This is a genomic window from Nocardia pseudovaccinii (assembly GCF_050942345.1).
Lineage (GTDB): Bacteria > Actinomycetota > Actinomycetes > Mycobacteriales > Mycobacteriaceae > Nocardia > Nocardia pseudovaccinii.
Genome location: NZ_CP192074.1, coordinates 3,382,721 through 3,439,026, shown reverse-complemented (window position 1 = coordinate 3,439,026; position 56,306 = coordinate 3,382,721). Strand labels below are relative to the sequence as shown.

Genomic DNA, 56,306 nt, shown 5'->3' with positions numbered 1-56,306 from the left:
ACTTCGACCGCATCTGGCAGCGAGTGAAATTCGATGACGATATCCATGTCGTCGTGCTGCGCGGTGCGGGCGACCGGGCGTTCTGCACCGGCATGGACGTCAAACAGGGTTTCGACCGGCAGTCCAATATCTGGTCGCAGACCGATCCCGGCGAGAAGTTGTCGCCGAAGCTCAACCAGGTGTGGAAACCGCTGGTCTGCGCGGTGCACGGAATGGCGGCCGGTGGCGCGTTCTACTGGCTGAACGAGGCCGACATCATCATCTGCGCGCAGGACGCGACCTTCTTCGACCCGCATGTCAGCTATGGGCTGACCGCCGCGCTGGAACCGATCGGGCTCGCGCGCCGCATTCCGCTGGGTGAGACATTGCGCATCGCGCTGCTCGGCCTGGACGAGCGTCTGTCCCCCGAGCGCGCCATGCAGATCGGCCTGGTCAGCGAGATTCTGCCGCGCGATCAGCTCTGGGATCGCGCCGACGAGATCGCCCGCATCATCGCCGCCAAGCCACCGGCCGCGATCCAGGGCACGGTCCGGGCGATCTGGGAGTCGCTCGACGCCACCCGCTCCCAGGCACTGCGGACCGGCCTGTCCTACACCCATATCGGCAACCCCATCGGCAAGGCCGAAGTCGACCGTGCCGCGGTGCCCCGCAGCAAATGGACGCTGCGCTGACGCGCATCCACCACCGATCAGACTGTCCAAGAGGAGAATTCGATGAAGTTCGGTATGCCGTGGCCCGGCCGCGACGTCGGGAGGGAGGCCGAGCAGGCCGGTGTGGAAGCCTTCTGCACCGGTGACTTCGTCGACCACGACGCCTACCTCACCGTCGCCGAGATCGTGGCAAATACCGAACGCGCACTGGTCGGTCCGGCCATCGCCTACGCCTTCGCCCGCACCCCGTACGCACACGCCACCGCCATGCGGCAGCTGCACGCGCAGGCACCCGGTCGACTGTTCCTCGGCCTCGGCACCGCCGCCTTCCGGATCAACCGCGACTGGTTCGGCGTCCCCGCCGATCGCCCGGTCGACCGAATCGCCGAGACCATCGATGTGGTGCGCGCCTGGCTGCACGCGGAAAACGGCGAGAAGATCCAGTACTCCGGTGAGTTCTATTCGATAGACGCCGATGTCCGGGCCCCGGTACTCGGCCGCCTCGATATCCCGGTACTGCTCGCGGGATTCAACAGCCGGATGGCCGCCACCGCGGGCCGGGTCGGCGACGGCGTGATCGGCCACGGCCTGTTCACCCGCACCTGGTGGAATGACATCGTGCGCCCGGCGGTCGACCGCGGGGCGGCGGGCAGCGGTCGGCGCCCGCTCGAACACGGCTGGATCATCACCGCCATCGACGACAACGCACCGGAACGCGCCATCGCCGACGCCCGCCGCATGATCGCCTTCTACCTCACCGTCAAGACCTACGACCCCTATGTCGCCCATCACGGTTGGGAAAGCCCTGTCGCGCAACTGCGCTCGGCATTCCGCGCGGGCGATACCGACGGCATGGTCAAGGCGGTCACCGACGAGATGCTCGCCGAGATCGCGCTCTGCGGGACCACCGCCGACGCCCGTGCGGCCCTCGCGCGCCGCGCCGACGCCCTGCCCCGCGATGTCGGCTATTTCGCCCCGCCCTCGTATCTGGTGAGTCCCAAACGTCGTGCGGCATATGCCCATTCCAGCCTCGCCCTGATCGGCACCACACCCTGAGCAAGGGCGGCCGCGCTTGCGCGCGGCCGCCCTCGACTCGATCAGTGCGTCAATACCGGAGCCTGCGCATCCTGCGCGACAGGTGCGGGCAGTTGCTCGATCTTGCGGGGCAGCAGCACGGCGAGCAGCGCGCCGATGGCGCAGGCCACCGCGCCTATCAGGAACGCGACTTGGAATCCCCTATCCGTGTACAGCACCGCACCATGGGTCATTTCGAGCGGAATCGGCGCGATATAGGAGTTGTTCAGCACGGTGAACGCGAGCACCGGCAAAACCGCCGCGACGACACTCTGCGCGGCATTCGCAATACTCGCCGTGCTGGCTTGCAGCTGCGGCGGAACCGCCTCGATCAACAGATTCGGAACCGATGCGTAGCCCAGCCCCATACCGGTGCCCGCCATACCCGCGAACACGAGCAGCAGCGCCTTGTCGTCATGCTTTGCCGCGATGAGCACGAAAGCGAGCGCGAACAGCAGCAGGCCGACGATCATCAGCAACCGCGGCCGAACCTTGCGGCTGACCAGAATGCCGACCACCACACCGCCGACCACGACCATGCCGCCGATCGGCGCCTGGAAGATCGCGAATCCCTTTGCGCTGACACCGAATCCGTAGCCCAGTCCGACGGCGGCGGGCGTCATCACCATCATCGGCAGCAGAATGGTGATGAGCGCACTGCAGCCGTAGCACATGGCGGAACCGATGGAGATCAGCAGCACCGGCCGCCTGCGCAGTACATCCAGATCGAGCAGCGGGTCGCGCACGATCCCGGCCGAAACCAGCCAGCCCACCACCAGCACAGCGCCGCCGACGAGGTAGGCGAGCGTCGAACCGGTCGTCCAGCCCCAGGAGGGACCGAAGCTGAGTGCGACGAGTATGCCCGCGATGCCGGAACCGAGCAGCAGCGCACCGGCGAAGTCGATCCCCGACCGTACCCGCACGGTGGATTCGTCGGTGGTGAGTGCGACCAGGGTGCCGAACACCGCGAGCCCGATCACGAACAACCAGAAGATGCTGCGGAAACCATAGTCGTCGAGCAGCCAGCCGGTGATGAACGGCGCCGGTATCGCGATGAGTCCCAAACCACTGGTGGTAACGCTGACCGCGAGCGCGACCGTCTTCTTCGGGAACACGTCCCGGATCAGCGAGTAGGCCAGGAAGACACACGGCGTGAGCACCCCCATCAACGCCCGGCCGGCGATCAGCACCGCGTAGCTGGTAGCGACCGCGGAGAGCAGCGAGCCGAGCACCGAGACGGCGACACAGGCCAGCAATATTTTCCGCTTGCCGTACATATCGGCCAGCTTGCCCAGCAGTGGACCTGTCACGGCCCCGACCAGCAGGAATGCCGTCAGCAGCCAGGCGCCCTGGGTCGTCTGGAAATGCACGGAGATTTCCGGCGCCGCCATCGCGACCATCATGTAGCTGAGGGTGAGTATCTCGAGCGTCAGCACGATCGAGGCCAGGGAAAGCACCAGCCGCGGCGTCCATGTCTGTGCAGCATCCGGCGTCGGTGCGACATCGGGCGATTCGTCGAATTGCATTGCAGGGCTCATCGATCGAGTCCTTTCGGGGGCTGCCACGGAGCTCTCGTTTCCGACTCGCACCGAGCAATCGAGCCGTGGCTTTGGTTTGGTGATCGCATTCGCCCTGCTCGGAGTGGGGCGAAGACGTACGCGACAGCACACCCCCTGTGGGGCGGGTCACACAATCGACCTTTCCACTCAGCGGCAATTGGACAAACGACTCAGCCAGTTCGGCTATTCAGTACACTTTTAAGGCGTGGTGTGCGGGCAGCGCCGCAGGTGAGCCTGCCCAGACGACCGACGCAGATCCGGCAATCAGGAGACCGAACATGACCACGGCGTACTCGTTCTCGACGCAGCTCTACATCGACGGGCACCGCACCGACGGCGAATCGGGCGAGCTCATCAATGTGCGCAATCCCGCGACGGAGGAGACGATCGCCTACGTTCCGCAGGCCTCGATCCTGGACGTGCGTCGCGCCGTCACGGCCGCGCGCAAGGCATTCGACGAAGGTCCATGGCCGCGGATGAAGCCCGCCGAGCGGGCCGCGGTGCTGCTGCGCATGGCCGAGGAGATGGAGCGCCGCCTGCCCGAGCTCGTCGCGGTCAATATGGCCGAGGCGGGCTCGGTCCGCTCGTTGGCCGAGACGCTGCAGACCCGGGTGCCGGTGGCCCATCTGCGCGATATGGCCGAGCGCGTCATGCCGGCCTTCGCGTGGGAACGCCCGATGGAACCCACGATCGCCGCGGGTATCGGCATCTCCCAGGGACAGATCCGGCGCGAGGGCTTCGGGGTCTGCGCGCTGATCGCGGCCTATAACTTCCCGTTCTTCCTCAGCATGATGAAGGTGATCCCCGCCTTGGCCGCGGGTTGCACCGCCGTGTTGAAGCCCGCGCCGACCACTCCGCTGGAGTCCCTGTTGATCGGTGACTTCGCCGACGCCGCCGGTCTTCCGCCGGGCGTACTGAACATCGTCACCGGCGATATCGACGCGGGCCAGGAACTGACCACCAATCCCATGGTGGACCTGGTCAGCTTCACCGGATCGGACACCGTCGGACGAATGGTGTATGCGCAGGCCGCGAGCTCGATCAAGAAGGTCGTACTCGAACTCGGTGGCAAGTCCGCGAATATCGTCCGCGCCGATGCCGACCTCGACGGGGCGGTCCGGTCCGCACTCATGGGCATCACGGCGCACGCGGGCCAGGGCTGCTCGATCCTGACCCGCACGATCGTGCACGAATCCGTCCACGACGAACTCGTCGCGCGGCTGCGCGTCGCCCTCGCCGGTGTCCGGGTCGGCGATCCGGCACACGAATCCACCACGATGGGTCCGTTGATCACCGCGGCGCAGCGGGAAAAGGTCGAGAAGCTGATCCGCGTCGGCGAGGAGGAGGGCGCGCGGATCGTCGCCGGTGGCGGACGCCCGGCGGGCCTCGACAAAGGCTACTTCGTGGAGCCGACCCTCTTCGTCGATGTCGACAATTCGATGACGATCGCGCAGACGGAGTTCTTCGGACCGGTCGGCGTCGTCATCCCGTTCCGCACCGACGACGAAGCGGTGCGGATCGCGAACGACAGCCCCTACGGTTTGGCTGGCGCCGTCTGGAGTGCCGACACCGTGGCCGCCTACGACATCGCGACCAGAGTTCGCACAGGCGGCATAGCGATCAACGCCAGCAGTGGAGGGGTCAACCCACGCCTGCCGTTCGGCGGATACAAGCAGAGCGGAATCGGCCGGGAGTGGGGCGAATTCGGCCTCGACGAATTCCTGCAGACCAAGGCCATCAGCTGGGCCGCGCGCTGAACGACCGGGCTCGAATGGCCGCGTGCCTGTTACGCTCCGCCGTGAAGTCACTGGTGTAGGGGGCGAGGACACGAAAGAACCCGGCATGAATGCAGACGTAGCCGCAGCGGTCGGCGAATTGTTGCCGACGCTGGCCGAACGGGCGGCGCGGGTCGACGAGACCGGTGAGATACCCGCGGAGACGATGACCGATTTGATCGGTACGGGCATCTTCCGGCTGCTGCGACCGAAATCGCAAGGCGGGCTGGAGGCCGATCCGCTGGACTTCTACGATGCGGTCCGCGCGGTCGCCACCGCCTGCGGCTCGACCGGATGGGTGACGTCGGTACTCGGCCTGGCCCCTTGGCATGTGGCACTTTTCGACGAGCGCGCGCAACGTGATGTGTGGTCGCACGATCCGGACGCATTGATCTGTTCGTCCTACGCACCGGTCGGCAGATTCGTTCCGGTCGCCGGAGGTTACGAAGTCTCGGGCCATTGGCGATTCGCCAGCGGATGCGCGCACTCGTCGTGGGCTCTGCTCGGGGGCACCATCGTGGCCGAGAACGGCCAGCCGGTGGACATGGTCAGCGGCCTGGTGCCCTGTGCCGACTATCGGATGTCGAAGGTGTGGGATGCGGCCGGACTGCGCGGCGCGGGCAGCGATGATCTGTACGCTGAGCGGATTTTCGTCCCGGAGCACCGCGTGACGCGGTTCTACGACATCGCACTGCTACAGAGCCCGGGACACAAGACGAATCCCGGCCCGCTCTACCGGATGCCGTACGGCACCATGTACACCTACGCGAACAGCTCACCGATGGTCGGCATGGCACAGGGTTGCCTCGACGTCTTTCTGTCGCGAATGCGAGACAGTAACCGGCTCAGTTTCGGTGGCGGCAGTATCACCGCCGACCAGCCGACCGCCGCGGCGCGCGCCAGCGCGGAAATCGACGCGGCCGTCCTGCAGATGAGCCGGAGCCTGCGCGAGTTGTACGAATGCGTCTGTGAGCGACAGGACATTCCGCTCGAGCTGCGGTTGCGCGCTCGTCGTGATCAGGCCTGTGGTGCCGAACGCGCGTTGACATCGATCGATCTGGTGTTCGCGGCCACCGGCGGGATGCTGCTGCGCCGTCGCAATGCGATCGAGCGGGCCTGGCGCGACGCACATATCGCGGGCATTCACGCGTCCAACGATGTCGGCACGGCGCTGACGCTGTACGGGCGCGGCACTTTCGGCTTGCCGGTCGACGACATGTTGGTCTGAGCCCGGACCCGGGTCACCACCAGCCGACGAGACGATCCATCAGCAGCGTCGCGCTGGCGAGATAGTCGCCGTATCCGCCGCGGAAGAAGAGCAGTGGCGTCCGCACCGACTCGATATTCAGATCGCTGACCCGGCCGACGACCAGATAGTGGTCACCGATCTCGACGACCTGCACGAGCGTGCAGTCGACCCACGCAACGATGCCGTCCAGCACCGGATTGCCGAGCGGTGAGGGCGCCCAGGCCACCCCGTCGAACCGGTCCGCGTCCCGGGCCGACAACCGGCGTGAGGTCGGTTCCTGGTTGCCCGCGAGCGCATTGGCGCAGAATCGGCCCGCCTCCTGGATCATCGACAGCGTCGACGAAGTCCGGCTCACCAGGAAAGACACCAATGGCGGCTCGAGCGAAACCGAGGTGAAGGTGCCGACGATCAGCCCGTGCGGACGCCCGTCCGGTGCCGTGGTGGTAATCGCGACAACGCTCGTCGGAAAATGACCGAGCACATCGCGGAAGCGCCTGGCGCCCATCGACACCGGATCCGGAAGCGGACTCATAGGGGTCCTCACCTCTCTTGCGGGGGGATCGAGCCGATGGCCGACTGGAACGCAAGTTTGGTCAGGAAACGGGGTGGACCTGTGGCGCTTTCCGCTCAGCGGAAAACGGCCTGCCTGCGCGCGGGGAGCTCAGAACCACTCGCCGCGCTCGCCCAGAGCGAGGATTCGTCCGACGGTCTCGGTGAGTGCCGGGCTCTGCGGTTCATCCGGCACGAGGACGGTTTCGAAGCGCGCCGAATGTTTGCGCGCGGTGTCACCCATCAGCTTTTCCGATATCGCGTGCGCGGTATTGGCGACCAGGGGTGCCAGCCGCTCGAGGGGTGCTCGCACGTCGCCGACGAGTGAGATTCCGCCGACCGGTCCCTTGGGACCGCGGACCGCCGCACCGACACAGGCGATGTGCTGGAAGCATTCGCCGCGTTCGAAGGCCAGGCCACGGCGTGCACGAATGCGAATCAGCTCCTGGTGCAGGACCTCGAGATCGCCGATGCTGTGCGCGGTCCGCTTGGCGAGTACATCGCGGTACAGATCGTCGATCTGTTCCGGCGACAGCCACGCCAGCATGCTCTTTCCGACGGCCGTGCAGTGCGCGGGCACCCGGCCACCGACGACCGACGGCACCTGGACCGCGGCCTTGCCTCCGAACTTGTCCAGGTAGTACGCCTCGGCACCGTCCAGCACGGCCAGGTGCACCACCATTTCCGTGCGCACCGACAGGTTGTGCAGGAGCGGGAACGCCGCTGTCCGCAACGCACCGTGCCCTTCTTCCCGGCCACCGAACCCGAGCGCTCGCTGACCGAGGCCGTAGTCGCGACCGTTGCGCTCGAGCCAACGCAGCCGAACCAGCTGTTCCAGGATGCGATGGGTGGTCGAGCGCGGCAGGTTGGTGCGTCCGGCGACATCCTCGAGCGAGAGCCGGATCTGCGGGCCACCGAACGAATCCATGATCAGTGTCATCCGCTCCACCATCGACGGTGGCGACTCTTGCCGTTCGGAGGTGGCGACCGCGTTGTCATTCACCACTGAGGCCATTGGCCAGCCTCCTTCTTGGAGCTTGAACCTCAGCGCGAGTGTAGCGAAAGAGGACCCCTCTAAGGTGGCGATATCGGAATTAAGTTCCCTCTTTAGGGGCAATATCGCCGATATCGATCGGACCACCGCAGGCCGCGCCGAGCAGGCCCGAGTAATCGACGCCTGAATCGGTCAATGCGGCTCGGCAGGCGGCGACATCCTTGCGCAGAAAGGGTGCGACCGCGGCGGCGAAGGATTCGGATCCGCCGCGGTCGGCGATATAGCGCCCGGCCGTCGTACCGCCGCTGCTGATCGCGAGCGCTTCGAGCATTACACCTTCGTCTATCCCAACCCCGCGGCCCAATGCCAGACCTTGCAGGGTGAGCTGTGAGACCGCGGCGAACAGCAGGTTGTTGATCAACTTCACCCGCAGCGCCGAACCCCGCCCACCGGTTTCGATGACGGTTCCGGCATAGCAATCGACGACCCTGCGCGCGATCGAGACGTCTTCGGGTGTGCCACCGAGAAAGACCGCCAACTCGCCAGCGCGCACCGCCTCCGGTGTGCCGCTGAATGTCGCGTCCACGACCGCGGCTCGTCCGGTCGGCGCGAACCGGTCCAGACTGTGCAGCACCTCCGGCGTCCCGGTGGTGTGCGACAGCAGGACCGTGCCCTCGGCCATCGCTTCGACGACTTCGGGCAGCAGCGTGGATATCTGGTCGTCGCCGAACAGGCAGCTGACGACGACATCCGCGGCCGCGATATCTCGGATCCGATCGACGGGCTCCGCGCCGAGTGCAGCCAGCCGGTCCCGTACCTCCGGCCGCCGCGCGTACAGCCGGACCCGGTGCCCGGCCGCCAGTAGTCGCTCCACCATGGCCGCGCCGATACGTCCCGCGCCGATGAATCCGATCGTCAGAGCGGTCATGATCGGTTCCGTCGCTCCCGCATGAGTTCGAGCAGTTCCATCCGACTCACCTTGCTCGATGGCGTGCGCGGCAGCTGGTCCAGAACCACGATGTGCACCGGAACCTCGTACGGCAGCAGGTGCGCACGACAGAGCGCGACGAGTTCGTCGCTGTCGGGAGGGATCAGTCCCGGTTCGATTTCGATCGCGGCGACGGGCACATGTCCGAGCCGAGCGTCGGGCAGTCCGGCCACCGCGGCCTCGCGCACCGCCACGTGCGACTCCAGCACCCGCTTGACGGTCTCCGGCTGGACCTTGAAGCCACCGCGGATGATGGCGTCGTCGGCACGTCCGTCGATCCAGAGGAAGCCGTCGACATCGATCCGCGCCAGATCGCTGGTCTGGACCCACTCTCCGGCGCCTTCCGCGGTCTGCGCGGTGCGGACCTCGAGCCGTCCGGTCGTCCAGCCGCCGAGCTCGACGCCGTCCTCGCCGGTCACCCGCAACTCGACGCCCGGGAAGGCACGACCGGCGCTGCCTGCCTTCAGGTCCCACCACTGTTCGTGCAGCGCCAGCGTCCAACCGGCCACTGCGCCCGCGAATTCGGTTGCCCCATAGGTCATGAGCACCGGGATGCCATATGTGCGAAAGAAGGAGTCCGCCAACTCTTTCGGACACGGCGCGGTCCCGGACGTGACGACCTGCAGGCTCGCGAGTCGGTCCCGCGACACTCCGGAGTCGAGTACGGCCCGCAGCGCGGCGGGCACCAGGCTCACGGCCCGCAACCTGTGCCGCTCCACAGCGCTGACCCATGGTTCCAAGACGAACTTGGGCATGAGAATCATCCGCCGACCCATGGCCAGGCACGCCAATGCCCGCCACAGGCCGCCGATATGCACGAGCGGCGCGTTCACGAGCACCGCGGACCGGGACAGCAACCGGTCTCCCCGTGCCGTCTGCCCACCGGAGGCCAGTGCCTGATCCAGCTGCTCGGTGCGCAGATGCACCCGCTTGGGCACACCGGTCGTCCCGGAGGTGAGCATTTCCACGACGGTGCCCGGATTGGCCACGGCGCAGGCACGGACCTGGCCGCCCACTCGCCGCACCGAGCCGTCGTCCCGCAGTTCCAGGGCGATACCGGCCGCCGTGGCGGCATCGAGCACGCCGTCACGGGCGAGCAGCTCGGATCCGCACACGACCGCGGGCAGATCACACGCGATGATGTCGGCGGCCAGCCGCGGCGCCGGTTGCAGCGGAGCGAGCAGCACGACGCATCGACCGGACGCGATCAGCACGGCGACCACCGCCACATGTTCAGGCCGGTTCTCCAGCACCACACCGACTCGGGATCCCACACCTAGACCGGCCGATTCCAGCGCATCGACAAGCGAGCGCGCAGTCGCCTGGATCCGACCCCAGGTCCACCAGATCTCCTCGTGCTCGATCGCTTCGGCGTCGGCCGGAGCCTCGGCGAGCAGCCGGGTCAGCTGGTCGCGAATTCCCACGTGGTATTGCCTTTCGGTTGTGTTCACCAGTCGAGGCGCAGCGACATCAGGCCGTACATATTTCCGGTCTGCTCGAGCTGCTGGCCGGGCGCGATCCGGTAGTCCGGGATTCGCTTGTGCCACTCCTCCATCGCGACATTCAGCTCCAGTCGCGCCAGGTGCGAACCCAAGCAGCGGTGCGGACCCGAACCGAAGGCGATGTGGTTGTTCGTGGCGCGCCGCAGATCCACCTCGAGCGGATTGTCGAACCGCTCGGCGTCCCGGTTGCTCACCGCGAGCGGCAGCATCACCATGTCGCCGGATTTCACCGGACAGCCGCCGATCTCGGTGTCCCGCGTCGCCTTTCGCGCCGGGATGACGAACGAATAGACGCGCAGGACTTCCTCGACGCCATTGGCGATCAGCGATGGGTCGGCGACGATGGCCGCACGATCTTCATGGTGCGCGGCGAAGTGGTACATGGCCCAGCCGATGGCGATGGGGACCGTGTCGAAACCGGCCTGGAACATCAGGATGCAGAACGCGTGCATATCGGCGTCGCTGAGGAGCTCACCATCGATGCGCCAGGTCATCATGCGGGACAGCAGATCATCGCGCGGGGCCTCGCGACGCAGCGCGATCTGTTCTCCGAAATAGGCCGACGCGGCGGTCATCGCGGCAATTTGCCGACGGTGGTCGGGATCCTCGGCGTGTGGTAGGTGCAGCATCTCGTGCACCCATTCCAGGAATTGCTCCAGATCCTGCTCGGGCAGGCCCATCAGCCGCATGAAGATCAAGGTCGGGAACCGGCGGGCGAATTCGTCGAGGACGTCCGCGCCACCCTCGGGCCGCAGCCGGTCGATCATCTCCGCCGCGATCTTGCGGATCTCCGGCTCGCGGGCGGCGACCCATTTGGGCCCGAACTCGCTGCCCAACAGCCGCCGCCACTTGGTGTGCACCGGCGGATCCAGCATCTCCGGAATCCACAGGAACTTCGGATTCGGCTCGAGGACCGTCACCGAGGTGCTGGAGAACGTCCGCCAGTCCTGCAGCGCCTCTTGGATCGCCTGGCCGTCCGTAATGACCCAATACCCCTGTGCGACAGTGCTCCTGAACGCGGAGTGGGAGCTGGCGAGTCGGTCCCACTGCTCATGATGGCTCAGCAGTGGACCGGATAGGCGATTGTCGAAATCGTAGGCGGGCACACCGTCATGGGTGCCCTGGGATTCGAGCGTCATACCGATCCCCTCACAATCCGGCCGACGGTGTGGTCGACAGGAACGCGCCGCCCGGACCGACATCGAGGGCCTCGCCGTACCACGTCTGCCCCCACTGCAATTCGGGGATCTTCCACTCGAGCGCCTGCCAGTCCGGATCGAAAATGAGGTATCCGCCGGAATACAGCTCGACCCGGTGACCGGAGCCGGGATCGTGGATGTACAGGTACATCGCCTGACCGATGCCGTGCTTGCCCGGACCATGGCCGAAGTCGATCTCGAGATCACGAATCTCGTCGACCGCCCGCAGAATGTCGTGGAAGTTCTCGATATTGAATGCCACGTGGTGGAACGCGCCGTTCTTCTCCTCCCCGTTGACACCGATCGCGATATCGTGCACCTGCGGGGTCACCGACAGCCACGAGGCCAGAATGGTCTCCGGGAACTGCGGGATCATCGCGAACTCGCGGCGCTTGAACCCCAGCGCATTGCGCAACCAGCCCTCGGCCTGGTTCACCGTGGTCGGGCTGCACTGCACGTTCAGATGGTCCAGCCGCCGGACGCCGAAACCGCGACGGCGGGAACTGTTGCTGAGCAGCTTCGAACGCAATTCCGGTGGGGCAACCGGCTTTTCGATGTCGTAGTAGAGCTCGAACGGGTGCTCACTGCCGGGGACCAGGAAGCGGATCGCGGTGCCACGGCCCAGCTCGTGATCGGCGGGCAGCTCCACCGCCTCGATCTCGGCCTCGGTCAGCTGCTTGTGGAACAGCTCGACATCCTGCGGCCGCTTCACCCGGAAGCTGTAACTGTTCACCCGTGCCTCGTCCTGCTGGGTGAGCACCAGCGAGTGGTGCACCAGTTCCTGATACCCGCGCAGATAGGCCACGCCGTCGGATTCGGCGACCACCTCCATGCCCAGCAGGTCCCGGAAGAACCAGATCGAACGCCGCAGATCCGGCGTCCCCAGGTTCAGGCCGCCGGCGTGGGCAATCTGCGGGCCGGGATCGTAGTCGTGCGAACCAGCCATGCGAGCTCTCCTTCGAGTCGGAATGTCCTGCTGGCTGGCTAGTTTGAGGAGGAACCGGGCAGCGCATGCCGGACTTTCCGAACACTGGGATGCGCCGGACTCCGACGAGCCGCCACGAACGGCTCCTGCACCACGACCCGCGCCATCCCGCTCAGCGGAATCTCACCCTCTGCTCGACATACTCGGTCGCACACTCGACGGACATTCGATCCCCCCACTCCGCTGCCGCACGGTGAAATCAAGGAGACAGCAATGGCCGCTGACGAGGAAACTTACGACGTCGTGGTAGTCGGTTCCGGCGGCGGTGGCCTGATCGGCGCCTATGCGGCCGCCGCCCGCGGACTGCGCACGCTGATACTGGAGAAGACCGCACTGATCGGTGGCACGACGTCGTATTCCGGTGCGGGACTGTGGTTTCCGGGCAGCGCCCCGATCTCGCGCGCGGGCGTCGAGGATGATCCCGAGGCCGCGCGAACCTATCTGCGCGACGTTGTCGCCGACAACTCGCGCGAGCCGCTGCAGGATGCCTACCTGCGGACCGCGCCCCAGCTGATCGACGATCTCGAGCAGAACCCGCTGTTCGGGTCCTTCGCCTATCAGCCCGTGCCCGAATACTTCTACGGGCGTCCCGGATCGACCGCGACCGGGCGAACCGTGTTCCCGCAGGAGATCTCGGTCGCCGAACTCGGAGACCTCGCCCCGCTCATCCGCCGCTCCGTCCCCGAAGAACGCTGGGGTATCGACGAAGGACCGGTGCTCGTCGGCGGCCGCGCGCTGATCGGCCGGGCGCTGAAGGCATTCCTGGCAACGGGCAACGGCTCCTACCTGCTCGAGACCGCCCTCACCGACCTGCTGGTCGAGGACGGCCGGGTCACTGGTGTGGTGGCGCTCAGCGGCGGCGAGCGCCGCACATTCCGCGCGACCCGCGGCGTGATCCTGGCCGCGGGCGGCTTCGAACACAACCGTGAGATGCGCGAGCAGTATTCACCCGTGCCGCTCACCGGCGAATGGTCCCACGGCGCGCCGCAGAACACCGGTGACGCGATCCTGGCCGGCCGCGCGATCGGCGCGGCCACCGACCTGCTCGACGAGGCCTGGTACGTCCCCGGTGTGGTGCAGCCCGACGGTCGGCCCGTCTTCCATACCGGCACCCGCGGCGGGATCTGGGTCAATGCCGAGGGCGAGCGCTTCATGAACGAGACGCAGCCCTACGACCGCGCCGGGCACGAAATGGCCCGGCTGCAACGCGAAACCGGCATTACGCACAGCACCGCGCACTGGGTATTCGACCACCGGCAGCTCGAACGCGACGGCTTCGGCGGCGACCCGGAGCAGCCAGTGCGTCCGGAGTGGTTCGCGTCCGGCGCCCTGCGCCGCGCCGACACTCTCGAAGAATTGGCCGAACTGATCGGCGTGCCGCCGGAGAAACTGCGCAAGTCGATCGAGGAGTACAACGGCTATTCGAAATCCGGTGTCGACGAACGTTTCCACCGCGGCGAGGCGCCGTGGGACCAGATGTTCCAGTACATTGTCGGTTACCCCGCCGACCCCCGGCAGAACTACCTCGTGCCGCTGGCGACCGACCTCCCCAACCCGCTGCTCATCCCCGTCGACACCCCGCCCTACTACGCGGCCACCGTCGTGCTGTCCGATATCGGAACCAAGGGTGGTCTCGTGACCGACGAGCACGCTCGCGTACTCCGCTCGGACGCAACGCCGATCGACGGTCTCTACGCGACCGGCAACACCATGGCCGCAATGTCCGGCGGCGCGTACCCCGGCGCCGGAACACCGATCGGTTCGAGCCTCGTCTTCGCCTATCTCGCCGCACTCGACCTCGCCGGACCAACCGCTTAGGAGTCGGCCATGACCCGAGTAACCGAATCAACCCTGTCGGGGAGATCGTTCCTGCCTGCCACACTCGAGATCGCACTGCGTTGCCCAGCCCGATCCGACTACATCGAACTGCGCTTCGCGACCTCGGCCGGTCCCTGGCAATGGTGCTTCCCCGAACCGCAGCACCGATACGCCGACCCGAGCGCCGCCACCTCGATCGCGCTGGCATTCGGGCGGTACGGCGCACAGGCTCACCTGATCCGAGCAGGCGCACTCGGCCCCGCCCTCCCGAGCGCCGCGGCCCTGCCACTGATCCTCGCCGACGCCCGAATCCTGGTCGAGCGCAGGCTGATCACCCCCGGCCTATTCCCTGTCTCCGCCAAAGGGCCTGCTGCATAATGAAATACGGTCGTTGCCCGGGTACTCGTCACGGGTAACGCACCGGGCTTCAGGAGAGAAAATGGCTACATTCGTTCTGGTACATGGTGGCGGGCACGGAGGCTGGTGTTATCAACGGGTGGCACGGTTGCTCTCACATGCGGGGCACAACGTGTACGCACCGACACTGTCCGGCCTGGCCGAGCGATCACACCTACCGCTGGGCGATATCGGTCTCGACACCCACGTCCAGGACGTCGCGGCGTTATTGCACTACGAGGACCTTCGCGACGTGATCCTGGTCGGGCACAGCTACGGCGGCATGGTGATCACCGGCGCCGCCGACCGAGCCACCGACCGCATCCGCTCACTGGTCTATCTGGACGCGGCCAACCCGGTCAACGGTCAGTCGCTGGTCGACGTGGCCGGGCCGATCATCGAGGCGACCCGTCCCCTCGGCACAGTCCTCGACGGCGTGGAGTTGGTGCTGTTACCGACCGAGGACGCCCCGCTGTTCTACGGAGTCACCGATCCCGCCGACATGGAGTGGATGCGCTCGCGGTTGACCGCACACCCATGGCGGTGTTTCGAGGAGAAACTCGAACTGCGCAACGAGGACGCCCTGTGGGCACTGCCTCAGTACCACATCATCTGCACCTCGACCCTGGCCACACGCGACCCGGGACTCATCCAGCAGGCACGCGCCGCAGGCTGTCTGTGGGACATCGACACCGGGCACGATCTGATGATCACCGAACCGCGAGCGGTGACCGACGCGCTCCTCGAGATCGCGGTCACAGCTCTGCAGTGAGCCCTCGACTGGCACCTCCGTTGCCCAGTGTGCGCGACCCGTGCCGCCGTTGTTGAAGGCGTCCGCATCGCCGCCGCGGACAGCACCACAGGTGCGCCGCCGATGAGTTCGCTCCACTTCCCCATCCAAAGGGCCTGCCGCATGGGAAGTTCCATAGGCCGTCGTCGCGCGGACGTAGGGTCGAGCAGTGAAGCGCAACCAGTGGAAAATCCACGGCGAGAAGCTTGTAGACGAGAACCGACACATCCGATTGTCGACCGTCGATGTCGAGTTGCCCGATGGCGTGAAGTTCACCCAGTAGGTGGCGCGGATGCCGCGCTGCGCAATGACGCTGGTACTCAACGAGAACCGCGAAGCCCTCCTGATGTACCGCCACCGGTTCATCATCGACAAATGGGTGTGGGAATTGCCGGGCGGCTACGTCGACGACGCCGAAGACGTTGCTGCTGCGGCTGCCCGCGAAGTGGAGGAAGAGACAGGCTGGCGGCCCCGATCGATGGAGCACCTGGTCACCTACCAGCCCGCTGTCGGCAGCCTGGACCATCCGCAGGAGATCTACATCGCGCGAGGTGCAGACCTCACCGGCAGGCTGCCGGACATCAACGAGGCCGAAGCCATCCGTTGGATATCTCTGCACGAGGCTGCAGCGATGATCGATCGCGGCGAGATCATCGGCGCAGCCACGGTTGTCGCAATCTATCGCGCGCTCAGTCTCGGTGCGTAACCAACTCCACAGCGCCGAACCCTTCGCACGGTACGTCGTGCTCTGTTTCACGGTCGGGCTTTGAGCTTTCGTATACCAGACTTCGCGCCCCATGCCGCACCTCTCCGTGCTTTAGGCCGAACCGTTCAGTCGACTACGGCTCGAGATACAACCGCTCGTTCGGTAGCCGCTCCAACCCGCTGGTGTCACGCAGATCCAACGTCACGGCGTCGGTGTAATGCCTAGGTTGATGCTCCTGCACGAAGCTCAACGCCGCCGTCAGACACGCGGCGAAATCGAACCGCAGACCGTGCAGGAAGACCGACAAGTGCACGTCCTGCTCACCCGGTCGTGGCGAAGTCTTCTCACTCATGCGACTTGTCCCGTGATCGGCCAGCGTCCGAGCAGAGCAGGAACTTGGCGGGCGTGATCAGATCACGCGCAACAGCGATTGCCCGCGCGCGAATGTTGAAGTCGGCAATGCCGGGCGCGATGACTAGAATCCCGATTGCCTTGGCCGTTTCTGGGCTGTCGGTCACCGGTCGGCTCCCGGTGGACGGGCGCCAACGCATGCGCGGATCGCCTCGACCACGGCGACTCCGGAGGGCCGGAAGGTGTCGCGGGGCGGTTCGATCCAGACCCGCAGCCCGCCATGCCTGTCAGCGGGCGACGGTAACGCGATCTGTGCACCGAACCTGGCGACAGTGACGTTGAGCCGGAACAACTCTGAGAACAGAGGCACTTCGTCGGGCAGGTCGGGCCTGACGATGAACGTCCATCGCTGTGAACGCGGGTGGGAGATGATCGGGCCGAGAGCACAGTGCCGAGTTTGCATATGCGCCTTGACCATCTGGCCGAGTGCGCTCGGCATGGTGACCGCGGATACACTGCCTGCCCTTACCATGATCCGCCCGATGGCCGGGTCGACTCCGGCCGCTAGCCCGCAGATCTGCCGATAGTACAAACATCGACTGGTGGGGGTATCAGCCAACAGATCCGGTATCGACTCGCCCATCACTGGCCACCATCGACGATGGTCAAGGTCGGCGGCCATTGGTGACTGCACCGATACACCCGCTCGGGGGTAACCAGGTCGCATACTTGGGTGATCACTCGCTTCAGCTCACCGACGTGCTCCAAACTGGGGGTGAGCACGGCTACGGCTTCAGCGTCCCCGATATGTTGCGACAACACCAGCTCTGCGGCTCTGGAGCCGAGGTCGAATATGATGACCTCGATGAGGAAGTAATTGTGCTCTGCCGCTAGTTGTTTCAGCTCTGCGGCGGCCGAAGCACCCGCCGCTGTTACATCCCTGCGCACCACGCCGATCGCGTTCGGCCCCACTCCCGGACCTGTGCTGTCTATGGCAACCTCGATTGGGGCCTCCCACTCTTTGAGCGCTCCGAGATAGCTCGTGAGCACGTGTGCCGACAGACTGCAGATGGCCGGGCGTGGTGGCCCGAAAAGACCGGCACGCTTCGGCAGTTCTCTTGCGGTCAACACTTGTCCCCCTGGTCACGGTGTCAGGTTGTAAGCACTCCGGCAGCCGGGTGCTCGTCCAGCATCGGTTCCCCGCGACCCACAAACCAGGTACGCAACTGGCAATTCGGTCCTACTCTTTCGGTATTCGACACGCCGAGGGCGAGGGGCGGGGATCAGCGATGATCGAGAAATGGACCGGTGCCGATGTGAAGGCACTTCGCAATGCGATGCGCTTGAATCAGGCGGAGTTCGCCGCTGTGTGTGGGCGTGGTGTACGCACGATCGGCAAGTGGGAGCAGGAAGGTGCGAAGGCGCTGCTGAGCCCGAGAGCGGCGGACGTGATGGATACGTTGCTGGACAGCCTGACTCGTGAGCAGGCGCACCGGTTCCACAAAACCGAGCCGTCGTCGGCGCTCGCGCTGGTTGTTTCAGCGGCGCCGGAGCAAACGGGCCTAAACTCGCCGTTGGATGATGATTTGCGGATGTGGGTCGAGATGAATCGACGCGAGTTGCTGCAGTTGTTCGGCGGTGTCGTGGGCGGGCTACCCGCCGTCGCCGCGATCCTGGCGGGCCTGGACACCTACGAGCAGCGGCGGGCATGTGAGGGTCATGATCCGCCCCGAACGCATAGACGATGCCACCATCAGCCATATCGAGGACGCGCTGAATATTGCGCTGGCACAAAATGATTTGTACGGCCCGCAAGCCGTGTTGCCGACGGTGACAGCGCAGCAGGCCATCGCGCGGGCTCTGCTGGCGCAGTCGCCCGATCGGTTGCGGCCACGGTTGCTGAACGTGCATTCACAACTGGCGCAGCTGGCCGGGTGGATGCATTTCGATCTGCGCGCATTCGATCTGGCCAACGCCAGTTATGAGGCGGCCCGCGAGTCCGCGCACGAGGCGGGCAACGACTCGCTGGTCGCGCTGGTGTTGTGCAATCTGAGCTACCTGTCCACTTGGCGAGGTTCACCACGGACGGGCATCGATCACGCTGTGGCAGCCCAGGTTTGGGCACGCAACGTCGACGACGGATTACTGCGGTCCTATGCGGAAGTGATCGCAGCATTCGCGTATGCAACGAGCGGACGGGCCAACGCGTGTCTGACGGCGCTCGACGCGGCAGACGACGTACTGGCAAACGGTAGTGGAGCGGAGTCGAGCGTGGCCTATTTCCACGGGCCAGGGCTGGCGTTGTCGTTCCGTAGTGACTGCATGTATCGGCTCGGGCGGGCCGCCGATGCGCATCAGGCAGCTGTGTCGAGCCTCGAACTGATCGGTGAGGGCTACACCCGCAACCGGGCTTTGGCGTATGTGGACCTGGCGCACGCCCACATCGAATCTCGTGAGATAGATCACGCAGCGCAGGTGGTCGGGGAAGCGGCCGGGCTGGCGGCGGCCTGCCGATCGGATCGGTTATCGGAGATCATCACCGACGCGCGCGCGGAGCTGACCCCATGGGCGGACGCGTTGTGTGTCCGCAGCCTTGATGAGCTGATGGCCGACTACGGCTTCAGCACTCGAAGGTAGATATCGAACTGCGGCGATACGTACGCAGGTGTGTCCTGCCGCCCGATAAGCTGCCAGCCGCCGAGCGCATCGTAGAAGGCATGGGAGCCTTCGGCCTGCGGTTGCACTGCCAGCGTCGCGCGTTCCTCAGTTCGGCTGTCGAGAAGCGTGTCCAGGAGCCGCCGACCGATACCCCGTCGACGTACCGATGCCTCGACAGCGAGGTCGATGACCGCGAATGTCCGACCAAGCGACTCCCGAGTGACCTCGGCGGCCACCGGAGCCTGGAACCCTTCCCACCATCGAGTCTCGGTCGAAAGTGCGTCGCCATACGCAAATCCGATCAGCGTGCCAGCGGACTCGGCCAGGGCGATCCCGAATGTCGGCGAACCGATCATGCGATCGAGCATCTCGCGATGTCTCTGTGCCTCCGACTCCGGCCACACGAACGGCGGCGCTGAGAACGCCGCCTCGTACAGTGTGCAGATCGAATCGAAATGATCCCTCGCGTCAGTGGCGGTGCCAATCCACACGGAGACATCGTCTTTCATGCATCCGACCATAGATGCCGGACGGAACTCACAACACTCCGCTTGCGTGTTCCAAAGCAGATGCTCCCTTTTCAGAACAATTCCGGTCACTCACTCGGCCGCACCTCAGCATGCCTTCGGCAACGCTCGCCAGCACTGTTCGAAACCAATCTGGCCCGCGTTCACGCCACCATCCGCACGAGACGATATCAACCCATGCCACTGATCGAGATAGAACGCAAGCGCGAACTTCCCGACAGCAGATTCGGGTCAGGGCCTGCGATGGACCGCGAGAGGCGGCGGTGAGGTCACGTGGGGGCCTCGCCATGACCGGTTAGCCGCTCGCGGCGGTCGAGCAGAACCTCGGCCACGCCTGACAATTGCTCAATGCCGCTGGCACTGCCGAAAACGACAGGCTCGGGTCCTAACCGGCGAGGACGGGAGCCAGCGTGACGCGCCGACTCAGGCCGGTGCCGGTTGCGGGCTGGCGGTTCGCTTGGCGCGAGCGAAGCGGCGCATGATCGGTAGGTCCACCCAGTGGTAGAGCACGGCGGCGGTGGCAGTCGAGACGACCAGGCTGAGCACTGCGAATACGGCCCAGCCGATAATGCCGAACTGTCTGCCGCCGATGAGGTTTCGGGTGATCAGTGCCATCACTGGGAACTGGATCAGGTAGAAGGCGTAGGAGATGTTACCCAGCCATACCATGCGCGGATGCGCGTTGAGTCCGCGAATACCGTGCAGATCCCGCCCGGCCATAGTGGCCACTACCGCAGTCATCGGCGCAACTAGTAGCACCGACATCTTGTAGTTCACCGGCACCACCCAGGTCGCCGCGTAGGCGGCGACCAGCGCCAGTAGGGGCGGTGTGAGTCGCGTTGTGCGCCAATGACCTTCGAGGACCATGCGGGCCGCCAGGACGCCGAGGAAGAATTCCGGCAGCCGGGAGAGCGGAAAGTTGTAGCTCAACCAGTACGACAGTGAAACCGGGATATCCGGTTGCGCGAACCAGCGCGGATCGGCGTGCAGTTCGAAGAACGGGGAAGCGTCCCCTGGAAGTAGTCGGGGCGCAAAGGCATTGGCGATCCCCTTGGGGCCGGGTGCCCACAAGTAGTAGGCGGTGTGCAGGGCGATGATGCCGAGCATCAGCAGCCCCAGCGCCAGCAGCACCCGCCGACCGGGGATCCGCATGATGAGCGGAAGCAGCAGCGGAAAGCTCAGGTAGAACAGCATTTCCGAGGCCAGTGACCAGGCGGGCACATTCAATCCGCCCACGGTGGTCCACTTCGGTACCCAGGTGTGCACGAGTAACAGATTCGGCACCCACACAACCAGCCGGGACAGCGGCACACTCGCCACCACTACGAAGGCCAGCGCAGCCAGCACGTGCATGGGATAGATCTTCAGCACTCGCCGCCGATAGAACCCACGCACCGACATTCCGGGCCGGAACGACCAGTAGATGATGAATCCGGACAGCACGAAGAAGAAAGTGACCCCCGCCGCCCCCAGCTGCATTGGCACCCACCGGTGGATCTGCTGGAACAACTCGGACTTCTGGAACGGGTAGACCGGAAGGAAGACCAAGGCGTGCAACACGAATACCGCGAACGCCGCCCACCACCGGGCACCGGTCAGCGAGGGTAGCGCGGGGCGATCCAGCTCCGCGGAAAACGCTTCGGCAGCGTTACTGGCTTCCTCGAGCGTTGGGGGGACGACCTCGCGTCGGGGGATCATCATGAGTGCCCCGGCTTCCTCAGTAGCCCGCGCGTGGTTCGAATCCCGGCACGTCCAAGGTCGGCGGCGCCGGCTTCTCCTGTTGGGTCTGCGGCGCGGGCTGCACCGCAGGCGGCGGCGCGACCGGTTGCGTCGCAGGCGGTTCGGGAGCCTCGGGCTGGGGCGCGGGCACGGCCTCACCCTCCGGTAAAGGTGCGACTGTGCTGGTCACCGGTGCGGCAGGGCCGTTCGGCGGGGAGGTCGTGCTGGTTACCGGAGCCACCACCGCACTGGTCGGCGCGTCACCATCCGGCGAACCGCCGGATGCCTTGTCGCTGCCGCACGCCGCAGCACCGGCGATCAGCAAGAGCCCTCCGATCGCGGCTGCCGCCGAACGGATTGCGAAAACCCCATGGAAAGGAAACTTCATTGTGTCCTCGAATCGAAAACTGAAGTGCAGGAATTCATTTCACTGGTATATGCAAGAAACCCACCCCCATGCCGAACTCGGATTCGCCCAACCCCGAAATTTTCAGAACGATCCACGACTCCGCCGGATCGCGTCAATTTCCGTATCTGTCGTACATCGCGGTTGCGACGACGGCGTCACCGCGACTGGACGGGTGAAAGTACAGACCCGCTATGTCTGCCCGCGGATCGAATACGCCGTTCAGCCACGGTTCGTTCGAGCAGAGTCCGTGCCCGATAGTCAGCGCGCGGGCATCGAGAAAGTCCACGTTCAATAGCCGGGCGGCTTCCCGCTGCGCCTGGTCGACTCGATCCAAGTACTCGACCACCGCGCGCCCGCGCGGCTGGATGAGCGGCGCGACGCCGAAGAAATCGAGGCACAATACGTCCGATCCCGGCGTGAAAAGTTCCGGATACCCGACCAGCACGATGCGCGCATTCGGCGCGTAATAGCGGATGTAGGTCACCGCATTGCGCACGCGATCGGCGAACAAAGCGCCCGACACTGCGTTGTAGTCGGGAATGCGGCCCTGCCCCACGCTCTCCGGCCCGCAGCCGTCGACGAAATTGAACACACAGTCCCGCAGCGATGTCCACAAGGTTTGCCGGGATCCGCCCCAGCGATCATTCATCCCGAACTGCATGGTAACCAGTTCGGTCCGCGGTCCGAACGCGCCCGCTTTGTCCGCCTTCGCAGCCTGCATGCCCACTGTCCACCCCGGCCCGCTGTCGATCGACGCGCCCGGACAGGACACGTCGACCATCTCATCGGTCCCGTTCACGCCCATCAATTTGCCCAGTTGCACCGGCCAGGCAGTCGTGCCGTGGCGTAGGCAACTGTTATCGGGGTCCATGAAGTCCCACGCGTTTGCGGAAAACGAATCACCCAGTACTACAAGAGCTTTCCCTTCGGGGCCGGAATCCGCTGCCACACTCCCCGTTCCCGCCATCGAGACCGCGAGCGCTACCGCGGCAGCGCACAGCCACCGTCCACTTTCGCCGAGCATTTGAGTTCCTTCTTGCCAGCCGCCTCACCCGAGTAGCGGGCGGGCTGACGGTCAGTCCGATGCTGGGAGGGGCCTGGCTTCCTTGAGCACCAGCACCTCGCCATCGATGGCAGGAAAACCGGGACCTGGCTTGGTGCATAGCAATTCGACCGTCGCACCGGCGTTGGTGTAGCGCTTGCCTATGGCGGTGCCGCCGGTGGAGGTTGCCGGAGCGGTGCCGTTCTTTTCCGCGGCGGAGAGCACTGCGGGGACACCGCCGATGGTGAGGTCGATCGGGGTTGTGGGAACTTTGACGACGATTAGTTCTGTTGAGTCGACTGCGCTGAAGATGCGGGTGCCGGGTTTCAGGGATAGGGGCATGGGGTTCTCCCTTTCTAGGGGGCGCTCAGGTCCTCGAGGACGAGTCTGCGCAGCAGCTTTCCGGTGTCGGTGTGCGGCAACGATTCTCGGAAGACGATTACTTCCGGGGTTTTAGAGCCGCGTAGGCGTGATCGGACGAGTGCGCGTAATTCATCGTCGGTTGCGACGGCGCCTGCGCGGAGTACTACTGCGGCGGCGAGGGTTTGGCCCCATTCGTCGCTCGGCGGGCCGACTACGCAGGCCTGGGCTACTGCTGGGTGGGACAGGAGAACTTCTTCGATCTCTGCCGGGGCTATGTTTTCGCCGCCTCGGATGATCGTGTCGTCGGCTCTGCCTTCGATGTATAGGTAGCCGTCGGGGTCCACGTGGCCTTTGTCGCGGGTGCAGAACCAGCCGTGGGCGTCGAGGAGGCTGCCGGTGGCGTATTCGCCTGAGATCTGGTCGCCGCGTAGGAAGATGATGCCCGATTTGCCCGGGGGTAGGGCGCGGCCGTCGTCGTCTCGGATCTCGATTTCGATTGTCGGGAGGACCTGGCCTGCTGAGGACAAACGGGCTCGGATCTGCGGGTCATCGGAGAGCAGGGCGGCTCGGTGGTCTTCGGGGCCGAGGATGGCGATTGTCGATGCTGTTTCGGTCAAACCGTAGGCGTTGACGAATCCGACGTCGGGGAATCGCGTAAGTGCCTCGCGCAGTATGCGTTCGGAAACTTTCGCGCCGCCATACGAGAGGGAGCGCAGCGTCGGGAGGGGCGCGCTGTCGAATCCGGCTACCGCGTCGACGATGCGCGCCAACATTGTCGGGACCACCATCGCATTGGTTACGGCTTCCACGCGGATCGTGTCGAGCCATGCCGATGGATCGAAGGCGCGCAGGTACACCAGGCGGCGCCCGGCGAACATGTTCGACAGCATGTTGGCGACGCCGGCGACATGGTAGGGCGGCACTGAAACCAGTACTGCCTCTTCGGATCCGGCGCTGCCGAATTCGACAGTGCTCAGCAGGTAGGCCATCAGGTGGCGGTGCCGCAGTAGCGCCGACTTCGGGGCGGCGGTCGTGCCGCTGGTGTACAGCACGACCGCCACCGCGTCGTCGTCGAACCGCGGATCCATGGGCGCCACGTCGGTGGGCAGACCGGCCAGCCAGTCTTCGAAGACGAGTGCACCTGCCGCCACTCTCGGCGCGGTCACGACGTCCGCCAGCACGAGTGCCCCTGACTGCCGTTCGATCAAACTGTTCAGTTGGGTGTCGTCCAACCGGTAGTTCACCGGCACGAACGGCACCCCAGCGCATGCGGCAGCCAACAGGGCCACCGGCAGCAGCGGATGGTTCTCCCCCGCATATACCAGCGCGGAAAAATCGCGCAGCGTCGCTGCTGCGCCCTTCGCCAGGGCACCGAGTTCGGCCCCGGTCACTCGCCGGTCGGCGTCGCCCAACAGGATACGGTCGGTGAAACCCGACTCGATCATCTCGACCATCGCTGAGAGATGCATGTCTTCAACAACTTTCGGAATGCATGACGGTGGTGGATCGGGACGGGACGAGCCGGTCGCCGATGCCTCGTTCAGCGAAGTCGAGTGCGAAACCCGTCATTGCGGCACGCTTTCGGCTCGCATCCACATTCCCGCGACGGCCCGATGGCTTCGGTCCGCCGAGAGCATGCCGAAATGACGAGGGTCGTTGCCGCACAGGCGTTTCCGCACAGGCACTAGGCCACCCCGGGGTCCGGCGAAGCGTGATTCGCTGCGACATAACCGAATACCGCGGAGGCGGCGATACTCGCCCCGGCTCCGAGGTACTTGCGTCCCATCACGGAGGCAGTGCAGTTGCCAGTCGCATACAGACCGCCGATCGGCTCCCCATCGGCATTCAGCACCCGGGAGAACTCGTCACAGAGCAACCCGCCACTGGTACCGATATCGCCGGGGTACAGCGCCGCCGCGTAGAACGGCCCCTTCTCGATCGGGCCCAGGCTCGGATTCGGCTGGCGGGTGCGGTCGCCATAGAACCGCTCGTGGTCGCCCTCGCCGCGATGGAAATCCTCATCGACGCCGGTTTCGGCGAAGAGATTGAACCGATCGATCGTTTCCCGGAGCGTGTCGGCGGGGATATCGCATTGGCGCGCAAGGTCTTCCAGGGTGTCAGCGCGCTTCAGCACACCGCCGGTGATCAACTCCTTCGGGGTCCAGCCCGCAGGAGCCATCCCGAACGGATAGCGCGACCGGTGGCGCGAATCGATGATGAGCCAGGACGGAATCGCCGCGCTGTTCTCGCGGTGCCGCGCGTACATCTGCTGACCGGCTTCCTGGTACGAGCACGCCTCGTTGAAGTATCGAAGGCCCTGCGCGTCGACGATGAGCGAGCCCGGCTTGCATCGTTCGGACAGGCACATGCCGGGGGTGCCGTCGGGCATGATCCACGAGGGCATCCACCACGCCTCGTCCAGCATGTCGGTCGCGGCGCCGAGTCCCTCCGCGATCCGGATTGCCTCGCCGGTGTCCCCCGGGTTGGACGAGGTCCATTCGGCACCGACGGGGCGCCCGTCCGAATGCTCCTTGCGCATCGTCTCGTTGCGGGCGAAACCACCTGCGGCGAGCAGGATTCCATCCCGGGCACGCACGCGCACATCCCGGCCGTCGCGATGGATGACGGCACCGACGACCCGGCCGTCCTCGACGACGAGATCGGTGAGCGCGGACTCGGTCCAGATCGGGATCTCGCGCCGCAGGAGGGCGTCGACCAACCGGGCGATCAATGCCGCGCCGTTGGCCGCCAACTTCTGTCCGCGAATGCGCCCACCAACGGTGCGCCGCCCGACCCTGGCCATGGTGGCCATGCCGATTCGCGTGCGCATCAACGACATCGGCGCCGCCTCGACGGTGTAGATCACCATGCCGCCCGCGAAGCCGGGCCGGATCCGGTCGCACCACGCACCGAGTTTCTTCTTGTCGAAGATCTCCGGTTCGATCGATCGCCCGCGCGCAGATCCGCCTTCGATGCCCCGGACCCCGGCGTAATAGTCACTGTACCCTTCGCAACGCCGAAATTTCAGCCCCTCGGATTCGAGGAACCCGACCATCTCGATTCCGGAATTGATGTAGGTCAGTCGGCGGGCCGGAGACGAGGCCGGGCCCGCATCACCGACGACGGAGTCGAAATAGGCCAGGGCGGTGTCGAGCGAATCGGATACATCCTCGCGCTGCATGAGTGGATTGTTGGGCAGCCACATCACGCCACCCGACATGCAGGTCGATCCGCCGAGCAGGTCGGACTTCTCCACGACGAGAACATCTTTGCCGAGGGCACGGGCACGCAATGCCCCGACGACCCCGGCGCCGCTGCCGACGACCAGGAAGTCGGTTGTATGGTCCCAGTCGTTCATCACTTTCCCCTGCCCATTGCGGGCGCCTGCCCGATGACACCGTCGTTTTCCAGTGCGGCGATCTCGGATGCGCTGAGTCCGAGTCCCGCCAGCACTTCCTGGTTGTGCTCACCCAACAACGGCGCGTGGCGCGTGTGCCACCGCTCGGGGCCGTCCGAGAGCGTGAACGGCACCGTGCTGTGCCGGACCGTCGGGTTCACCGGATGCTCGACGTATTCATAGAAACCGCGCGACTCGAGCTGCGGCAAGTCGGCGACGCGATGCGGTTGCATCACTTTGCCCACCGGAACTCCAGCGTCCCAAAGGATTTGGACGATCTCGCCCGCGCTGCGCTGCCCACACCACGCGGCGAGATTCTTGTCGATGAGGTCGTGCTGCTCACGACGCCCGCTGGCAGTGGACAACTCCAGCTCCATCGCCCAATCCGGCCGACCGATCGCATCGCGCAGGCCCGACCATTGCTCATCGGTGGCCACCGCGACCGCGACCCAGGAGTCGTTGCCGCCGTATTCGTCGATATCGGCGGTTCGGTAGAGGTTCTGCGGCGCCGCCTCCGGTCCCCGATTACCGTCGCGCACAAGGAGTTGCCCGTATGCGGAGTGCTCGATCACCTGTTCGGCGGCGACGTTCATCGCGGCGTCCACCATCGCCGCCTCGACGAGCATGCCCGCGCCGGTGCGCCGCCGGTGTTCCAGCGCGAGCAGCAGCGCGTTGAGGGCGTGCAGACCGGCATTCGGATCGCCGATCGAAAACGGCTCGACCGGGTTCTGATCGGGATGGCCGGTCAACCAGGTGAGTCCGGACGCGTCCTCGATGATGTAGGCGAAGGCCGGGTTGTCCCGCCAAGGCCCGTCGAGGCCGAATCCCGGCATCCGGACCATGATCGCGTCGGGGCGCAGCGTGCGCACCTTCTCGTAGTCGAGCCCGATCTGCTCGAGCACCCGCGGGGTGTAGTTCTCGACGATCACGTCGCAGCTCTGGATCAGCCGGTGCAGCACCTCGATCCCGCGCTCGCTTCGGAAGTCCAGCGTCACGCTTTTCTTATTGGTGTTCAGGCTCGAGAATATCGGCGAGCGTTCCCACCACTGTTCCTCGCTGAGCGGGACACCGGCGATGAGCCGGGTTCCGTCGGGCCGGGTGGTCGACTCGACGTGGATCACTTCGGCACCGAGCATGGCGAGCAAGTGCGTGCAGGACGGCCCGGCCCAGAACGCGGTCATATCCAGCACGCGAAGTCCGTTGAAGGGCAACCCTTTCGCGGTGTCTCGGCGAGCGGCCGGGGGTACCGCACGATACCGTTCCCCGTGCTCGTCGAGGCGCGGGGCGGGCCGAGGCGAGGGCGGTGGCTCGGATCCCAGGCGGAACGGCGGCGCGGGTTGGGTGTAGCCGTCACGGGGGTTGGCCACGAATGATCCGCGCGCCCGGTAGTGGTCCATCTCGGCGATGTTCTCGCCGTTGGCCACCAGGGAATTGGGAATTCTGAAAGCCGTTGCCAGCTCCCGGATTTCCTCCACGGTGTGCTCGGCGAACCACGGGGCGATCTCACTGGCCAGGTCGCCCGCCCGCCCGCTGATCGAGAACGGCGCGCTCTCATCGATCCACTCCGGATGCCCGACCATCGCGCACAGGTCGAACCACTGCTGGGCGGTCCCGCATCCGACGGCCACCATGCCGTCCTCGGCACTGGCCACGCCGGGCACCATGAGCCCGCGACCCGGCCGCATCAGCCGCCCCAGCGCCTCGAAGAAGGTGACGGAATAGTAAGTGAGACTGAGAATTTGGGTCTCGAGCATGGAAAGGTCGACCAGCTCGCCCACCCCGGTATCGAGTGACCGCACCCGCGATGCCAGGGTGCCCGCGGCGGCATAGGCCCCGGCAACCCACTCGCCGATTCGGCCGCCGACATAGACCGGAGCACGGTCCGGCGCGCCGCGACCGAGCCCGATGATCCCGCCCGACCACGCCTGCAGCGTGAACTCGGTCGCCGGTCGGTCCTGCCAGGGACCGTGCAGACCGAATGGGGTGATCGAGGTGACCGTCAGATGGGGATGCCGGTCATGAATGGCTTCCGGAGTGAACGACGGATGCTCCGCGACACTCGATCCGCGACTCCAGACCACCGCGTCCGCCCCCGCCAGCAGCCGGTCCACGAAGTCGATCTCATCCGGAGCGGCGACGACACTGTGCTTCGAGCACGCGAGGAAACCGAACAGCGCACCGTCGGCGCCGGGCGCTATTTCGGTGTGCGATGCCGACCAGGTTCGCAGCCGATCACCTTCCGGCGCTTCGACTTTGACGACCTCGGCACCAGCGTCGGCCAGCAGTTTGGTGCAGTAGGCACCCGCGATCCCACTGGAGAAATCGACGACCACGTAACCATCGAGCGGTTCCACGAGCTAGTCCTTCCGCTCCCGAGCACGCTTGCTCAGCCGCCATTCCGGCGGGAATTTGCTGTCGTTGTCCTTGACCGCGTTATTGATTCCGCGATTCATGGCCTGATCGAACATCATGTCGTCGGTGTCGGGCGCGGCGAAGCCGCCGACCGTTTCGAAAAGTCCGCTGATCATGCTGCCCAGATATTCGCCCTGGTACTGCTTCATGAACTCGAAGAAGGACTTCTGCATGAACACGGTGTCCGTCGGGCGGTTGGTGGCACAGGCCTGTGCGTACTTGTCCACTTCCGCTTCCAGCTGGTCCCTCGGGACGACGCTGTTGAGGAAGTTGCACTGGTACATTTCGGCGGCGGTGAACGCCCGCCCGGTGAACACCATCTCCTGGAATTTGCGCAGGCCCATGGTCTGCGCCCACCACCACATCCGCGGCGCCCACCCGACGTAGCGGAAGGCCGGATGCCCGAACAGCGCGTCGTCGGAGGAGATCACCAGATCGGCATCGGCGGCCTGATAGAAGTGCCACCCGTAGCAGTAGCCCTTCACCTCCAGGATACTGATCTTCTTGAAATCCTGGAGGCTGCGAATTCCGGAGTGGGAGTTGGCATACCACGAACTGAGCGTCGCGCCGTGCCGGAACGACCCCTGGGGCGGATAGGTGACTTCGTCGGCGCCGATGCGGAATTCGGCGAGCTTGGGCCCCTGATCGGGGCTCGTGTGCGCCGCCATGAATTCCGGCAGGTCGGCACCGGTGCCGAGATCATCGCCCTCGCCACGGATCACGAGCACCTTGACCTCGTCGTCGACACTGGCGCGGTGCAGCAGGTCGGCATAGCGCACCCGCGCGGCGATGGTCGGCGCATTGAGGTGGTCGGGCCGGTTGAATGTGATCGTGGCGATCCGGGTCTTGGGATCCTTCGCGTAGAGGATGATTTCCTCGGCCGAAGGCGCGGACTCACTCATTCGATGCTCCAATCGCGATGCCCGCGTTGCTGTTCCATGCCGGGCCGGACGTCAGCACCTCGGGTGCACCCTCGGTGATCAGCACCATCTCCCGTCGGAAGACAGCGCCGATGCCCTGCTCCCAGACGTAGCCGGTGACGGCGAGCACCATCCCGGGTTCCAGGTGCTCGGCGGCAGCAGTGGCCGGAAGTTGTTGCGACACAACGGGCGCATCGAAGCCCAGACCCAGCGCATGGGCCACCGGCAGCGGCGGCAACGGTTCACCGGCAGCCTCGTAAGCGCTGAGGAATTCGGCGGCGAGCCGACCCGGCCGACAGGCGGCGAGCAGGCGCGACCACAGCTGATCCCACCGCTCGTAGAGGGCACTTGTGCCGTCCTTCGGCGCCCACGTCGGCCAGGTCCGGCCGATCTGGGCGATGTAGCCGTTGCCGATGACGCCCGCGGAGAAGGCCACCAGGTCACCGGCCTGCGCGCGCCGGTCACCGGACGCGCGCCGCCACGGGTGGTCCGGAGCGGTCACCCACGCGGCGTCCTGGGTGGCCGGTGTACTCATGCCCCCGGCCGCCATCGCCTGCAACATCACTCCGGTCAGGGTCTTCTCGGTGACCCCGGGCCGCAGTTCGGCGACCGCCGCCGCCAGGCCCGCTTCCGCGATGCGGATCGAATCCCGAAGCACCACAATTTCTTCGGGAGTCTTGATCCGCCGGGCGGCACGCATGGCCTGTTCGCCGTCGACCAGTTCCGCCTGGGGAAATGCCATCGGCAGGAACTGGGAGAACAACGGGGACAGGGCATCGGTACCCACCCGCCTGGCGGTGGCGGCACCGCCGATCTGGCGCAGCACCCCCACGAGGTTGAGCGGATTCCACATGATCCCGTACAGGTTTTCGTGCGGAATGTCCTCGGGAACGCCTTCGTCCCAGGTGCTCAACAGATGAATGTCGCCGGTTTCGCGGACCAGGACGCATCCGGGACCGAACGGCCTGGTCCCCGCTGTCCACAGCTGCGGTGTACCGGTGACATAGCGAATATTGGCCTGCCTGCCCAGTACGAGCAGGTCGAGGTCGTGGGCTTCCATCTGGGCCAGCACGCGCTCCCGTCGCCCGAGACGGAGTGCGCGTTCGTCGGCCAGGATTTCAGTTGCCATAGGGCGCGTAGGTGTAGTCGGTCAACGGAATGAAGCCTTCCTCGGTGATCACGATGATCTCCTCGCTGCGGTAGCCCCCGGTGCCGTCCTCCCACACCACCGGTTCCAGCACCACCACCGTGCCCGGCGCGAGGACGAAGTTCTTGTCGAAGTCTTCGCCCAGATCCGTGCCGATCATGGGCATCTCGGCGGGGCCGACGCCGATGCCGTGCCCCAGATAGAAGTGGGGCAGCCAGGGCTTTTTACCGCCATTGGCGTCGATGGCCGCCCTGGCCAGTTCGTTCAGCGAGGCTCCGGCGCGAGTCACCGCGAGCACCGCGTCCAGGATCTCCCGCCATCTGGTGAATTGCGCCTGCTGCCTCGGGGTCGGGTCCTGGCCGACCACCCAGGTCCGGCCGAAGTCGGAGCAGTACCCGCCGTAGCTGATGCTCACGTCGGTCCACAGGACATCGCCGCGCGCCAGCTCGCGTTCGGTCGTCAGCAAGGGCAGCGCGAGATCGTCGTGTACGGTCCAGACGCCTTCTGCCTTGCTTTCCGGCATGACCTGCCAGATGGGGTCGAGAATATTGGCGGTGGCACCGAGCTCGAATGCCCGCCGCACGAACGCCGCCGACAGGTCGATCTGCCGGATTCCGGGTGCCAGCGCCGCGTGGACATCGACCATCGCGGTGTCGGTGATCCGGCACGCCGTGCGGATGCAGGCCAGCTCGTCCTGGGTCTTGACCAATTTGGCCGCGCTGAGCACCAGGGCGGCGTCGGTGGGCGACCCGGACGGGAACAATTTCTGCTCCGCGCGTCGCATCGCACCCGTGGACTGGTCCACCGCCACCCTCGCCCCGCCGGGGACGATCTCGGCCAGGATCCGCGCGAAATCCGTGACGCCTTCGTCGAATTCGAGATAGACCGGTCCGTGGACATAGTTCGCGGGCAGCTCGGTTTCGGTGGCCGCGCCCTCACGGAAGGGCATGAACAAATGCGGCCATTCGTCGTCTACCAGGACCACCGCGACCGGGCACTCGATATGCGACAGACCGGCGTCGCCCAGCGGCCAGCTCGCTCCCGTCGCATACATGACGGATTGATCTTCGAGCAGAACCAGCGCATCCACGCCCTGCTCCGCCATCGCCGCCCGCAACCGGGCTCCGGTTTCGCGCCGCATGCGGGCGCGATCCGGTTCGTCCGGAATCCGGATCGACGTCCCTACCGCTGTCGGAGAATTAGTCATTCGATACCCAGGAATTTCTTGATATTGCCGCTGACGATTTGTGCTGCCTTTTCCGGGCCGACGGCGTCGACAACCAGCTGCAGCGACTTCTCCGAATAGCCGAAAGTGCTTTCGTTGTGCGGGTAGTCGGTGGACCACATCACGTTGTCCACGCCGATCTGGTCGATCAGCTGCAAGCCGAGCGGATCCACCATGAAGGCGGCACTCATATGCTTTTTCCAGTAGTAGCGGACGTCGTGCTGCAGTTTCGGCTCGCACATGTGCTGGTAGGACGCGTACAGATGTTCGCCGTCCTGCAGTGCCGACGGAACCCAGGCGATCCCACCCTCGAACCAGCCGATCTTGAGTTTCGGATGCCGGTCGAGAATGCCGGAGAAGATGTACCTGCCGAACATCTCCCGGAACGAGTCGACATTGACCATCATCCCCACCACGATGGTGTTGAACTCGCAGGGCGCCTTGAGCCCGGTCTCCCCGATGTGATGGGAAATGGGCACGCCCGACGCTTCGATCTCGTCCCATACCGGGTCCATCGCCGTACTCGCGTAGTCGATCTGGTTGCCGTCGGCATCCGTACCCGGATTGAGTGGCAGCAGGAAAGTCTTGAGCCCCAACGACTTCAGCTCTTCCAACGTCCGGCGCGTACCCGCCGGATCCCACCAGTTGATCAGGCCCGCGGCGTAGAACCGTCCCTTGGAGCGCTCCTGCAGGCCCGCCATGTACTGGTTGTAGATCCGGAACAGACGCTCGCGCATTTCCTTGTCGGAATGGAAGAACAGCGCAAGGACGGCGTTCGGAAACGCCAGTTCCTTGTAGACGCCGTCTTCGGCGAGCTGCTGAATACGGGCCTCGAGGTTGCCGCTTGCCGCGCCGACGAGGTCGTCGTACTGCATCAGCACAGCGCTGAATTCGGGTGGCAGGAACGAATGTCCGACTGCGCCGACCTGATAGGCGCCTTCCTCATACCAGATCCGCGGCGCCTGAGCCTTCAGCTCCTCGGGAAGATACTGGAAGAAAATATCGTCCGAGAGCGAGATGTGATTATCGGCCGAGAACACCTCCGTCCCCGGGGGCAGTCCCACTTCGCCCGTGGCGTTGCCGTGCCGGTTCTTCGGCGCGCCGTAGCCCTCGGGTGGATATAACGAGACGTTCTTGGTCGGGCTTGACATCACTTGCCTCCATGCGTTTCTTGTCGGAATTGGTCACCACTCGACCGGCAGCTCGTAGACCCCGTAGGCCAGCCGGTCGTGTTTGAAGTCGATCTGGTCGACGGTCGTCGCCAGCCGCAGCGTCGGAATACGACGGAACAGTGTCTGGAAGACGATCTGCAGCTCCGCACGAGCGAGCTGCTGGCCGACGCATTGATGCCGCCCGTGTCCGAATGCCATGTTCTGATTGGCATTGGCCCGGTCGGTATCCAGCCGGTCCGGTTCTGGAAAAGTGTTCGGATCCCAGTTCGCCGGAGACAGGTCGATGATGATGCCCTCGTCCGCCCGGATCACTTCGCCACCGATTTCGATGTCCTCCATGGCAACTCGCCGCTGCCCGGTGTGGATGATGCTGAGATACCGCAGCAGTTCCTCGACAGCGTTGGCCAGTACCTTCGGATCGTCGGTGTCGCGGATGACCGCCAGCTGTTCGGGATGCTCCAGCAGGGCGAGCACACCGAGACCGATCATGTTCGAGGTGGTCTCGTGCCCCGCGACGAGCAGGCCGACACCCTGCATCGCGGCCTCCCACTTATCGATCTCACCGGCCTTGACCCGTTCCGCCAGATCCGATATCGCGTCCTCGGCGGGATTCTCGGCCTTGACCTCCGTCAGCTCCGCCAGATAGTTGAGCAAGCCGAGGACGTTCTGCTGCGACTCCTCCGCTGTGGTGTACCGCCCCAGTCCGACATCGCTGTGGCGCTGGAAGAATTCGTGGTCGGCATACGGCACGCCCAGCAGTTCGCTGATGACCAGCGACGGCATCGGCAGGGCCAGCGCCGCGACGATATCGGCCGGTTGCGGACCGGCAAGTATGGCGTCGATGTGCTCGTCGGTGATCTTCTGGATCACCGGCCGCAATGCCTCGACCCGCTTGAGCGCGAACGGTTTCGTCAGCATTCGCCGGTACCTGGCGTGTTCGTCCAGATCCCGGTTGAATACCGAGGCCGGGCGCGTGTTCGACATCGCCTTCATGCCCTCGTTCCAGTGCGGGAACCCGGGGCGGCGGTCGTCGACGCTGACCCGCGGGTCGTAGAACAGCGACCGCACTTCGGTGTATCCGGTGATTACCCACGGTTCGCTGCCGTCCCAGATCCGCACTCTGCTCAGCGGTTTCGCGGCCGCCATATCGAGCAGCTGTGGTGGCGGCGCGAAGGGGCAGCGCATCGAGCGCTCCATCGGATACTGGGGCACGGCGGCGTCGGTGGCGGTTCCGATCGATGTTTCGGACATGGTCTCCGTCATTCCTCGATATGGATGGCGCGTGCGGGGCAGGCGTCGGCGGCCTGATGGACGGCGTCGGCCTGCTCCGGCGCCGGACGTTCATTCAGCAGGACGACGACGCCGTCCTCGTCGCGTTGGTCGAATACCTCGCCGGCGTACAGTGCGCACTGCCCGTTCGCGAGGCATTTGTCTTGGTCGACAATCACTTTCATCGAACGTCCTTGACCTGGCTCTTCATGCCCGCGACGGTGCCACCGTCGACCGGCAGAATCGTGCCCGTCACATACGCCGACCGGTCGCTGCCGAAATACAGTGCGGCCTCGGCGACATCGCGAGCTTCGCCGTCTCGCCGCAACGGTTTGTTATTTCGCATGATCTCGCGGGCGGCGCCGACAAACCTTTCGGCGTCCTCCGCACTCATGTTCGCGACGGCCGAGGCGAGCAGGGAGGTCGGAATGTTTCCGGGTGCGATGCAGTTGATTCGGATATCGGAGGCGGCGAATTCCATCGCGGCCGATTTGGTGAAATGTATTACCGCCGCTTTGGATGCGCGATACGACATCACGCTGGCACCGGCCTGAATTCCGCCGATCGACGACAGATTGATGATCGAGCCGCCGCCGTTGGCAACCATGTGGCGTGCCGCTTCCCGCGTTCCCGCCATCACACCGAGCAGGTTGACACCGAGCACCTGATGGAAATCGGCGAGGTCGTCGTCGAGGAATCCGGCATGCATCGCACCGGAAATACCCGCGTTGTTGACCATGATGTCGAGACCGCCGAACCGTTCGACGGCGGTGGCGACCAGCTGGGTGACCTGCTCGGGATCCGCGACATCGGTCTTGGCGAAGATGACGTCCGCGCCAAGGCGTTCCGCCAACTGTTCCCCGCGATCGGAGTCCCGGTCGGCGAGGACGACCCGGGCACCTTCGGCCGCGAACCGCTCGACAATGGCCTCGCCGATTCCCGCCGCGCCGCCGGTAACGACGGCGACTTTGCCGGTTAATTCATGCACCACAGCGTTTATGCCTTTCATCGACGGCCGAATGAGCATCGGCGACCCGCCACTCGGCGTGCGATACGAAAAATCTTGGACGACAACGGATCCCGTGCAGACCGGCGAGTTTCACCGGGCGCTGCGCTCTGGGCCGATGCTATTGACCGCGGGAATTTCGCGGGTCGCCGTCTCACTCAGTAGAAAACCGAGTTACCGACCCGTAGCGCGGCAATCAGCAGCTGGCCGGAGCGCCGCCCTGCAACCTGAGCAGACCGCAGTAGGTCGCCGCGGCGACCTTCCACTTCCCGTCCACGCTGATCGCCTTACCGGCTTGATTCGGCAGGGCCGGGTTGCCGTTGATCAGGACGGTGTAGGTGACCGAGGCATGCGTGCTGTCATCGAGCTTCACAGTGGACACCGTCGCCGTGGAACCGGCGGCCATCGGACTGCTCGCCTGCGCCGCGAGCGTCGGGGCGAATGTCGAACCGTTCTCCACGAGACCGGCTTTCGTGTCGGCGGGGGTCTTGCCGTCGAAGAATGCGACGAAGGCGTCGGTGATTTCCTTGACCGCCGGGTCGTTCGAATCAGCCTGTGCGGCAGTGGACTGTGCCGCGGCGGCGGCGCTCGTCGCCGTCGTGGTGGTGGTGCTCGCGGAGTCGTCGTTCGAGCTGGAACAACCGATGACGGTTGCCGAGACCACTGCCATGGCCCCGGCGGTGACGAGTACCCGGCGAACGAACAGATGAGTCATGGTGCGTCCTTGTGAAGGGGGTGTGTTGGGAGACACATGAAAGCCCTCGATGACCCGTCGCATATCCGTTGTTCCGCTCAGCGGGCAAAGCGTGCTCGTAGCTCATCGGTGCGACAGCGCTGAGTGGGACAACCACAACCGTCACGCCTCGGTCTCGACCGCATCACCGAAGGTCGCCGCACGGAAATGCCCGAATTTCCGGTGAGTAGGACGAACGCGCGGACGACGTGGCGAACCTCATATCGTCCGCCGCCAAGAGCCGCCGCTGTGTGACTCCCACTCATCGTTTTTCTCCCCCTGGAGCGCCCTATGTCCGCCACCACCACTCCTCCACCGGATGAAGTCGACCTCGCCGTCGACACCGGTCGGCTCGAGAACGCTTCGCGACTTCGCATCTACGCGGTTCTCGCGCTCATCGTGCTGATGACCGAGGTCGTCCCCGTGCAGTACACGATGATCACCCCCGCACTGCACGATATGAGCGCCACCTTCCCCGACGTCGGCGCCAACATCAACTGGATTGTCATCCTGATCGGTCTGGTCGGCGCTTCCGCGACACCGCTGCTCGGCAAGATGAGCGACATCTGGGGCAAGAAGCTGCTGTTCGTGGCGTGCGGCGTGCTGTTCGTCGTCGGCTCGTTGATCGACGCGGTCACCGACAACTGGACGCTGTTCCTGATCGGACGCGGTCTGCAGGCGTTCGCCGTCGCCAGCCAGTTCATTGCCTTCGGCCTGATCCGGGATCTGATGCCGCGGCGGTTCGTGGCGACCGCGCTCGGCTTCGTCGGCGCCGGGATCGGTATCGCCGCCGCGGTCGCGCCGGTGATCGGCGGTGTCCTGCTCGACCACTTCTCCTGGCGGTCGCTGTTCTGGAGTCTGGGCGGCTTCACCGCCCTGATGACGCTGCTCGTCGTGCTCGTGGTCCCGGAATCGAAGCTGCGGGTACGCGATCGGATCGATCCGTTCGGCGCGGTGCTGTTGTCCGTCGGTACGCTGCTGGTTCTGCTCTACCTGGACAACGGCCAGAGCTGGGGCTGGGGCCGCGCGACCAGTATCGCCTGGCTCGTTGGCGGACTCGTGCTGCTGGCGCTGTTCTTCGTGGTGGAAACACGAGTGAGCCGCCCGATGGTCGACCTGCGGCTGCTGTTGAACCCCAAGGTCAGCATGGTGCTGCTGATGTCCTTCTTCGGTGTCGGCATCATCGCGATACAGCCGTTGACGCTGGCGTACATGACCCAGACCCCGAATGCGGACGGGCTGCGCGACCAGGTCGCCCAGGGTGTCGTGGCCAAAGCCCATGAGATGACCGGAGCCACGCTGCCGGTCGACATGGTGAAGGTGGTCCTCGATCCCAGCTACACCTACGGCAACGGCTTCACCATGTTGCAATACGCGCTGCACGTCGGACTCTGGGCCGGGCTCGTCGCCGTCATCGCAGGCCCCCTCGGCGGCTGGTTGGCACATCGATACGGCGCTCGCATACCGGCGATCGCGGGCTTCGCCGTCAACGCCGTCGCCGGTGTGGGCTACATCCTGGTCGACTACAGTTGGGCCACCTATTCGGTGTTCTACGCGCTGTCCGGGATCGGGTTCGGCTTCTTCTACGCCGCCGTGGCCAATCTCGTCGTCGACGCGGTACCGCAGGAACAGCAGGGCATCAGTACCGGCATGCTCGGTGTCACCATCAACCTCGGCACGGCGGTCTCCCTCGCCGTGGTCACCGCCTTGCTCAACAACAACCCGATCAAGGCGAACATCGACGTGATGGGCAACCACGCCGTCCAGCCGATACCGCAGGTATTCGCCGACAGCGGCTACACCCAGACTTTCTGGCTCGCACTGGGCACCGCTGTGATCGCACTTGTCCTAGCGGTGATCCTGCGGCACGGCCGCGCAGCGGCGCGTGGCGGCGCCGACCACGCGGAGTAACCCACTCCCGCAACACAATCCCCCGCCGACGGCCGTCACCCATCGTGCCCACGTCTGGTCGGCGGACTCGACCTCCCGCGGATGTCGTCAACCCCCTGCACCCACCGACATCCGCGGGAGGTCCCCCGAACCCCCGCGCGAAATCCACTGCCGCGGGCCGGTATTCCTCGCTCTCAGCATCCCGCGGGATTCGCCGCGGTGATCCCCCGAGACCCCGCGCGCGAAATCCACTGCCGCGCGGGCCGGTACTTCTTCCTCTCAGCATCCCGCGGGATCCGCCGCGGGAGGTCCGACGAAACCCCGCGCGCGAAATCCACTGCCGCGCGGGCCGATATTCCTTGCTCTCAACATCCCCGCGGGATCCGATCCCCGCGGTCTGGAGGTCGATCAATCTATGTCCGCATTCACGCGCCGGTCGTTTCTCGGTGGCACCGCCGGTGCCGCAATCGCATTGGCGGGTACGGGAATTGCCGCCGGTAGCAGCGGTATCGCGACAAACATGAGGACGGTCCCGCTTGTTCGCGAAGACCATCGGGTCATCGTGATCGGGACCGGATTCGGCGGCGGTGTCACCGCGCTGCGCCTAGCCCAGGCCGGAGTACCGGTGTTGATGCTGGAGCGCGGATTACGCTGGCCGACAGGTCCGAACGCGGAGACGTTCCCGCATGCCACGTCTCCGGACAAGCGCATTCTCTGGTACGAGTCCGCGCCGGAGTTGTTCGGTAAGCCCGTGGCGTTCGACCCGTACGCCGGACTGCTCGAGACGGTATCGGGCGACAATATGACAGCGCTGTGCGCGGCCGGTGTCGGCGGCGGATCGCTTGTGTACCAAGGCATGTCGCTGCAACCGTCGCAGGCTGCGTTCGCCACGCAGTTCCCGGATGGCCTGGATTGGCCGACGATGAACCGCGTCCACTATCCCCGCGTCGCGCAGATGTTGCAGCTCGCGGTCGCCCCGGACGAGCTGATCGCCAGTCCGAACTATCAGGCCGTCCGAGTCTTCGAACAGCACGTGCGCAAGGCCGGTTTGCCGGTGTCGAAGATTCCGATGCCGATCGATTGGAATTACGCGCTCGCCGAACTCCGTGGCGAGATGAAACCTTCGTATACCAATGGCGACGGTGCGCTCGGCGTCAACAACGGCGGAAAGCACTCCGTCGACGTCACCTATATCGCCGCCGCGGAGGCCACCGGCCGGGTACAGGTGGAGATACTCCACCATGTCACCGCGGTCGAGCGCGCCAAGGACGGACGCTGGACCGTTTACGTCGACCGGACCGACTCCTCCGGCACGGTGCTGGAGAACAAGATCCTCACCGCGGGCACGCTGGTCATGGCCGCCGGGAGTCTCAACACCACCAAATTGCTGGTGCGGGCCAAGGCGAAGGGAAGTATCCCGGATCTGCCGGACGGTCTCGGTACGGGTTGGGGTACGAATGCCGACCGCATCTACACCTGGACCTGCCTCGACAGCGATCTCGGCTCACCACAGGGCGGACCGGTCGTCTACGGCAGCCTGAACTGGGACGATCCCGCGAAAGCGGCCACTGTCATCCAGGCATCGATCCCACCGGCGGGCATAGACGCGCGCACTACCATGCTGGTCGGCTACGGCGTGAGCAATGCGCGCGGACGTTTCGTATACGACTCGGGCAAGGACGAGGCCGTGCTGCGCTGGCCCAAGGACGGGGACGCGGTGATCCAGAACAGCACCATCGGTCCGCTGGTGCAGAAGATCGCCGGTCCCGCAAGCGTTCTCGGCGATACGAATCTGGCGGCACCCTCTACCTGGCACCCGCTCGGCGGTGCGAATATGGGCCCGGTCTGCGATCTGGAAGGCCGCGTGCACGGGCAGCGCGGGCTCTATGTGCTCGACGGTGCGCTGATCCCGGGTAACAGCGCGGCCTGCAATCCATCGATGACCATCGCCGCCGTCGCCGAACGTGCACTCGACAAGCTCGTGGCACAAGACGTCGGTTCGATCATCTGACCACCTGGCGGGGTCGCCCCTCAGCGGGCGACCCCGCTAGTGCGCGCGCCCATTCCGAGCCGACGAGAACGCGTCGAATCCTTCATCGAGCAACTGCGCCAGATCGAGTTCGCCATTGGATGCCGACCAGCGCTCGACGGCGATATTCAGACAACTCGTCGCGGCGGCGACCTTGATCTCCACCGAGATCGGGACCGGCCCCGACACGCCTGCCCGCTCGGCCAGCGCAGCTGTAAGAGCCGGTCGCCAACTGTGCTGTTTCTCCAGCTGCCGCCCGGACAACTCCGGGGTGTCGAAGATGAGTCGCGTCATGGCGAGCGCGGCGACCGGGTCCTGCAGATAGAACTCGATGACCCCGCCCAGGGCCCGGCGCAGCGCCGTCCAGTCGTCCTCCTCGGCGGGCCTGGCCCGTAGCGCGTCCGCGAACTGGTCGGCGTGGGCGTCGAACGCGCTCAGCACCGCTTCCTCTTTGCTGCCGAAGTAGCGCAGGAGAGTGCTGCGGGATACCCCGGCAGCCGCGGCCATGTCATCCACGGTGACGTTGTGGAACCCCCGCTCACGGGTCAGCTCATAGGCGACCTGCGCGAGGTCGGCTCGCACTGCGGCGCGGGCGATCATTCTCGTGCGCTTGGTTCCGCTCATGGGCATGACGCTACCCTTTGCAATTTCGTGACATAACTGAGCACTGCGCGCTACTCTGACACTCAGTCTCACTAATGAGGCTAAGTCTCTACTCGCGCCGGTGCGCGGAACTGTCAAGAAAGCAAGGTGTCAACGTGTCGGATTTCTTCGTCGTATCGGGCGATACGCACATCATCGAGCCGGTCGACCTGTATAAAACCCGGCTGCCCAAACATCTTCGGGACCGCGCACTCTGGGAGGAGGAGTTCACCCTCGACGAGCCGATCGTGGCGGGCGGGCACACCGAGTTCAAGAAGCTGCACACGGTCGGGTTCGACGGCTGGACCATCTCCAAGTACCGGCAGCTCGGCGGGCGGACGCCGGACGGCGAGCCGGAGAACATCATCCGGGATATGGATCTCGACGGCGTCGACGCCTCGGTGATGTTCCCGAACCTGTCGCTGTTCGTCCTGTTCACCGACGACCATGAACTGTCGATGGCGCACGCACGCGCGTGGAACGACTATGTCGTCGAACGGTATCTCCCGTACAAGGATCGGATGCGCCCCACGGCGGCGATCCCGCTCACCGACATCCCGGACGCGGTCGCCGAGATCGAGCGATGCGCGCGCATGGGGTTGGGCGCACTCCTGCTGCCGGAGATCCCGCCGCTGCCCTACTGGTCGCGGGAGTACGACCCGGTGTGGGCGGCCGCGCAGGCACACGGGTTGCCGGTGTTCTTCCACGTCGCCACCGGTGGGGTAATGGTCAAGGAGTCGGTGTCCGAAACGGCGACCACCGTCAAAGGCCTGATGACAGCCATGAACATGGGCAAGGGACAGCTGACCGACGATATGGTCGCGGGCCGGACCATGGGCGGCGGGAACACCGCATCGGCCAGCCCCCAGGCGATCATCGCATCGCTCATCGGCGGCGGTGTGTGTGAACGATTCCCCGACCTGCACTTCAACCTCACCGAGTTCGGTGCGGGCTGGCTGGTCTCGTTCATGGGCATGATGGACAAATCCTGGCGGACCGGCATCGGCCAGGACGCCGATTGGTGGCTCGGATTCTGGGACGACTCTCGCCCGCCGACCGACCAGCCGACCATGGGAAGGCTGTTCGCCATCAACGGGAAATGGCCCTACCCGCTCTCGCCCAGCGAATACCTCCAGCGTCAGATCCATGTGCAGTTCGCGGACGACCCGGTGGCCGTGCAGGCCCGCCACATCACCGGCATGTCGACCGTCATCTGGGGCAACGACTACCCACACGCGGAAGGCACCTTCCGCAGCAGCAAGGAGTGCATCGACTTCAACTTCGCCGGGGTTCCCGACGACGAGCGGGCCATCATCCTCGGCGGCACTCTGGCCGATGTCGTGGCCTTCGACAAGAGCGTGAAGAAGGCCCCGGTCAACGTCGCCTGACTGGTCAGCGCCCCCGCCACTGCGGTGGGCGCTTTTCCAGGAATGCGGCAACACCTTCTTTCAAGTCTTCGCTGCGCATTACCCGCGCTACGGCTTCGGCGGTGGCGTCCCAACCGTCGACATCGGACGCGTCGTGCTGAGACGCGATCGCCGCCAGGGTCGCCCCGATCGCCACGGGCGACGAGGCGCAAATGTCATCGGCGAGTTCCAGTGCCGCATCGAGTGCGTGGCCCGCTTCGGTAACGCGGTTCACCAGCCCGAGTTGGTGAGCGCGTTCGGCGTCGAATACGGCGCCGGTGATCAATAACTCCTTGGCGATGTGCAGCGGCAGGGCGCGCAGCGTGCGGAAGAGCGCGCCCGAGGAGGCGACCACACCGCGCCGGGTCTCCGGAAGTGCGAAACGGGCTGTGCGCGAAGCGACTACGAGATCGCAGGCGAGGACGATCTCGAGACCACCACCGAAGGCAGGCCCCTCGACGGCCGCGATCAGCGGTTTCGCCCGGCGGCGGCGAATGATGCCGTACTCCCCGCCCCGTTCGGTGCCGCCGCCCGCACCGTCCCTGAGATCGGTGCCCGCCGAGAACACCGACGCGGTCCCCGTCAGTACGCCGACCCAGAGCGTCGGATCGTCCTCGAGCAGGTTCAGCGCCGCGTCGATGCCGTCGGCGACCGCTCGATCGATGGCATTGCGTTTCTCCTCGCGGTCGATCCGAACCACGAGCACCCGGCCCCGGCGTTCCTGGCGGACAGTCATCGAATCGCCCTGTTCGCGGGGATGGGCGTGGCCGAGTTAGTCGCGCCATTCATACGGGAATCCTATCGCCGATCAGCATAATGAGGTCACCTCTACATCGATCCTGCCAGCAAGTTACTGAACTCGTTGTAATTAGTACACCCATTAGCTAACGTGACCGAAGTCGGTGACACCACCGGGCGCTAGGCCACCCGAGTGCCGCCGACCGAGAAGCAGCCGTGGCGATCATCCCGATCGAGCGGGCAAAGTTCGCGACGCCATCGCCGTTGCCGCTGGAGCAGGACTACATGTTCGCCGTCGGCCGCCGAATGTCACGCGTGGCGAAAATCCCTGTGTCTCTTGGATTGTGAGGACCAATGACAAGCGCTACCCCTGCCGAGGGCCCACTCGCCGGACTCGTCGTCGTCGACCTCTCGACGACGCTGCCGGGTGCACAGGCCACGCAGTTTCTCGCCGATGCGGGAGCCGACGTCATCCTGGTGGAGCCGATCGGCGGCAGTCCGCTGCGGCGGGATCCGGGCTGGCCGGGCCTGCTGCGCGGAAAGCGCGCTGTCACACTCGATCTCGGCAGTGAAACGGGCCGCAGCACACTGAGCGGGCTGTTACGCAAGGCCGATGTGCTGGTCAGCACCATGCGACCGGCGGCGGCACAGCGATTGGGTTTGACGCCCGAGCAGTTGGCCGAGCGGTATCCGCGGCTGGTCGCGGCGATGATCACCGGCTGGGGCTCGCGCGGACCGTGGGCGCACTACAAGGGCTATGAGGGCCTGATCCTGGCCAAGACCGGCGTTTTCCACTCCAAACGCCAGCTCACCATGGGCCCGGATCCGGCGTTCGTCTCGGCGCCGTACGCATCGTTCGGCGCGGCCCAGGCGGCGGTCCACGGCATTCTCGCGGCCCTGATCGAGCGCGACCACAGCGGACTCGGCCAGGTCGTGGAGTCGAATCTGGTGACGGGCGTGGGGGCGCACGATCCGTACAACTGGTTTTTCGAAATGATCCTGCACCGCTACCCGGATGCCTTCGAACCACTCGTCGCGGCATTCGACGAGCAGGGACGACCACAATCCCGGCTGATGTATGCCCTGCTCAGCGCCGTGACGAAGGACGGAACCTGGCTGCAGTTCGCGCAGACCTCGCCGCGGCTGACGCAGGCGTTTTTGGAAGAGCTCGGCCTGTGGGCCGAGCTGGCCGACCCCAAATGGGAAGGCTTTCCGACCATGCCCGATCCGAATCTGCGGTTCGAGTGGTGGAACAAGATGCTGTCGAAGGTCGAGGAACGCACCCTGGACGAGTGGCGGCAGGTGTTCGAGACGACCATGGACGTATTCGGCGAACAGTTCCGCACACCCGCCGAAGCGCTTGCGCATCCCCAATTGGTGCACGAGGGCCGCGTGGTCACCGTCGCGGATCCGCGGCTCGGTCCGGTCCGGCAGCCGTCGTCGCTGGTGCATGCGAACGGTCGCGCGCTCACCGAGATCCGGCGCGCCCCGCAGCTCGGCGAGTACGACCAGGAAATACAGCAGTTCGCCGACGAGGACGCGGAAGCGTCGACCGCCGTCGGCGCGGACGAGGCCCGACGGTATCCACTCGAGGGGGTGACCGTACTGGAACTGGGCTCGATGTACGCCGGACCGTACGGCGCGACGCTGCTCACCGACCTCGGCGCGCGGGTGGTCAAAATCGAGCCGCTCGACGGCGATTTGATCCGCTGGCTGATGGCCTTTCCCGAGGCCGGTGGCGCGAAGGTTCTGCAGGGGAAGGAAAGCATCGCCATCGATCTCGGTTCCGAGGCGGGCCGGGAGGTGGTGCGGGACTTGGTTCGTGGCTGCGATGCGGTACTGCAAACCTTCCGTGCCGGGGTCGCCACCCGGATGGGCGTCGACGAGGCGTCGCTGAAGTCGATCAACCCGGATCTGGTCTATGTGCACGCTCCCGGCTACGGGATCGACGGCCCGTATGCCGCCCGACCGGCTTATGCGCCGTCGATCGGCGCGGCGTCGGGGATTTCGCTGACCGACGCGCCGATGGCGGGCCGATCCCCCGAGGATCGCGCGGAGTCGCTCCGCAGCGCCCGCGAGTTGTACTCGGCCAGTGCGGTTCCCGCGGTCCAATGCGATGGAATCGCCGCTCTCGGAGTGGCGTCGGCACTGCTGCTCGGGCTCTGCGCGAAGCGTCGTGGGTTCGCGATGACCGAGCTGGTCACCACCATGCTCGCCACCAGCACACACGCACTGATCGCGCGCAATACGAGCTACGCGGGGCGGCCCGCGATGTCGATCGTCGACGCGGAGTTCCGCGGACTCGGCCCGCTCTATCGGATGTACGCCGCAGCCGATGGCTGGGTATTCCTCGCCGCTCCGGCGGAGCACGAGTGGGAGACACTGGTCGAGGCGCTCGGCCACGAAGAACTCGCCGACGAACAGTTCGCGACATCGCAAGCGCGAACAGCCAACAGCGAGGCGCTCGCGGCGGCACTAACCGAAATCTTCGCGGAGCGCACCAAAGACGAGTGGGAAACCTATCTCACGGCGCGCGACGTCGGTTGCGTTGCGGTCGCCCAGGAGTCGGCCGAGTGGCAGATGCAGACCGACGAGTTCTACAACGCGGGCTACGCCGTGGACGCGGTCAGCCCGATATTCGACGAACATCGGCGGCTGGCACCGCTCAACCGGTTCTCGCGGTCGTCGGTCAAGGCCGACGCGGGGTGCACCATCGGCGAGCACACCGATGCGCTACTGCGTGAGGTCGGGTACGACGACGCTCGCATCGCAGACCTGCGCGATAAACAGATCGTGGGCTGAAACGCCTTACGTCGCGGCCCGTGCCTCCGACTCCAGCAGTGCACGGGTCGACGGCGAGAGAGGCGCGGTCAGCATGCCGACCCAGCCGTCGACGTAATTGTTGAGCTGCGCCTCACTGATCCGCTGTCGGCTGCGCGCGTGCTCGCCGAGCAGGTTGAGCACGCTGTTGTAGAGCTGCACCCGCCGACCGCGCTGTGCTCGATCGGGCATGCCGCCGAGTGCGGCCGGGACCAATTCCTCGAGCACGTCGACCGTGGTGTCCTTGATATGTCCCGGCCAGTATTCGGCGTGCGCGCGGGGATTCTCGCTCAGCCTGGCCAGGAACGGCACGAACATCTCACCGGCTCGGATGCTCTCGACCAGCGGCCTGACGATCACCCAAACCGCCGCCCGTGGATCGTCGGATGATCCGTCGGCACGTGCCTGCTCCACCAGTGCGGCCCGGCGTGCGTCGATTGTCCGGTACCGGAAAGTGATCAGCGCCTGGACCAGTCCGGCCTTCGAGCCGAAGTGGTACGTGATGACCGACGAATTCGACTGACCGGCTTCGAGCTGGATCTCGCGCAGCGTCACCCCCTCCACCCCACGCACGGCGAAGAGTCGCTCGGCCGTCGTCATCAGCAATTCGCGAGTCGCCTCGCCCGTGATGTGCCGTCGTCTGCTGCCAGCGGTCTCTGCGCCTGTTGACATGGGTCCCCATTCTCGTCGGGTGGCCGCCCGATGCCCATGTTCGCCGAAGCGCCACTTACTGCGCAAACCCAATTTCTAATGGCAAACCATTAGAAATTGACGTAGCATCCGATTCGAGACCTACCTGCCGCGGCGCTCGCGGCCCGAGCTTCAGAGGACCCTCATGCCGAAAATCTGGACCAATTCCGGCGACTCCCACTTCCTCGAACCGACCGATCTCTGGGAATCGCGACTGCCCCAACGGCTCGCGGAACTGACGCCGAAGTCCGAGAGGGATCCCGACGGCGAGTACGAGACGGTGCACGTGGACGGACAGTCGTTCCGACGCAAACTGCCGAGCTCGGTGGCCGTGGAGTTCCTCGAGGCGAGTCGCAAGGCGCAGGGCATCCGCGATGCGCGAGCGCGGCTGCGGGATCTGGACCAGGAAGGCGTCTGGGGTGAGGTGATCTTTCCTTCGCTGGGGATGTGGGCATCGACGTTCCGGACTCCCGAACTGCTCCGGGCCTGCATGCGGGCCAGCAACGAATGGGCGCTCGAGGAGATCGCCGCGGTATCGGACCGCTATGTCGTGACCGCCCAGGTGCCGACGCTGGTGGTCGAGGATGCGATCGCCGAACTGGAATGGGCGGCCGCGCAAGGCTTTCGAGCGGTATTCCTGCCGACCACCCCGCATGCCAGCGCTCCCGACTGGCACCGATCGGATTGGGAACCGTTCTGGGATGCGGCCGAACGCGCGCGCATGGTGCTCGCCTTCCACATCGGGACGGATCCGGTGGATATGACCAGCGGCGGTGCGGGCGTCGTCTACCGCGGCCCGGGCGGCGCGGTTCTGAACTACGCCGAATCGACCTTCTCCGGTCAGCGGGCCGCCATGAAGATGGTCGCGTCCGGCGCGCTCGATCGACATCCGGATCTGAAGGTGCTGATCTCCGAGGGGGGCGCCACCTGGATCCCATTCCTCGGTGATCGCATGCTCGAGGGCTACCGGCAGCACCACATGGCGGTGCGGCCGAAGCTCGCGCGCGATCCGAAGCAGACCTTGATGACGCAGGTCTACGCCTCGTTCCAGCACGATGAGACCGCGGTCGCCGCGTATACGGCGATGGGCTATCGGAACGTGATGTTCGGTTCGGACTACCCGCATATGGAAGGCACCTTCGGCCACACCCAGGACACGCTGAAATCGCTGTTCGACGGTGTCTCGGACGAGGTCCGGCTGCGGATAACGCAGGGCGCGTTCTTCGAGCTGTTCCCCCATGTTCCGCCGATTCCAGCCGACGAGGTGTGAGCCGATGGCCAGCGATACGGGATTGCGTGACGTCGCGATCGTCGGTGTGGGAGCCACCCCCTACTACCGGCGGGGTGAATCCGCGGGCAACAGCATCGTCCAACTCGCGGGCGAAGCCATCCTCGCCGCTTGTGCGGATGCCGGGCTGTCGGTGCGGGATATCGATGGTTTCGCGTACTACTCGGGCGCGGGCGCCGGGTACGGCGACAAGATGGAGTCCGTCGACTTCATGGAGACCCTCGGTATTCCCGAAATCCGTTTCTCGGCGTCGCTGACATCCGGTGGCGGCGGGTCCGCCGGAGCGATCGGCCTGGCCCGGGCGGCCATCGTTGCCGGTGACGCTTCGGTCGTGGTCACTGTCATGGCGCTGCAGCAGCAGAAGCAACGCCTCGGCACCGTGATAGCGGCCAAGCCGGTCAGCCCGGTCGGGTCCTTCCTGCAGCCTGCCGGGCTGGCTGGTCCGGGCCACCTGATATCGGTGCTCGCCCGGCGTCATATGCATCAGTACGGCACCACCAGGGAAGCGTTCGCCGAAATCGCGATATCGACCAGGCATAACGCGCTGAATCGCCCCAAGGCGATGAAGCGGACGCCGCTGACCAAGGAGCAATATTTCAGCGGGCGCATGATCGCCGAACCGCTGTGTGTGTACGACTTCTGTCTGGAGACCGAGGGCGCGGTCGCGGTGATCACTACCTCGATCGATCGCGCTCGCGATCTGCGCCGGCAGCCGGTGCCCGTGGTAGCCGTCGCGCACGGCGGCACCCGGGATTGGGGGCGCGCCTTCTCGTGGTTCGGCATGCCGGAGGAAAGCTTCGCCTCGTCCGGACATAAACCGATCGCCGGGCGGCTGTACAAGCAGGCGGGAATCACAGCACAGGACATCGATGTGGCGCTCATCTACGACCACTTCACCCCGATGGTGCTGATGCAGTTGGAGGATTACGGATTCTGCGAGAAGGGCGAGGGCGGGCCGTTCATCGAGAGCGGCGCGATTCGGTACACCCCACGCAGAAAACCGGGAACCATCCCGGTGAACCCGCACGGCGGACAGCTCTCCGAGGCCTACATCATCGGCATGACCCAGATCGTCGAGGGCGTCGAGCAACTGCGCGGCACCGCGATCAACCAGGTGGCCGACGCTGAATTCGCGCTCTGCACCGGCGGACCCGCCAGCCTGCCGGTCAGCGGTCTGATCCTGGGGCGTGACCGATGAACGCCGCGCGCTTGGCCACAGCGCTTCCATCGGACTTCGTCGCGATCACCACCGACTCGGTGACCGAGCCGTTCTGGCAGGCGGCGAGGCAGCGGCGGCTGGTCGCACCGCAATGCGCCGACTGCGCGACATTTCGGCTACCGCCGACGCCGTTCTGCCCGGAATGCCTGTCCACCGCGGTGGACTGGCCCGAATTATCCGGCCGCGCAATCATTTACAGCTTCGCCGTGGTGCACGGCTTCCCTGGATTGCCGGACGTGACTCTGGTCCCCGCCGTTGTGGACTTGCCCGATGCCCCCGGTGCCCGCTTGGTCACGAACGTCATCGATATCGAACCCGAGCAGGTGCGGATCGGTATGGAGCTGATCGTCGACTTCCATCCGATCAGCCACGGCTGGCTCCTGCCGGTATTCCGGAAAGCCGAGGAGTGAGCGATGGACGACGAATACGACAGCGCGCTCGAGGAGAAGCCGCTCGAATTCCTGACCAGCATCGCGAACAGCGGCGGGGCCTGCGATGGCCAGGCGATCGTCCCCGACGGCGAGCACTACCGATGCTGGTGCTCCTGCGGCGAATGGACCATCCAGGCATCGACCCAGTGGGAAGGCCTGCGTCTCGCGCGGGCTCACACCGGCAGCACGCCGAGCTGATCGGCGGCACGCATGAACAGCCAAAAATATGGAGGTGCAATGGCATCGGACAACAAGGTCGCATTCATCACCGGTGTCGCCCGCGGGCAGGGACGCGCGCACGCGGTGAAGCTCGCGGCCAAGGGCATGAACATCATCGGTCTCGATATCTGCGACGACATCGCGTCGATGGACTACCCGAACGCCACGGCGGATGACCTGCGGGCCACCGTCAAAGCAGTCGAAGAGGTCGGCGGCACGATCGTTGCCGAACCAGGCGATGTCCGCAGTTCCGCCGATTTGCAGCGGGTGCTCGATCTGGGCCTCGAGCGTTTCGGGCGCGTCGATGTGCTGCTCGCGAATGCGGGGATCGTGCACCTATCCGAAGGCGGTGACCGCGACCGCATCTGGACCGACATCATCGATGTGAACCTGACGGGCGTGTGGCGCACCATCGAGGTGGTACTTCCGGCGATCCGTGCCGGTGGGCGCGGCGGGTCCATCGTGATCACGAGTTCCTCGGCCGGTATCAAAGGGGTCGCGAGCGATAAGGCCGGGGCCCAGGCCTATACCGCCGCCAAGCGCGGCCTGGTGGGTCTCATGCAGGTGCTCGCCAACCAGTACGCCGCCGAAATGATCCGGGTCAACACCATCCACCCGACGGGGGTGGTTTCCGGCATGACGCAGAACCCGGTCATGGCGGCGCTGCACGCGCAGGCGGCCAGCGGTGACAAGAACACGATCAGCCAGATGCAGAACGCCCTGCCGATCGACATCCTGCAGGCCGAGGACATCGCCAATGCCGTCGCGTGGCTGGTGTCCGACGAGGCGGCCTACCTGACCGGAGTCCAGCTACCGCTCGACGCCGGATTCACCATTCGCTGAATTTCACCCATCACGGAGGTATGAATGCCCACGATCGCTCCCCGAGTTCAACTTCGCTACGGGGATACGGTCCTCGACTCCGGGTCGGGCGGCGTTTTCGAACATCGCAATCCCTATACCGGCGAGGTTCAGGCGCGAATTCCCTTGGCCGGTGTGGCCGAAATCGATGCGGCCGTCGAATTGGCTGCCGCACAGGCGGATTCGTGGCGGCGCTGGACGCCCGAGGCGCGGCGCGATGTGCTGACGCGCTTCGCCGACCTGTTGATCGAACACCGTCAGGATTTCGTCGATCTGCAAGCGCTCGACGGCGGTACGCCACTGCACTTCGGGCGGCGGATCATCGACAACTCGATCAGTTGGGCGCGCTACTACGCCGGATGGTGTGACAAGTTGTCCGGCGAACTGATCTCGACTCTCGACACCCGCGAGTACTTCTCCTACACCGCGCCCGAGCCGTACGGCGTGGTGGGCATCATTGTCACCTGGAACGGACCGGTCATCTCCCTCGGCATGAAGGTGGTACCTGCGCTGGCGGCCGGAAACTGCGTCGTGGTGAAACCATCGGAGTTCACTCCCTTCTCCCCTGATCTGTTCGCGCAACTGCTGCGGGAAGCCGGTGTGCCGCAAGGAGTTTGCACCATTCTCACCGGTGGTCCGGAGGCCGGAGCCGCCCTGGTTCGGCATCCGAAGGTGGCGAAAGTGAGTTTCACCGGCGGGCCCGTTGCGGCGCGCCAGATCATGCACGCGTGTGCCGACCAGCTCAAACCCGCGGTGCTGGAGTTGGGCGGTAAGACCGCGAGCCTGGTGTTCCCGGACGCCGGAGACCTCGAGGCCGTAGCCAACCGCGCTGTGCGCGACTGCATCGGAGTACTGGCGGGCCAAGGCTGTGCCGTGCCGAGCCGCCTGATCGTGCACGAGGACATCTACGACGAGATGGTCGAACGGGTTACCGCCATCGCGGCCACCTACAAGGTGGGCGATCCGTTCGATCCGGAGGTCAAGGTCGGACCGCTCATCAATGCCGCCGCCGTCGAGCGGGTGTGCGGCATGCTCGACCGCGTCCGGCGTGACGGCGCGGGCCGAATCGTGCTGGGCGGCAACAAGGCAGGCGGCGACCTCGCGGACAAGAACTTCGTGGAGCCGACGATCATCGTCGATACCGATCCCGGCCACGAGATCGCGCAGACGGAGATCTTCGGCCCGGTGCTGCTGATCTTCAAGTTCTCGACCGATGACGAGGCGGTCGCGTTGGCCAACAGCACGCCCTACGGGCTCGGTGCGAATATCCAGTCGACCAATCTCACCCGGGTGCACCGACTCGCCGAGCGACTGAGCGCGGGCGGCGTCTACGTCAACGGCGCGCGCCAGAACCTCCCGCATACGCCCTTCGGCGGCGTTGGGATCAGTGGTTACGGCAGGGAAGGCGGGCGGGCCGGAATCGACGAATTCCTGCGCTACAAGACGGTTTCCATCATCGAGCCGGAGTGATCCGAAAAGGGGCCGAGGCGATGCGCCTCGGCCCCGTTTCCATGCGCGCCTCAAGCCGCGGTGGCGTCACCGAGATAGCCGCGCAGCAGTTCGTCACCGGCCTGGTCGGCGGCACCCGACCAGGCGATCCGCCCGCGCTGCAGGATGAGACAGTGGTCGGCGAAAGCCAGTGCGCGACTGGCGAACTGCTCGATCATGATCACCGCGACACCGGCCGCCCTGGCCCGCTGCAGGCTCTCGAAAACCACATCGACCATCTTCGGCGCCAGGCCGAGCGACATCTCGTCGGCGATCACCAACCGCGGTTCGACCATCAGCGCCCTGGCCAGCGACAGCATCTGCTGTTCACCGCCGGACAGGGTGCCCGCGGCCTGGCGCTGCCGTTGCCGCAGCACGGGAAAGATCTCGAAGGCATGCTCGATGGCCGCGGCTCTGCGCCGCCGGTCGGCCGCGGTGGCCATGCGCAGATTCTCCAGCACGGTCAGGGTCGGGAATACGCCGCGGCCTTCGGGCAGATGCACCAGGCCCGCGCGCCGGATCCGGTCCGGCGTCGCGCCGGTGATGTCGCGGCCGTCGAGTTCGACGATTCCGTCCACCGGTGCGACGAGCCCGGACAGCGCCCTGGCCAGCGTGCTTTTTCCGGAACCGTTCGGCCCCAACACGGCGAGCGCGCTGTTCGGGTGCACATCGAAGGTCACGCCCTGCAGTGCCTGCGCGGCGCCGTAGCGGACGCTCAGGTCGCGGACGGCGAGCAAGGCAGATGTGGTGGTCATGCCGAGGTCCTTTCCTCGTCGGGGCCCGCGCCAAGATACGCGGCGCGCACGGCCGGATCCGCGCGGACCTCGGCCGGGGTTCCTTCGCTGATCTTGACGCCGAAGTCGAGCACATGGACGACATCGCTGAGCCCGAGCACCAGATCGACATCGTGCTCGACCAGCAGCAGCGAGACGCCGTGGTCGGCCACGACACGGCTGAATGTGCCCGCGAGCTCATCGGTTTCGCGTGCGTCCAGCCCCGACGACGGCTCGTCGAGCAGTAGCACATTCGGATCGACGGCCAGTGCCCTGGCGATCTCGACGAGCCGGCTGGTGCCGAGCGGCAGCCCGGCCACCGGCAGATCGGCGTGCCCGGTCAGTTGCAGTGCGGCGAGGATCTCGTCGACCCGCCGGTCCTCGCCGGCGGGGGCGCGGCGGAAACCGCCCGCCGTCACGAGGTCGGTCCACATCCGGCTGCGTGCGTGCCGGAGCCGGTAGCCGAGCACCACGTGTTCGCGGACGGTGAGTCCGGGGAACAGCTCGGGATGCTGGAAGGTGCGGGCGAGACCGCGCCGGGCCCGCGACTGCGCACTTGCCTTGGTGACGTCGTGACCGTCCATCAGGACGGCGCCGGAGCTCGGTTTCAGCAGTCCGGACAGCACCGCGAACAAGGTGCTCTTACCCGCGCCGTTGGGGCCGACGAGACCGACGATGGAAGCGGGCGGGACCTGGAGGTCGACGTCGTTGAGGGCGACGAGTCCACCGAAGCGGACGGTCACGCCCTTGGCCTCGATCCGCGGTGGAGTTGGGTCGGTGGTCATGCCAGGTCTCCCGGAGTCAGCTGTGGTTCCTCGACGCGCTCGCGAGATTGCTCCGCAGCCGGTGTCGTCTCGGAACCCGTTGTTACCTTTGATATTTCGGAGCTCTCGACGGCGGGCCGTCGGCCCTGCCACCAACGAATGACATCGTCGAGTTGCCGCGCGTGCATCGCGACGATCCCGTCCGGATTGCGGGCGAGCATGATCGCACCGAATCCGAACATGATGACCGGGATCTCGGCCCAGCTCGTCGGCAGGTAGGTCTGGAACACGCTGGGCAGCACGGCGAAGGCCACCCCCGCGACCAGCGCGCCCATGATCGACCGTGAGCCCAGGGTGACCAGGACCGCCAGCCAGACCAGACCGGTGAACGCGTTGAACGAATCGGGCAGGGCCGACTGGTAATTCAGCGCGAGGAATCCACCGCCGATCGCCGCGACGAACGTGGCGAGGGCCGATACCAGCACCTTGATCGGAAGAATGCTCAGGCCCAGCGTGCGCGAACCGGGTTCGCTCCACCGGACCGCGGTCACCGCGAGTCCCGCGGTCGAACGCCGCAGATTCACCACGAGCAGACCGAGCCCGACGAACACCACCAGGGCGAGCAGAGCGAATGTCGCGTTGTCCGCGGCCCATTCGGGGCGCGGCATATAGATGCCCTGGCCGGAGTTGTAGAACCGGTCCCGCATGAAGATCAGGTTCTGGGCGAGCAGGCCGAAGGTCAGCGTGACCAGGGCGACGTACAGGTTGCCGAGGCGGATCGTGAGCAAGCCGAGGATCACACCGATCGGCACGATGCACAGCGCACCGACCAGGACCGCCACCAGTGGCGACCACCCGGAATTGGTGGTCAGATCGGCCGCGAAGACGGCACCCAACCCCGCGAAAGTGATCTGACACAGCCAGATCATGCCGCCCTCACCGGTCACCAGCGTGAACGACAGCAGCGCGATCGCGAGCGCGATACCCGCACCGACCAGACCGGCCCAGAAGTCCTCGAGAACCAGGGGCAGTACCGCGACGATGACCAACGTGACCACGGCTGCGACGAGCGCGGCCGTCGGTCGGGTCCGCCCGGTGCGTGACCCGCCCGAACTACCGGGCGCTCCGGCATCGGCCGTGCGGATCGCGCGATCGAGCGCGCCGCCCGCCGTGGTGTCGCCCGCCTGTCCACGTACCGCGTAGTACAGCAGGAAGACCAACATGAACATGAACGGGATGCTCGGCACGATCTGCGCCGAGAACGGGCTCTGCGGGTCGAGGTAGCGCTGGATGACATTGGTGACCACACCCATGGCGAGCGCGACCGAGACGGCCATCGGCAGATTGCGCAGCCGCGCCGCGACCACCGCCGCGAAGGCGGCCGACATCAATGAGGTCATGCCCTCGACCGTGAGTCCCGCGGTCGGCGCGACGAGCACACCGGCAAGTCCGGCTAACAGTGCACTGAATGCCCATACGCCGAGCGACACCCTAGTCGGACTGACTCCGGACATGGCGGTCAGCGCCTCGGAGTCGACCAGGGCCCGAACCCGCAGGCCGATATCGGTATACCGGAGCAGCCCGGTGCCGACGAGCAGAACCACCGCCAGGCCCGTATAGGTGATCACCTGGTTCATATCGACGACCGCCCCGAATACGTGGAATATCCGCAGCGGTTGGGGAGCCAGGCCGGGCGCCGTGGTGTTCACCAGGTGTCCAAGCACCAGGTTGACCAGCGGTGGCAATGCGACCGAAAGGCCGATCGTCGCAACGATCTTGACCAGCGGTGAGCGCAGCCGCAGGTAGCGGAAAAGCAACGCGTAGAGCGCGATGCCGAGGGCCGGGCCGAACAGCCCGATCGCGACCACGGCCGCGAGCGGTATCGACCACCCGTGTTCGACGTGCAGGAAGTAGTAGAAGCGGGCGACGGCGAAGGCCATGGCACCGAAGGCGAAGTTGAAAACGCCCGAGGAAACGTAGGTCACGACCAGCGATGCCGCGGCGATTGCGTAAATCGCGCCGAGGGCTAGCCCGGCGAGAACGTAGGAGAGCAACGGTGAGGCCCCTAACCAGTTCGACGCTCTGAAGGTATGGGTAAGAGTGCGCTAATAGCGGGTCAGCGTCAAGGATTTTGTCCGGATTCTTCTCGAAAACCGGATACAAAGGGTACTGAATATGCTCAACTGTAGCCCTCATAGCCGTCCGGGCATCGAAGCCGGACCGGCGATAGCTAGAGGAGTGCAGATGCGCAGAGTCGGTGCGATCGCAGCATGGGTATGCGCCGCAATGTTTTTGGTTCCCGCGTGCGGCAGCGGCGGCCCAGCCGATACCAGTGGCCCGATCAAGGTGGGCGTGCTGACCTCGCTCAGCGGCGCCGCGACCGCCAACTACGCAGGTACCGAACCCGGAGTGAAAGCCCGCTTCGCCGCATACCAGGCGGCGAACGGCAAGTGCGCGGCGCGCG

At 65.6% G+C, this 56,306-nt stretch carries 55 protein-coding genes (2 of these 55 running past the window's edge); 22 read left to right on the top strand and 33 right to left on the bottom strand.

Annotated elements, in window-relative coordinates; genetic code table 11:
* Together ACQPZ2_RS15360 and ACQPZ2_RS15355 are read left to right on the top strand one after the other, a co-directional pair.
* Positions 1–671 carry the 3' portion of an enoyl-CoA hydratase/isomerase family protein gene (locus tag ACQPZ2_RS15360; protein ID WP_433526163.1) on the top strand. It extends 103 nt beyond the left edge of the window, so the window shows 671 of its 774 coding nt (coding positions 104–774); its start codon lies beyond the left edge, outside the window; the stop codon is at positions 669–671.
* A 42-nt stretch (positions 672–713) separates the two neighbouring features.
* Complete coding sequence (locus ACQPZ2_RS15355; RefSeq protein WP_433526162.1) at positions 714–1,706, top strand: LLM class flavin-dependent oxidoreductase; 993 nt, start codon at positions 714–716, stop codon at positions 1,704–1,706.
* A 41-nt stretch (positions 1,707–1,747) separates the two neighbouring features.
* Here the strand turns inward: ACQPZ2_RS15355 and ACQPZ2_RS15350 are convergent, their stop codons facing one another.
* Positions 1,748–3,262 (bottom strand): MFS transporter, encoded by a 1,515-nt coding sequence (locus ACQPZ2_RS15350; RefSeq protein WP_433526161.1) that lies wholly within the window; start codon positions 3,260–3,262, stop codon positions 1,748–1,750.
* A 299-nt stretch (positions 3,263–3,561) separates the two neighbouring features.
* Here ACQPZ2_RS15350 and ACQPZ2_RS15345 point away from each other — a divergent pair, with 299 nt between their 5' ends.
* Together ACQPZ2_RS15345 and hsaA are read left to right on the top strand one after the other, a co-directional pair.
* A complete protein-coding gene (locus ACQPZ2_RS15345) occupies positions 3,562–5,040 on the top strand; it encodes an aldehyde dehydrogenase family protein (RefSeq protein ID WP_433526160.1) in 1,479 nt (492 codons plus the stop codon).
* 85 nt (positions 5,041–5,125) lie between these two features.
* Positions 5,126–6,286, top strand: coding sequence for a 3-hydroxy-9,10-secoandrosta-1,3,5(10)-triene-9,17-dione monooxygenase oxygenase subunit (gene hsaA / locus ACQPZ2_RS15340; RefSeq protein WP_433526159.1), 1,161 nt, complete (start codon positions 5,126–5,128; stop codon positions 6,284–6,286).
* 13 nt (positions 6,287–6,299) lie between these two features.
* Here the strand turns inward: hsaA and ACQPZ2_RS15335 are convergent, their stop codons facing one another.
* From ACQPZ2_RS15335 to ACQPZ2_RS15310, 6 genes are all read right to left on the bottom strand, one after another.
* Positions 6,300–6,839: a flavin reductase family protein gene (locus tag ACQPZ2_RS15335; RefSeq protein ID WP_433526158.1), complete on the bottom strand. Its 540-nt coding sequence runs from the start codon at positions 6,837–6,839 to the stop codon at positions 6,300–6,302.
* A gap of 129 nt (positions 6,840–6,968) precedes the next feature.
* On the bottom strand, positions 6,969–7,871 hold the full coding sequence (locus ACQPZ2_RS15330; protein ID WP_433526157.1) for an IclR family transcriptional regulator: 903 nt from the start codon (positions 7,869–7,871) through the stop codon (positions 6,969–6,971).
* 79 nt (positions 7,872–7,950) lie between these two features.
* The gene (locus ACQPZ2_RS15325) at positions 7,951–8,778 is read right to left on the bottom strand and encodes an NAD(P)-dependent oxidoreductase (RefSeq protein WP_433526156.1); all 828 of its coding nucleotides are present in this window, start codon (positions 8,776–8,778) and stop codon (positions 7,951–7,953) included.
* Positions 8,775–10,262: a class I adenylate-forming enzyme family protein gene (locus ACQPZ2_RS15320; RefSeq protein WP_433526155.1), complete on the bottom strand. Its 1,488-nt coding sequence runs from the start codon at positions 10,260–10,262 to the stop codon at positions 8,775–8,777. Before ACQPZ2_RS15320 ends, ACQPZ2_RS15325 begins: the two co-directional genes overlap by 4 nt.
* A gap of 23 nt (positions 10,263–10,285) precedes the next feature.
* The gene (locus ACQPZ2_RS15315; protein WP_433526154.1) at positions 10,286–11,479 is read right to left on the bottom strand and encodes a cytochrome P450; all 1,194 of its coding nucleotides are present in this window, start codon (positions 11,477–11,479) and stop codon (positions 10,286–10,288) included.
* Positions 11,480–11,489: 10 nt separating this feature from the next.
* A complete protein-coding gene (locus ACQPZ2_RS15310; protein ID WP_063039215.1) occupies positions 11,490–12,485 on the bottom strand; it encodes a VOC family protein in 996 nt (331 codons plus the stop codon).
* Between the two features lie 252 nt (positions 12,486–12,737).
* Between ACQPZ2_RS15310 and ACQPZ2_RS15305 the strand changes: the two genes are divergently transcribed.
* The 4 genes from ACQPZ2_RS15305 to ACQPZ2_RS15290 all read left to right on the top strand — a co-directional run bounded on the left by ACQPZ2_RS15305 (position 12,738) and on the right by ACQPZ2_RS15290 (position 16,234).
* Positions 12,738–14,342: an FAD-dependent oxidoreductase gene (locus ACQPZ2_RS15305; protein WP_433526153.1), complete on the top strand. Its 1,605-nt coding sequence runs from the start codon at positions 12,738–12,740 to the stop codon at positions 14,340–14,342.
* 9 nt (positions 14,343–14,351) lie between these two features.
* On the top strand, positions 14,352–14,720 hold the full coding sequence (locus ACQPZ2_RS15300; RefSeq protein ID WP_433526152.1) for a hypothetical protein: 369 nt from the start codon (positions 14,352–14,354) through the stop codon (positions 14,718–14,720).
* Between the two features lie 61 nt (positions 14,721–14,781).
* Positions 14,782–15,510 (top strand): alpha/beta fold hydrolase, encoded by a 729-nt coding sequence (locus ACQPZ2_RS15295; RefSeq protein ID WP_433526151.1) that lies wholly within the window; start codon positions 14,782–14,784, stop codon positions 15,508–15,510.
* Between the two features lie 325 nt (positions 15,511–15,835).
* Positions 15,836–16,234, top strand: a complete 399-nt coding sequence (locus ACQPZ2_RS15290) for an NUDIX domain-containing protein (RefSeq protein ID WP_433526150.1) — start codon at positions 15,836–15,838, stop codon at positions 16,232–16,234.
* 133 nt (positions 16,235–16,367) lie between these two features.
* Here the strand turns inward: ACQPZ2_RS15290 and ACQPZ2_RS15285 are convergent, their stop codons facing one another.
* The 4 genes from ACQPZ2_RS15285 to ACQPZ2_RS15270 form a co-directional block, all read right to left on the bottom strand.
* Positions 16,368–16,586 carry a hypothetical protein gene (locus ACQPZ2_RS15285; RefSeq protein ID WP_433526149.1) on the bottom strand — a complete coding sequence of 73 codons (219 nt, stop codon included), beginning with the start codon at positions 16,584–16,586 and terminating at the stop codon, positions 16,368–16,370.
* Positions 16,579–16,752, bottom strand: coding sequence for a hypothetical protein (locus ACQPZ2_RS15280; RefSeq protein WP_433526148.1), 174 nt, complete (start codon positions 16,750–16,752; stop codon positions 16,579–16,581). The genes ACQPZ2_RS15285 and ACQPZ2_RS15280 overlap by 8 nt, the downstream gene beginning before the upstream one ends.
* Entirely contained in the window at positions 16,749–17,084 is a 336-nt protein-coding gene (locus ACQPZ2_RS15275; RefSeq protein ID WP_433526147.1) for a DNA-directed RNA polymerase subunit beta, read from the bottom strand. The genes ACQPZ2_RS15280 and ACQPZ2_RS15275 overlap by 4 nt, the downstream gene beginning before the upstream one ends.
* Before the next feature lie 143 nt (positions 17,085–17,227).
* Entirely contained in the window at positions 17,228–17,716 is a 489-nt protein-coding gene (locus ACQPZ2_RS15270; protein WP_433526146.1) for a hypothetical protein, read from the bottom strand.
* Positions 17,717–17,874: 158 nt separating this feature from the next.
* Between ACQPZ2_RS15270 and ACQPZ2_RS15265 the strand changes: the two genes are divergently transcribed.
* Both ACQPZ2_RS15265 and ACQPZ2_RS15260 read left to right on the top strand, forming a co-directional pair.
* A complete protein-coding gene (locus ACQPZ2_RS15265; protein ID WP_433526145.1) occupies positions 17,875–18,384 on the top strand; it encodes a helix-turn-helix domain-containing protein in 510 nt (169 codons plus the stop codon).
* On the top strand, positions 18,305–19,222 hold the full coding sequence (locus ACQPZ2_RS15260; protein WP_433526144.1) for a hypothetical protein: 918 nt from the start codon (positions 18,305–18,307) through the stop codon (positions 19,220–19,222). Before ACQPZ2_RS15265 ends, ACQPZ2_RS15260 begins: the two co-directional genes overlap by 80 nt.
* On the opposite strand, the gene ACQPZ2_RS15255 is transcribed toward ACQPZ2_RS15260, so the two are convergent.
* The 16 genes from ACQPZ2_RS15255 to ACQPZ2_RS15180 form a co-directional block, all read right to left on the bottom strand.
* Positions 19,198–19,842, bottom strand: coding sequence for a GNAT family N-acetyltransferase (locus tag ACQPZ2_RS15255; RefSeq protein ID WP_433526143.1), 645 nt, complete (start codon positions 19,840–19,842; stop codon positions 19,198–19,200). The two genes, ACQPZ2_RS15260 and ACQPZ2_RS15255, sit on opposite strands and share 25 nt — an antisense overlap.
* 351 nt (positions 19,843–20,193) lie before the next feature.
* Positions 20,194–21,471 (bottom strand): acyltransferase family protein, encoded by a 1,278-nt coding sequence (locus ACQPZ2_RS15250; RefSeq protein WP_433526142.1) that lies wholly within the window; start codon positions 21,469–21,471, stop codon positions 20,194–20,196.
* A gap of 16 nt (positions 21,472–21,487) precedes the next feature.
* Entirely contained in the window at positions 21,488–21,877 is a 390-nt protein-coding gene (locus ACQPZ2_RS15245; protein WP_433526141.1) for a hypothetical protein, read from the bottom strand.
* A gap of 133 nt (positions 21,878–22,010) precedes the next feature.
* Positions 22,011–22,922 carry an SGNH/GDSL hydrolase family protein gene (locus ACQPZ2_RS15240; RefSeq protein WP_433526140.1) on the bottom strand — a complete coding sequence of 304 codons (912 nt, stop codon included), beginning with the start codon at positions 22,920–22,922 and terminating at the stop codon, positions 22,011–22,013.
* 51 nt (positions 22,923–22,973) lie between these two features.
* Positions 22,974–23,282 carry a hypothetical protein gene (locus ACQPZ2_RS15235; RefSeq protein WP_433526139.1) on the bottom strand — a complete coding sequence of 103 codons (309 nt, stop codon included), beginning with the start codon at positions 23,280–23,282 and terminating at the stop codon, positions 22,974–22,976.
* Between the two features lie 14 nt (positions 23,283–23,296).
* Positions 23,297–24,772, bottom strand: coding sequence for a class I adenylate-forming enzyme family protein (locus ACQPZ2_RS15230; RefSeq protein ID WP_433526138.1), 1,476 nt, complete (start codon positions 24,770–24,772; stop codon positions 23,297–23,299).
* Positions 24,773–24,987: 215 nt separating this feature from the next.
* A complete protein-coding gene (locus ACQPZ2_RS15225; protein WP_433526137.1) occupies positions 24,988–26,661 on the bottom strand; it encodes an FAD-binding protein in 1,674 nt (557 codons plus the stop codon).
* Positions 26,661–29,054: a CaiB/BaiF CoA transferase family protein gene (locus tag ACQPZ2_RS15220; protein WP_433526136.1), complete on the bottom strand. Its 2,394-nt coding sequence runs from the start codon at positions 29,052–29,054 to the stop codon at positions 26,661–26,663. The genes ACQPZ2_RS15225 and ACQPZ2_RS15220 overlap by 1 nt, the downstream gene beginning before the upstream one ends.
* Before the next feature lie 3 nt (positions 29,055–29,057).
* Positions 29,058–30,014 carry an enoyl-CoA hydratase/isomerase family protein gene (locus tag ACQPZ2_RS15215; RefSeq protein WP_433526135.1) on the bottom strand — a complete coding sequence of 319 codons (957 nt, stop codon included), beginning with the start codon at positions 30,012–30,014 and terminating at the stop codon, positions 29,058–29,060.
* Positions 30,007–31,161, bottom strand: coding sequence for a M24 family metallopeptidase (locus ACQPZ2_RS15210; protein ID WP_433526134.1), 1,155 nt, complete (start codon positions 31,159–31,161; stop codon positions 30,007–30,009). Before ACQPZ2_RS15210 ends, ACQPZ2_RS15215 begins: the two co-directional genes overlap by 8 nt.
* Positions 31,151–32,386 (bottom strand): M24 family metallopeptidase, encoded by a 1,236-nt coding sequence (locus ACQPZ2_RS15205; RefSeq protein ID WP_433526133.1) that lies wholly within the window; start codon positions 32,384–32,386, stop codon positions 31,151–31,153. The genes ACQPZ2_RS15210 and ACQPZ2_RS15205 overlap by 11 nt, the downstream gene beginning before the upstream one ends.
* Entirely contained in the window at positions 32,383–33,555 is a 1,173-nt protein-coding gene (locus ACQPZ2_RS15200) for an amidohydrolase family protein (protein ID WP_433526132.1), read from the bottom strand. The genes ACQPZ2_RS15205 and ACQPZ2_RS15200 overlap by 4 nt, the downstream gene beginning before the upstream one ends.
* A 33-nt stretch (positions 33,556–33,588) precedes the next feature.
* Positions 33,589–34,827 carry a cytochrome P450 gene (locus ACQPZ2_RS15195; protein WP_433526131.1) on the bottom strand — a complete coding sequence of 413 codons (1,239 nt, stop codon included), beginning with the start codon at positions 34,825–34,827 and terminating at the stop codon, positions 33,589–33,591.
* 8 nt (positions 34,828–34,835) lie between these two features.
* Entirely contained in the window at positions 34,836–35,030 is a 195-nt protein-coding gene (locus ACQPZ2_RS15190) for a ferredoxin (RefSeq protein ID WP_433526130.1), read from the bottom strand.
* Positions 35,027–35,836 carry an SDR family NAD(P)-dependent oxidoreductase gene (locus ACQPZ2_RS15185; RefSeq protein ID WP_433526129.1) on the bottom strand — a complete coding sequence of 270 codons (810 nt, stop codon included), beginning with the start codon at positions 35,834–35,836 and terminating at the stop codon, positions 35,027–35,029. Before ACQPZ2_RS15185 ends, ACQPZ2_RS15190 begins: the two co-directional genes overlap by 4 nt.
* A 211-nt stretch (positions 35,837–36,047) precedes the next feature.
* The gene (locus tag ACQPZ2_RS15180) at positions 36,048–36,566 is read right to left on the bottom strand and encodes a hypothetical protein (RefSeq protein WP_433526128.1); all 519 of its coding nucleotides are present in this window, start codon (positions 36,564–36,566) and stop codon (positions 36,048–36,050) included.
* 309 nt (positions 36,567–36,875) lie between these two features.
* Here ACQPZ2_RS15180 and ACQPZ2_RS15175 point away from each other — a divergent pair, with 309 nt between their 5' ends.
* Both ACQPZ2_RS15175 and ACQPZ2_RS15170 read left to right on the top strand, forming a co-directional pair.
* Positions 36,876–38,495, top strand: a complete 1,620-nt coding sequence (locus ACQPZ2_RS15175) for an MFS transporter (protein WP_433526127.1) — start codon at positions 36,876–36,878, stop codon at positions 38,493–38,495.
* Positions 38,496–38,889: 394 nt separating this feature from the next.
* Positions 38,890–40,485, top strand: coding sequence for a GMC oxidoreductase (locus ACQPZ2_RS15170; RefSeq protein WP_433526126.1), 1,596 nt, complete (start codon positions 38,890–38,892; stop codon positions 40,483–40,485).
* 36 nt (positions 40,486–40,521) lie between these two features.
* On the opposite strand, the gene ACQPZ2_RS15165 is transcribed toward ACQPZ2_RS15170, so the two are convergent.
* Positions 40,522–41,127: a TetR family transcriptional regulator gene (locus ACQPZ2_RS15165; RefSeq protein WP_433526125.1), complete on the bottom strand. Its 606-nt coding sequence runs from the start codon at positions 41,125–41,127 to the stop codon at positions 40,522–40,524.
* Between the two features lie 134 nt (positions 41,128–41,261).
* Here ACQPZ2_RS15165 and ACQPZ2_RS15160 point away from each other — a divergent pair, with 134 nt between their 5' ends.
* Positions 41,262–42,533 (top strand): amidohydrolase family protein, encoded by a 1,272-nt coding sequence (locus tag ACQPZ2_RS15160; RefSeq protein WP_433526124.1) that lies wholly within the window; start codon positions 41,262–41,264, stop codon positions 42,531–42,533.
* A 4-nt stretch (positions 42,534–42,537) separates the two neighbouring features.
* Here ACQPZ2_RS15160 and ACQPZ2_RS15155 read toward each other — a convergent pair whose 3' ends face one another.
* Positions 42,538–43,287, bottom strand: coding sequence for an enoyl-CoA hydratase-related protein (locus tag ACQPZ2_RS15155; protein ID WP_433526123.1), 750 nt, complete (start codon positions 43,285–43,287; stop codon positions 42,538–42,540).
* A 218-nt stretch (positions 43,288–43,505) separates the two neighbouring features.
* Between ACQPZ2_RS15155 and ACQPZ2_RS15150 the strand changes: the two genes are divergently transcribed.
* Both ACQPZ2_RS15150 and ACQPZ2_RS15145 read left to right on the top strand, forming a co-directional pair.
* On the top strand, positions 43,506–43,637 hold the full coding sequence (locus ACQPZ2_RS15150; RefSeq protein WP_433526122.1) for a hypothetical protein: 132 nt from the start codon (positions 43,506–43,508) through the stop codon (positions 43,635–43,637).
* Positions 43,638–43,643: 6 nt separating this feature from the next.
* Positions 43,644–46,091 (top strand): CaiB/BaiF CoA transferase family protein, encoded by a 2,448-nt coding sequence (locus tag ACQPZ2_RS15145; RefSeq protein ID WP_433526121.1) that lies wholly within the window; start codon positions 43,644–43,646, stop codon positions 46,089–46,091.
* Between the two features lie 6 nt (positions 46,092–46,097).
* On the opposite strand, the gene ACQPZ2_RS15140 is transcribed toward ACQPZ2_RS15145, so the two are convergent.
* Positions 46,098–46,781, bottom strand: coding sequence for a TetR/AcrR family transcriptional regulator (locus ACQPZ2_RS15140; RefSeq protein WP_433526120.1), 684 nt, complete (start codon positions 46,779–46,781; stop codon positions 46,098–46,100).
* Positions 46,782–46,944: 163 nt separating this feature from the next.
* On the opposite strand from ACQPZ2_RS15140, the gene ACQPZ2_RS15135 reads away from it, so the two are divergent.
* From ACQPZ2_RS15135 to ACQPZ2_RS15110, 6 genes are read left to right on the top strand one after another with little or no spacing between them, the layout of a single operon-like run.
* Positions 46,945–48,069, top strand: coding sequence for an amidohydrolase family protein (locus ACQPZ2_RS15135; protein WP_433526119.1), 1,125 nt, complete (start codon positions 46,945–46,947; stop codon positions 48,067–48,069).
* A 4-nt stretch (positions 48,070–48,073) separates the two neighbouring features.
* Complete coding sequence (locus tag ACQPZ2_RS15130) at positions 48,074–49,285, top strand: thiolase C-terminal domain-containing protein (RefSeq protein WP_433526118.1); 1,212 nt, start codon at positions 48,074–48,076, stop codon at positions 49,283–49,285.
* The gene (locus tag ACQPZ2_RS15125) at positions 49,282–49,716 is read left to right on the top strand and encodes a Zn-ribbon domain-containing OB-fold protein (protein ID WP_433526117.1); all 435 of its coding nucleotides are present in this window, start codon (positions 49,282–49,284) and stop codon (positions 49,714–49,716) included. The genes ACQPZ2_RS15130 and ACQPZ2_RS15125 overlap by 4 nt, the downstream gene beginning before the upstream one ends.
* A gap of 3 nt (positions 49,717–49,719) precedes the next feature.
* Positions 49,720–49,935, top strand: a complete 216-nt coding sequence (locus tag ACQPZ2_RS15120; protein ID WP_433526116.1) for a hypothetical protein — start codon at positions 49,720–49,722, stop codon at positions 49,933–49,935.
* Between the two features lie 39 nt (positions 49,936–49,974).
* Positions 49,975–50,799, top strand: a complete 825-nt coding sequence (locus ACQPZ2_RS15115; protein ID WP_433526115.1) for a mycofactocin-coupled SDR family oxidoreductase — start codon at positions 49,975–49,977, stop codon at positions 50,797–50,799.
* 24 nt (positions 50,800–50,823) lie between these two features.
* Positions 50,824–52,287 (top strand): aldehyde dehydrogenase family protein, encoded by a 1,464-nt coding sequence (locus ACQPZ2_RS15110; RefSeq protein ID WP_433526114.1) that lies wholly within the window; start codon positions 50,824–50,826, stop codon positions 52,285–52,287.
* A 50-nt stretch (positions 52,288–52,337) separates the two neighbouring features.
* On the opposite strand, the gene ACQPZ2_RS15105 is transcribed toward ACQPZ2_RS15110, so the two are convergent.
* The 3 genes from ACQPZ2_RS15105 to ACQPZ2_RS15095 are packed head-to-tail and all read right to left on the bottom strand — an operon-like array spanning position 52,338 to position 55,896.
* The gene (locus ACQPZ2_RS15105; RefSeq protein WP_433526113.1) at positions 52,338–53,060 is read right to left on the bottom strand and encodes an ABC transporter ATP-binding protein; all 723 of its coding nucleotides are present in this window, start codon (positions 53,058–53,060) and stop codon (positions 52,338–52,340) included.
* The gene (locus ACQPZ2_RS15100; RefSeq protein WP_433526112.1) at positions 53,057–53,863 is read right to left on the bottom strand and encodes an ABC transporter ATP-binding protein; all 807 of its coding nucleotides are present in this window, start codon (positions 53,861–53,863) and stop codon (positions 53,057–53,059) included. Before ACQPZ2_RS15100 ends, ACQPZ2_RS15105 begins: the two co-directional genes overlap by 4 nt.
* A complete protein-coding gene (locus tag ACQPZ2_RS15095; RefSeq protein WP_433526111.1) occupies positions 53,860–55,896 on the bottom strand; it encodes an ABC transporter permease in 2,037 nt (678 codons plus the stop codon). The genes ACQPZ2_RS15100 and ACQPZ2_RS15095 overlap by 4 nt, the downstream gene beginning before the upstream one ends.
* Before the next feature lie 190 nt (positions 55,897–56,086).
* On the opposite strand from ACQPZ2_RS15095, the gene ACQPZ2_RS15090 reads away from it, so the two are divergent.
* Positions 56,087–56,306, top strand: partial view of an ABC transporter substrate-binding protein gene (locus tag ACQPZ2_RS15090; protein ID WP_063039293.1) — the 5' end (the start) only. It continues 1,025 nt past the right edge of the window; only the first 220 of its 1,245 coding nucleotides appear in the window; the start codon lies at positions 56,087–56,089; its stop codon lies beyond the right edge, outside the window.

Bases quoted from the DNA above. Each gene is read 5' to 3' on its own strand.
- ACQPZ2_RS15355 (WP_433526162.1), top strand. From the start codon at position 714: ATGAAGTTCGGTATGCCGTGGCCCGGCCGCGACGTCGGGAGGGAGGCC.
- ACQPZ2_RS15350 (WP_433526161.1), bottom strand. From the start codon at position 3,262: ATGAGCCCTGCAATGCAATTCGACGAATCGCCCGATGTCGCACCGACG.
- ACQPZ2_RS15345 (WP_433526160.1), top strand. From the start codon at position 3,562: ATGACCACGGCGTACTCGTTCTCGACGCAGCTCTACATCGACGGGCAC.
- hsaA (WP_433526159.1), top strand. From the start codon at position 5,126: ATGAATGCAGACGTAGCCGCAGCGGTCGGCGAATTGTTGCCGACGCTG.
- ACQPZ2_RS15335 (WP_433526158.1), bottom strand. From the start codon at position 6,839: ATGAGTCCGCTTCCGGATCCGGTGTCGATGGGCGCCAGGCGCTTCCGC.
- ACQPZ2_RS15330 (WP_433526157.1), bottom strand. From the start codon at position 7,871: ATGGCCTCAGTGGTGAATGACAACGCGGTCGCCACCTCCGAACGGCAA.
- ACQPZ2_RS15325 (WP_433526156.1), bottom strand. From the start codon at position 8,778: ATGACCGCTCTGACGATCGGATTCATCGGCGCGGGACGTATCGGCGCG.
- ACQPZ2_RS15315 (WP_433526154.1), bottom strand. From the start codon at position 11,479: ATGACGCTCGAATCCCAGGGCACCCATGACGGTGTGCCCGCCTACGAT.
- ACQPZ2_RS15310 (WP_063039215.1), bottom strand. From the start codon at position 12,485: ATGGCTGGTTCGCACGACTACGATCCCGGCCCGCAGATTGCCCACGCC.
- ACQPZ2_RS15305 (WP_433526153.1), top strand. From the start codon at position 12,738: ATGGCCGCTGACGAGGAAACTTACGACGTCGTGGTAGTCGGTTCCGGC.
- ACQPZ2_RS15300 (WP_433526152.1), top strand. From the start codon at position 14,352: ATGACCCGAGTAACCGAATCAACCCTGTCGGGGAGATCGTTCCTGCCT.
- ACQPZ2_RS15295 (WP_433526151.1), top strand. From the start codon at position 14,782: ATGGCTACATTCGTTCTGGTACATGGTGGCGGGCACGGAGGCTGGTGT.
- ACQPZ2_RS15290 (WP_433526150.1), top strand. From the start codon at position 15,836: ATGACGCTGGTACTCAACGAGAACCGCGAAGCCCTCCTGATGTACCGC.
- ACQPZ2_RS15285 (WP_433526149.1), bottom strand. From the start codon at position 16,586: ATGAGTGAGAAGACTTCGCCACGACCGGGTGAGCAGGACGTGCACTTG.
- ACQPZ2_RS15275 (WP_433526147.1), bottom strand. From the start codon at position 17,084: ATGCCGAGCGCACTCGGCCAGATGGTCAAGGCGCATATGCAAACTCGG.
- ACQPZ2_RS15265 (WP_433526145.1), top strand. From the start codon at position 17,875: ATGATCGAGAAATGGACCGGTGCCGATGTGAAGGCACTTCGCAATGCG.
- ACQPZ2_RS15260 (WP_433526144.1), top strand. From the start codon at position 18,305: ATGATCCGCCCCGAACGCATAGACGATGCCACCATCAGCCATATCGAG.
- ACQPZ2_RS15250 (WP_433526142.1), bottom strand. From the start codon at position 21,471: ATGATGATCCCCCGACGCGAGGTCGTCCCCCCAACGCTCGAGGAAGCC.
- ACQPZ2_RS15245 (WP_433526141.1), bottom strand. From the start codon at position 21,877: ATGAAGTTTCCTTTCCATGGGGTTTTCGCAATCCGTTCGGCGGCAGCC.
- ACQPZ2_RS15240 (WP_433526140.1), bottom strand. From the start codon at position 22,922: ATGCTCGGCGAAAGTGGACGGTGGCTGTGCGCTGCCGCGGTAGCGCTC.
- ACQPZ2_RS15235 (WP_433526139.1), bottom strand. From the start codon at position 23,282: ATGCCCCTATCCCTGAAACCCGGCACCCGCATCTTCAGCGCAGTCGAC.
- ACQPZ2_RS15230 (WP_433526138.1), bottom strand. From the start codon at position 24,772: ATGCATCTCTCAGCGATGGTCGAGATGATCGAGTCGGGTTTCACCGAC.
- ACQPZ2_RS15225 (WP_433526137.1), bottom strand. From the start codon at position 26,661: ATGAACGACTGGGACCATACAACCGACTTCCTGGTCGTCGGCAGCGGC.
- ACQPZ2_RS15215 (WP_433526135.1), bottom strand. From the start codon at position 30,014: ATGAGTGAGTCCGCGCCTTCGGCCGAGGAAATCATCCTCTACGCGAAG.
- ACQPZ2_RS15210 (WP_433526134.1), bottom strand. From the start codon at position 31,161: ATGGCAACTGAAATCCTGGCCGACGAACGCGCACTCCGTCTCGGGCGA.
- ACQPZ2_RS15205 (WP_433526133.1), bottom strand. From the start codon at position 32,386: ATGACTAATTCTCCGACAGCGGTAGGGACGTCGATCCGGATTCCGGAC.
- ACQPZ2_RS15200 (WP_433526132.1), bottom strand. From the start codon at position 33,555: ATGTCAAGCCCGACCAAGAACGTCTCGTTATATCCACCCGAGGGCTAC.
- ACQPZ2_RS15195 (WP_433526131.1), bottom strand. From the start codon at position 34,827: ATGTCCGAAACATCGATCGGAACCGCCACCGACGCCGCCGTGCCCCAG.
- ACQPZ2_RS15190 (WP_433526130.1), bottom strand. From the start codon at position 35,030: ATGAAAGTGATTGTCGACCAAGACAAATGCCTCGCGAACGGGCAGTGC.
- ACQPZ2_RS15180 (WP_433526128.1), bottom strand. From the start codon at position 36,566: ATGACTCATCTGTTCGTTCGCCGGGTACTCGTCACCGCCGGGGCCATG.
- ACQPZ2_RS15175 (WP_433526127.1), top strand. From the start codon at position 36,876: ATGTCCGCCACCACCACTCCTCCACCGGATGAAGTCGACCTCGCCGTC.
- ACQPZ2_RS15170 (WP_433526126.1), top strand. From the start codon at position 38,890: ATGTCCGCATTCACGCGCCGGTCGTTTCTCGGTGGCACCGCCGGTGCC.
- ACQPZ2_RS15165 (WP_433526125.1), bottom strand. From the start codon at position 41,127: ATGAGCGGAACCAAGCGCACGAGAATGATCGCCCGCGCCGCAGTGCGA.
- ACQPZ2_RS15155 (WP_433526123.1), bottom strand. From the start codon at position 43,287: ATGACTGTCCGCCAGGAACGCCGGGGCCGGGTGCTCGTGGTTCGGATC.
- ACQPZ2_RS15145 (WP_433526121.1), top strand. From the start codon at position 43,644: ATGACAAGCGCTACCCCTGCCGAGGGCCCACTCGCCGGACTCGTCGTC.
- ACQPZ2_RS15140 (WP_433526120.1), bottom strand. From the start codon at position 46,781: ATGTCAACAGGCGCAGAGACCGCTGGCAGCAGACGACGGCACATCACG.
- ACQPZ2_RS15135 (WP_433526119.1), top strand. From the start codon at position 46,945: ATGCCGAAAATCTGGACCAATTCCGGCGACTCCCACTTCCTCGAACCG.
- ACQPZ2_RS15130 (WP_433526118.1), top strand. From the start codon at position 48,074: ATGGCCAGCGATACGGGATTGCGTGACGTCGCGATCGTCGGTGTGGGA.
- ACQPZ2_RS15125 (WP_433526117.1), top strand. From the start codon at position 49,282: ATGAACGCCGCGCGCTTGGCCACAGCGCTTCCATCGGACTTCGTCGCG.
- ACQPZ2_RS15120 (WP_433526116.1), top strand. From the start codon at position 49,720: ATGGACGACGAATACGACAGCGCGCTCGAGGAGAAGCCGCTCGAATTC.
- ACQPZ2_RS15115 (WP_433526115.1), top strand. From the start codon at position 49,975: ATGGCATCGGACAACAAGGTCGCATTCATCACCGGTGTCGCCCGCGGG.
- ACQPZ2_RS15110 (WP_433526114.1), top strand. From the start codon at position 50,824: ATGCCCACGATCGCTCCCCGAGTTCAACTTCGCTACGGGGATACGGTC.
- ACQPZ2_RS15105 (WP_433526113.1), bottom strand. From the start codon at position 53,060: ATGACCACCACATCTGCCTTGCTCGCCGTCCGCGACCTGAGCGTCCGC.
- ACQPZ2_RS15100 (WP_433526112.1), bottom strand. From the start codon at position 53,863: ATGACCACCGACCCAACTCCACCGCGGATCGAGGCCAAGGGCGTGACC.